Raw genomic sequence first — 55,808 nt, forward strand, 5'->3', positions numbered from 1 at the left:
CCAGCCATCCAGCCGTGATCACCCCGAGCCGACCCAGCGACCGGGAGGGCGCGGCCAGGAACTCTCCTGGCCAGCGACGAAGGTCGCGGCGTACAGTGCGATCGTGGCCGACGACGACCCGATCACCACCAACCCCGCGCACTACCGCGTGCTGTGGGAGAACGACTTCGTCCGCGTGCTGGAGTACACCGACACACCGGGGGTGCAGACCACCCCGCACCGCCATCCGAACAGCGTCATGGTCACGCTTTCCGCCTTCGACCGACGCCTGGCCGCTGGCGACCGCGAGCTGGATGTCTCCCTCCCGGCAGGTCAGGCGGTGTGGCTGCCCGCGCAACGCCATTCCGGGCACAACACCGGCACGACGCCCACGCACACGATCTTCGTCGAGCTCAAGGGCGACGCGGCGGGCCAGCCGAGCGAGACCGTGGTGGGGCCTGAATCCGCATCGAGCTAGCCGTCGCTGCGCAGGTCATGCCCACTGCTCCAGCTCGGCGTCGACACGCGGGTCCGCTCGTACCCACACCTCGCCGGCGCTCGCGCTCTCGGGCGTGTCCACGATCTCGAGGCCCAGGGCCTGAATCACCGTGATCAGCTCTGCCCGTGCCGCACCGGCATCCTCGGTCGTCATGCTGTCGAACAGCACGTAGTACTGCTCCTCGTCGCTGGCGTACTCGACGTACCCGTGGTCGGCCCACGCCTTGTAGAAGGTGGTCAGGAGCGCGCGGTCGAGCTGCGGCATCTCGCGGACCTCACGTTGCCGTGCCTCGTGCGCCTCCTGCTCCTGCAGGTGGCCGAGCGCGGTGTTCACGACCGGTGCCTCGGACAGCACGCTCGCGCGGTCGGACTCCCACGGCTCGGACCGATCGAGTGCCGAGTAGCCGCTGTGGGCGAAGCGAAGGGCGTACTCGGTCATGTCGCTGTGACGCTCGTAGCGACGGTACGTCGTCTCTGGCTCCTCGCCACCCCGGCTCCGACCGATCACTCCCACCGCGGTCTCGATGACCAGGAACTCGTCGGTGAGCACCCGCTCGATACGAAAGGTGGTGTTCGCCTCGCTCAGGTGTGCTCGCACGAAGGTGTCGAACGCCGTCGAGAACGTCAGGTGGTCGCGATCGCCCATCGCGAACGTCGTCGTGCGGCCCTCGCTGTCGTGGAAGACGAGGTCTCTGACTGTCGACAAGGCTCGGCCCTTCTGCTCACTCGACGTCCCACGGATGGCCCGCGCCGACGTGCGCCGAACGCTACCAACGCCGCTGCTGCTGACGCCGTCCGAGACCTCGCCGACCGCGCCGGCGGGCACGTCACTGCGTGCGCGTCCTGTCCCACAGCGGATGAGCAGAGCGTCCTGCCGCCGCCATGCCGAGAAGCGCCTTCGCGGCGGACGACGGCCGCGCAGGAGCATGGCGAGCGCGTCGGCCCGCCCGAGGTGCGGGCACCGGCCTCACCCTGCACCGATGCGCGGCGACCCCGGAGCCACCCGTGCGCTGCCTTGTGGGCGAGCTCGTGCAAGCCCCAACCTTCGACCATGACGATCGACGCGAGCGGACTGCCCTGGTGGGCGACCATCCTGATCCTGCTGGTCGGCGGCGCCGTCGCGATCGCGCTGTCGGGGACGTTGTGGGCGTTGCTCCTGCTGCTGATGTTCGGGCGCTGGTGGCGGACACTGATCTCGCTGGCGCTCCTGGGGGCCGCGATCTGGATGGGCGGTCACCGCTGGCTGTGGCAGGCGATCGTCGAAGGCTGGGGATCGAACGTCTGGGTCATGGCAGCGGTGGTGGCGAGCGTGATCGGGATCCCGGTAGCGATCTTCATGCTCGCGACCGGCGCCGTCGATCGGGTCGGCGGCGACCGGCTACGCCGTGCGCGCCCCGGTCCCGACACCGCTCACGGCACCGGCAGACACTTCGCCGACTACGGCTCGGAGAGCCAGCAGTGGCAACGGGAGCTGAACCGCCGCGAGCCCTGACGGCGAGCAACCCTCGTTCAGTGCGCTCCTGCTGGGGCCTGCGCTGACGTCGTCGTCTCCGGTCGCCGGAGGACGAGAGCAAGGAGAATCGCGGCAGCGAGGGTGAGAGCGGCATTGGCGCCGATGGCGACGCGGAGCCCGGGCAGCAGCGTGGCCGCGGCGAACGCGGTCACGACAGCGGACATGACCGGCGTACCGAGCGCGATACCGACCTGCTGGCTCATCGTGACCAGGCCGGTCGCCAGGCCCTGCTGCTCCGAGGGGACACCCGTGGTGGAGGTGACGACGTACCCGACGATCGCGACGAGGTTGGCGACACCCCCGAGGAAGGTGAGCACGAGCAGCGGGATCAGCCACCCGCGGCTGTCGGAGACGAACGCCAGCGGCAGCGTCGCGGCGGCCTGCATGGTCAGTCCGGCGACGATCGCACTTCTGGAACCGAAGCGCCCGATGACCCGAGGCGCGACCAGACCGCCGAGGACGGTGCCGACGCCGAGCACGGCGAGGATCAGGCCTGCCGTGAGGGCGTCGTAGCCGAGGCTGTCCTGGAGGTACAGCGTCAGCAGGAACACCAGCGAGGTCTCGGTGGCGAAGGCGAGCAGGCCGGCGAGGTTGCCCCAGGCGATGCTGCCCCGCTTCAGCAGGGACGGCGCGATGAGTGGCTCAGCGGTGCCGGACTCGATCCTCAGGAAGACCGCGACAAGGACCAGCGCGGCGAGCATCGCACCCCACGTACCGGGATGCGCCCAGCCTGCGCGCCCGGCGGTGTCGATGCCGAGCACCAGCGCGACCAGAGCGAGAGTGATGGTGACGGCGCCCGGGACGTCGAGCCTCGAGCGGGCGCGAGAGGCAGGCTCGCGCAGGACGAACGGGCCGACGAGGACGACACCGAGGCTGACGACGACGTTGATGAAGAACGCCCACCGCCAGGAGACCGTGCCGGTCAGCAGACCGCCCAGGACCGCACCGGCGGTGAAGCCGGCGGCCATCAGCGCACCGTTGAGCCCGAGAGCGCGCGAGCGCGCCGGCCCCTCAGGGAACATGGTGGTCATCAGCAACAGCGCGGCGGGGGTGACCATCGCGGTCGCGATGCCCTGACCGACGCGGGCGATCAGCAGCAGCTCCGGTCCGGTGGCCAGGCCGCCCGCCAGCGACGAGATCCCGAGCAGGACGATGCCGCTCATGAACAGCCGCCTGCGGCCGAACAGATCGGCCACCCGGCCGAAGAAGAGGGTGAACCCCGCCGCGCACAGGGCGAAGGAGGTGACGGTCCACTGCAGCGCCGAGGTGGCGAAACCCAGCTCGCTGCCGATGTGCGGCAGCGCGACGTTGAGGATCGAGAAGTCGACGGCGAGCGTGAAGTTGGCCGTCAGGAGAACCGCCATCGCGATCGTCTGGGCGGGTGCGAACCGCTCGGTACGGGCGGCGGGCGTCGTCGATGTCGATCGCGGTGAGGTGTCGGTCGGGCTCATGCGTCCACGCTCGCCGGGGCCCTCGGAGGCAGCCAGATCCCTGCGCGACCGAGGCTGCGGGTGCCTACCACTGACAGGGACAGGTTCGGCGTCGACGGACGAGGGACACTGGTGAGCATGGAGCGACGCCCCATCGACACGTCCGCCGAGACCGATCGTCCGGTCACGGAGCTGGGTGACTTCCTGCGCTCGCGCCGCGACCGGATCACGCCGGGCGAGGCCGGTGTCAGCAGCTACGGTCGTCGGCGGGTGCCGGGACTGCGCCGCGAGGAGCTGGCCCAGCTCGCAGGCGTGTCGGTGACCTACCTGACCCGGCTGGAGCAGGGGCAGTCGCAGAACGCCTCGGACGCGATCACCGATGCGCTCGCCCGCGCGTTGCAGCTCGACGCCGACGAACGCGCACACCTGCACGCGCTGGCCCACCCGGTGCCGAGGAAGCGCCCCCGCGTCTCGTCGGAGCCCGAGGTCGCCAGGCCCGGTGCGGAGCAGCTGCTGCACTCGATGGGCGATGTGCCTGCGGTGATTCTGGGCCGCTTCAACGACATCCTCGCGTGGAACCGGGCCGGACACCTGCTGCTCGCGGGCCATCTCGAGCGGGACGCGCCCACCCGCGTGGACGACCGCCCGAACCAGCTCAGGTTGCTGTTCCTGGACGAGCACACCCGTGACCTCTACGCCGACTGGACCGAGGAGGCCGCCCACGCCGTCGCTTCGCTGCGGTACGTGGCCGGGCAGTTCGCCGATGACCGGCGCCTGGCCGAGCTGGTCGGTGAGCTCAGCATGAACAGCATCGCTTTCGCCCGGCTCTGGGCCGAGCACGATGTCCGGCTGTGCACCAGCGGGACGAAGCGGTTCCGGCACCCGGAGGTCGGAAGCCTCGACCTCCGGTACGAGGTGCTGCACCTGCCCGAGGGCAACGGGCAACGCCTTCTCACCCACACGGCCGCACCTGGCAGCGCCTCCGCCGCCGCGTTGCGCCTGCTCCTGTCGACCTCGTGAGTGCGCCGGCTGCCGGCCCCCACTAGGCCCCGGGCGAGGCCAGGAGGTGCGCGTTCTCCTGGTAGGCGGCGGTGAGCTTGACCTTGCTGAACCGCCAACCGCGTGCCGTGCGGACGGCCTCGTTGTCGTAGAAGCCGACGACCAGCCAGCGGTTGGGGCCACCGGCCGCGACGTCGTCGGGCACCCAGTGCTCGGCCCGCACGTGGGCACGAGCGGTGGCGTGGTCGCCGTCGATGGTGATGACATGCCCGGTGATGGCGTGGTGGGTGGCGACGAACGGCTCGAACGAGCTGCTCAGAGCGTGGGCGTAGTCCGCGAGCGACGCCTGGAGAGGCGGCATCCCGCCGAGGGATTCGACGTCCATGGTGAAGGGATCGGTGTGGACGAGCGGGGGCAGCTCGGAGAAGTTCTTGGTGTCGGCGATGTCGGCGTAGCGTCCGAAGAGCTCGATGATGTCGGCACGGTCTGTCTCGAGAGTCATGGCGGGATCCCTGGGGTTGTCGGTGTCCGGGGTCGGGCGGGGCTGGTGAGCCGTCCCGATCGGCTCGGGCATCGCCGTGCGCCGTCTCCCCGATGGATGAACGCAATGTAGGCAGTGCCTACTGATGTTGTCAATGCCTACACGGCGGCTATGGTGGGCCTGTGGACGCGCAGACGGACCGGCACCGCTACCACCACGGCGGCCTGCGCACGGCTCTCCTGGATGCCGCGGAGCGCAGCCTGCGCGAGCGAGGCGTCGCTCAGCTCTCGCTGCGCGACCTCGCTCGAGAGGTGGGCGTGAGCCACGCGGCCCCGCGGCGGCACTTCCCGGAGCGCCAGGATCTGCTGGATGCCCTGGCCGAGGCAGGATTCGGTCGCCTCGGCGAGGCGATCCGCCACGCGGTCGCGGACGGCGACCCGGACCTCGCTGCGCGAGTCAGCCGCGCGTCGTCAGCTTTCGCGCGCTTCGCGACGGAGAACCCCGCACTCCTGGAGCTGATGAATGCGACGAAGCACCAGCCGGAGAAGACCGAGCTCACATCCTCGGTGGAGAAGGCCTTCGAACCCTTCGTCGACCTGATTCACGAGGGCCAGGACCGGCGCCTCATCCACAGCGGCCCTCACGAGGAGATCGGCCTCGTCCTCTACGCCACGATCAACGGCCTCGCCACCCTGGTCAACAACGGCTCGGTCGACGCGGACCGGCTCGAGGAGCTCATCGATGCGGCGGTGCGCCAGTTCCTCCGGGGAACCGCACCCTAGGTCGCCTGCACCGACCGACTCCCGCGTCTGGCCCGGGCACGGGACTAGACGTTGAAGCGGAACTCCACCACGTCGCCGTCGACCATCACGTAGTCCTTGCCCTCGATCCTGGCCTTGCCGCGAGCGCGCGCCTCGGCGACGGACCCGGCGGCGACCAGGTCCTCGAAGGAGGTGACCTCCGCCTTGATGAAGCCCTTCTGGAAGTCGGTGTGGATCACGCCGGCCGCCTGCGGGGCGGTCCAGCCCTTGTGGATCGTCCAGGCCCGGGCCTCCTTCGGCCCGGCGGTCAGGTAGGTCTGCAGCCCGAGGGTGTCGAAGCCGACCCGGGCGAGCTGGTCCAGCCCGGCCTCGTCCTGACCGTTGTCGGCCAGCATCTCGGCCGCCTCGTCGGGCTCGAGCTCGACGAGCTCGGCCTCGAACTTCGCGTCGAGGAAGATCGCGTCGGCCGGTGCGACGAGTGCGCGCAGCTCGGCCTGCCGGTCCGGGTCGGCGAGCACGCCGTCGTCGGAGTTGAAGACGTAGATGAAGGGCTTGGTGGTCATCAGCCCGAACTCGCGCAGCGCGGCGAACGCCTCGCTGTCCAGCGCGCCCGCGGACGCGCTGAGCGGTGTGCCCTTCTGGAGCAGCTCGATCGCCGTCTGCACCGCGGCCAGCACCGCCGGGTCGGTCTTCTTGCCGCGGATCTCCTTCTCGAGCCGCGGGATCGCCTTCTCCAGCGTCTGGAGGTCGGCGAGCTGGAGCTCGGTGAGGATCGTCTCGATGTCCGAGCCCGGGTCGACCTTGCCGTCGACGTGGACGACGTCGGGGTCGTCGAAGGCGCGTGTCACCACGCAGATCGCGTCGGCCTCGCGGATGTTGGCGAGGAACTGGTTGCCCAGCCCCTCCCCCTCGCTCGCGCCGCGCACGATGCCGGCGATGTCGACGAAGCTCACGGTCGCGGGCACGATCCGCTCGCTCCCGAACACCTCGGCGAGGACGGCGAGCCGCGGGTCCGGCAGCGGCACCACCCCGACGTTCGGCTCGATCGTGGCGAACGGGTAGTTCGCCGCGAGCACGGTCGCGCGAGTGAGCGCGTTGAACAACGTGGACTTGCCGACGTTCGGCAGTCCAGCGATCCCGATCGTCAGAGCCACGGGGGTCAAGCCTACTGGCCTGGACCCGGCCGTCGGTTCGGGCAGGCGGCTCAGGGCCCGACGGCGGTACTCGGCCCGACCGCCGCCGTCACCGCCCCGAGCACCACCACGGCCGCCACGAGCGCGTCCGCCCTGCTGAACGGCTCCTGCAGCCGCGCCGTGCGGGCGGGTGCCCCGATACCCCGCACGTCCAGCGCGTCGGCGATCCGGTTGCCGCGCCGGATGCCGCCGACCAGCAACCCCATCGCCGCACGGGCGTACCCGCAGACCCCGAGCCGGGGTGCGCCGCGGCGGTCCAGCGGAGCCCGGCTGCGTCCGGCCGCGAGCAGCAGCTGCCACCGCTGCGGCATGTCGGCGAGCATCCGGTGCGCCGTCAGCACCGCGAACCCGCCCCGCGGCCGCAACGGCAGGTGCTGCATCGCGGCCACCACCAGCCGGGTCGGGTCGGTGCGGCGCCCCACCACCACCGCCGGGACCGCTACCACCAGCACGCGCAGCGCCAGCGCGAGACCAACCCGGACCCCGACGTCGGTGACGTCCAACGGTCCCAGCTCCGCGAGCACCGCACCGGATCGGCTCACCGCGTTCGTCATCAGCACCCCCAGCGCGAACGGCACGAACACCAGGTGCGTCCGCGCCAGCTCGGCCACGCCGACGCGCAGCCCGCACGCCAGCACCACCACCAACCAGCCGTGCAGACCGACCAGAGCGACGCCGTCGAGCACGAACGAGACCGCCGCACCCAGGACGAGCAGCAGCCCGAGTGGCGTCAACGGGTTCAACCGGCTCACGCCGCGGCCCCTCGGAGCCGGGCACGCGCCGCTGCCGGCAGCGGCAGCCCGGCAAGCACGAGGAGCTCACCGGCGAGCACCTCGGCCGTGGCGCCGCCACCGAGCAGGCGGCCGTCGCGGACTACGTAGACCCTGTCGGCGACCTCGAGCACGAAGCGCAGGTCGTGGCTGGTCAGCAGCACCCCGCGACCGGCGTCGGCCACGGCGCGCAGCGCCCGCACGGTCCACCGCACGCCGGCACGGTCCAGCGAGTGCGTGGGCTCGTCCGCGAGCACCACGGCACGCTCCCCCTGCAGCACGGTCGCCAGCGACAGCCGCCGCTGCTCGCCGCCGGAGAGCCGGTGCACCGACGCCTCCGGATCCAGCCCCAGCGCCGCCACCGTGGCCTCGACCACCTCGGCACCGGCGCCGTCGAACGCCACCTCGGCGGCGACCGTCGCCGCGAGGAACTGCTGCTCGGCGTCACCGAGCACCAGCGCCGGGCGGCCACCCGCGCGGTCGATGCTGCCCGCGAGCGCGCGCAGCTCACCCGCCAGCGTGTGCAGCAGCGTCGACTTCCCGGACCCGTTCGACCCGACCACCGCCACCACCTCCCCCGCACGCACGCTCACCTCCACGTCCGTGAGCACCGCGCTCTCGCGGCCGACGGCCAGACCCGTCGTCGCGAGGAGGCTCGCCCCGGGCGAGACCCGCCCGGGCGAGCCCGACGGCGGGAGTGGCGCTGCGCCGTCGAGCTCGGGACCCGGGAGGGTCGCCTCGAGCGACCAGGGCAGGTGGCAGCCCGCGCGCGCGAGCGCGGGCCCGACCTGGGACCAGACCCGGGTGGCGGGGCCGTCGGCGATCACGCGGCCGCCCTCGAGCGCGACGACCCGGCGCGGAAGCTCACCCGCGTCGGCCCACTCGTCGAGGCGGTGCTCGACCAGCATCACGGCAGGACTCTGCAGCGCGCTCACCACCGCCTGCACGCCGCGCAGCGCGCCGGGGTCGAGGAGCGCTGTCGGCTCGTCGAGCAGCAGCAGGGCGGGTCGCGGTGCGAGCGCGGCGGCGAGCCCGGCGCGTTGCGCCTGCCCGGCCGAGAGCGTGCCGCTGTCCCGGTCCCGCCACTCCCAGGCGTCCACGGCTCTCAGCGCCGCCGCCACGGCCGCCTCGATGCGCGGCACCGGCCAGGCGCGGTTCTCGCACCCGAATGCCACGTCGTCGAGCACGACCGGCAGGCACACCCCGGCGGCCGGGTCCTGCGGCAGCCACCCGACATCGAGCGGAGGATGGTCGAGCTCCGGGTCGCGACCGATGACCTCCTGCCCTGCCACCACCACGGACCCGGTCACGGTCCCGCCGGGCGCGGGGTCCAGGCCCGCGACCACTCGCAGCAACGTGGACTTCCCCGAGCCGGAGGGGCCGACCAGGAGCACCTGCTCCCCGGGGTCGACGTCGAGGTCGACCCCGGCGAGCAGCGTGCGACCCTGCGCGGTGCGGACCGTGAGGTCACGGATGCGCAGAGCGCTCATCTCAGGTCCTCGCGGGCGCGGGCTCGCGCGCGATCGCGAACGACTCGAGCACGCCGGTGCGGCGCAGCGCGGACACGAGCACGCGCGCGAGCAGGCCTCCCAGCAGCACGCCGGAGGCGATCTGCAGACCGAGCCGCAGCGCGAGCAGGTCGGAACCGAACCAGCCCGCCCGTGCGGCCGAGAACCCGAACACGAGCAGGGCGCCCAGCGCTCCGGAGACCGCATAGATCCCCCAGCCGAAGCGCCGGTACCGGGTGAGCGCGAACGGCAGCTCGCTCCCCACACCCTGCAGCAGCGCGGCGATCAGCAGCATCGGACCCACCGGTGAGCCGAGGAACACGACCTCGACGATGCTGGCCATGACCTCGGCCACCACGCCCGAGCCCGGTCGGCGCGTGATCGCCACCGCGACCGGCGCCACCAGCAGCCAGCCGCCGAGCAGCACGTGCTGGGTCAGGTCGCCGAACGGACCCGCGAGGACCGACAACGCGGTCCAGGCCTGCACGAGCGCCCAGTACAGGAACCCGAACGTCACACCGAGCACGACCGTCAGCATCACGTCGCGGGTCTTCCACCGCGCCCTCATCGCAGGTCCTGGGACGCTACCGGGCTGTTGGCGACGATCGTGGCGTGCGTGACGACGTGCTGGGTCGCCTGCGCCGCGGCGAGCCAGGTGTCGAGCATCGTCACGAGGACGTCGGCCAGGTCGCCCTGCAGGGTCGTGGCGAAGTGCTCCGAGCGCAGGTAGGTGCCCGCCTGCTTGGCCCGCTCGATCGCCGCCCACACCGGGGCGAGATGATCGCCCGGGCGAGCTCCGCCGTCGGGGTCGAACAAGGGGTAGAGCGACCACTGCGCCTGAACCGGCACGCCGGCGGGCGCCAGGTGCGGCGTGGGCGCCTGCGGCGGACCGACGACGCCGCACACCTCGCCGGGGCAGCCCCGCGAGATCATCACGGTCGCCACCACGTGGTGCCCGTGCGCGGACGCGGCGCCGATGAGGTCGCGCAGGTACTCGGCGATCCGGTGCTCGGGACCGCGGACGAAGGTCGACACCTTGTCGGTGTCGACCTCGAGATCGTGGGTCTCGACGGCGGAGATCGCCTGGGTGATGACGCGGACGTAGTCGTCGGCCATCACCGACAGGGTCACGCGTGCGCCGACCCCGAGAGCCGCAGCGGCGGCGATCGGGTCGGTCGGGTCGATCGGGTCGATCGGGGCGGTGGCGGTGCTGGTCATCGTGGCCTCACTCTCGTGCGGTCACGGGACGCGAGGTCGTCCGATGACGCCCTGCGTGAGCCTCCCTGCGCCGGCATGATCCGGATCAGGTTCGACGGTCGAAGGTTGGGAACCTTCCTCTCAGCCCGGCCGCTACCGGACTCCCGTGGTGAGGACCACGCTAGTCAGCGCTGCACGGCTTGACCACCGGTGTCCGAGGGATGGGCCGCTCCGCGGAGCCGGCACGGAACGGCTCGACCTGGCCCGTTCGCGGCGGAACGGCGCGGCTGAGCCGCGATGTCGGTGACGCGTGACAGTCTCGTGGACATGGAACTCCTGCCCCTGCTGCTCTGCGTCCTCGGGCTGCTCGCCGGCGCCGTGATCGGTTGGTTCGTGGGCCGCCGCACCGCCGGCGGCGGTGATCTCGAGGCGGTCCGTCACGCCGCCGAGCAGCGGCTCGCCGATGCTCACGCCACCGCCCAGCACCGGCTGGCCGATGTGCAGGCGAGCGCGGACCAGCGGGTCGCCGACAAGGATGCCGCGTGGCAGCAGCGGCTCGCCGACCTCGAGCGCGGTGCGGCGGAGCGGCTCGCGGAGGCGGAGCGGGTCGCGACCGAGCGGGTGGCGGAGGTCGAGCAGCGGGCTGCCGAGCAGCTGCGCGGCGAGCGCGAGTCGGCACAGCTGCGGCTCGCCGAGCTGAAGGCGGACCAGCAACGTCTGAAGGACGAGTTCACGGCGCTGTCCGCGCAGGCGCTCGCCGCCAACAACGAGGCGTTCCTGCGGCAGGCCGAGCAGCGGCTGAAGCGGGCCGAAGAGGTCAGCCAGGCCGAGCTCGCCAAGCGCGAGCAGGCGGTGCGCTCGCTCGTGGAGCCGCTCGCCAAGACCCTCGGCGACGTCCGCAGCCAGATGAGCGCTGCCGAGCAGGCGCGGGCCGAGGCGCACGGTGCGCTGGCCGAGCAGGTCCGCGCGATGCAGACGTCCTCGGACCAGCTGCGCACCGAGACCTCGCAGCTGGTCACCGCGCTGCGTGCCCCGCAGGTCCGGGGTCGATGGGGCGAGCTGCAGCTGCGGCGGGTCGTCGAGGCGTCAGGGATGCTCGCCCACGTCGACTTCACCGAGCAGCAGACCGTGCAGACCGATGACGGCGTGCTGCGTCCGGACCTCGTGGTGCACCTGCCGGGCGACAAGAACGTCATCGTCGACTCGAAGGTGGCGTTCAGCGGCTACCTCGAGGCGATGGAGGCCACCGACGAGGCCGTGCGCAACAAGCGCCTGCTCGCGCACGCCCGCCACGTCCGCGACCACATCGACTCCCTCGGCACCAAGGCGTACTGGGACGCGCTCAGCTCCACACCCGAGTTCGTGGTGATGTTCATCCCCGCCGAGACCTTCCTCAACGCCGCGCTCGAGCAGGACCCGACCCTGTGGGAGCGGGCCTTCGAGAAGAACGTCGTGATGGCCACACCGGCCACGCTGGTCGCGCTGCTGCGCACCGTGGGCTACACCTGGCGCCAGGAGAAGCTCGCCAGCGAGGCGCAGCAGGTCTTCGAGGTCGGCAAGGAGCTGCACAAGCGCCTCGGCACCGTGGGCAAGCACCTGACCGAGCTCAGCCGCAAGCTCAACGGCACCGTCGAGCAGTTCAACAAGCTCAACAAGTCGCTCGACGCCACCCTCATCACGCAGGTGCGGCGCTTCAGCGAGCTGCAGGGCCTCGAACCCGCGATGCAGACCCCGCCGCCGCTCGAGCTGCTCGCTGTCCCCGCCGCCAAGCCCGACCTGTACGCCGAGGACGAGCCGCCCGCCCGCCCCGCGCTCACCGCAGCCCCTCACGACGCTGACGCGGCCGATGCCGAGCGCCGCGCGGTGCTCGGCCCCGAGGAGGACGACGAGGTCCTCGCCCTCCTCCAGCTCAGCGACCTCGACCGCACCGACACCGACCGGCGCCGCAAGCGGGCGTAGGCCTGGGTCTGGGCCGCCCGCAGGACCGGGCAGAAGTCGCCACCCATCAGGGTCGATGGCACAAAACAACCGGTTGCAAGGCTGACCAGCGACGAATTCTGCCCACCGTGGCGCCGGTTCGGCTGTCCACAGGTGCGCCCTGATGCACCGCTGTCCACAGCACCCCGCCATCGGCTGAGCGGACGCCGCTCTCGTGGCGGCATCGTCGGCGGATGTCGATCGCAATCCCGCACCTCGTCCGGATGGGCGAGAACCAGATGAGCACCAGCGCGGTGTCGCGCCACGCGGCTGCAGGGCGCCTGGTCCAGTTCCTCCCGGGGACCTACCTCCGACGCGACGTCGTCAGCGACCCGCACTGGCGAGCCACCGCCGTCGCGGCCTGGCGGCCGGACGCCGTCATCGTGGGAGCGGCTGCCGCTGCCGCGACGTTCTGGCCGGAGATCGACGTCGGCGAGCTGGAGGTGGCCTGCCGGGCGACGGTTCACCGTGAGGGTCTGCGCTTCCTGCGGCGCGACATCCCGCCCGAGCTCGTCACGGTCTCCGGCGGTCTCCGGCTTACCCACCCGGCCCTCACGGCACTCGACCTGACGCCGGTGCACGGCGGCGATGCCATCGACCGCGTGCTGCGCTCTCGCCAAGCCAGGATCGAGGACCTGCGCGGCGCGCTCGCCGCGACCACCCGCCGACGTGGCAACCCCGAGCGGCGGCGACTGCTGCTGGAGTCACGGGCCGAGCCGTGGTCGGCGGCCGAACGGCTGGCGCATCGGATGTTGCATGCAGCAGGGATCACCGGCTGGCGCGCCAACGTGCCGATCTCGCTCGAGGGGCACCGCTACTTCCTGGACGTCGCCTTCACCGACCGGAAGCTCGCGGTCGAGATCGACGGCCGTGAGGTCCACAGCCTTCCGGACGTCTTCGAGTCGGACCGGATACGTCACAACGCCCTGGAGCTGGCGGACTGGATGGTTCTCCATGTCACCTACCGCATGCTCGTCGAGAACCCCGAGTACGTGCTGACGACCATCCGGAGGGCCATCACCCTGCGCGACCGCGCGCGCGGGAAGAACTCGTCGCGCATCGGCCGACATGGCTCATGACAACCGGTTGCCGCCACGAAGAGCGACCGATTCTGCCCACTACCGGGGCTGACACGGTTCGCGACGCGGTCGTGCAGGCATCCGACCACGGCGTGGGGCGGAGGCGCGCGGACCCGGGGCGCGGACGCGGGGGCGCGGCGTGGTCGCGACCTGCGGGAAGAACTCGTCGCGCATCGGCCGAAACGGCTCATGACAACCGGTTGCCGCCACCAAGAGCGACGAATTCTGCCCGCTACGGACCGCCTCCCGGCGCAGCCTCCCCGGCAGCCCGGCGGCGCCCCCGGCACCGGGCGTGAGAGCGGCCGGGTCCCTGCCCGGACCCGGCCGCTGCCAACCCCATTCTGCCTAGAGCGCCGAGAGGTCGCTCCGTTCGGTCACGCTGAGAGCGTTGACGATCGGGTACTCGTAGCTGCGGCGGTTGAGGAACTCCACCTCCAGGTCCCCGCCGTCGTGCTCGACCACGAGGACGTACCGGTCGGCATACAGCCCGCCCACGTCCTCCGCCACGTCGAGCGCCACGAGCTGGTACTCGCCGTCGACGAGCACGTCGAAGAGCCGTTCACGCTCGCCGTAGAGCTCGTCGAACTCCGCGAAACCGAGGGTGATCTCGTAGGTGCCGGCGGGGGCGTCGTCGAACACGTAGGAGAAGCTCCCTGTGCGACGCGATTGGTACAGGGCGTCCTCGGACGTCCCTCCGATCGCGTCAGTCGTCGTCTCGACCTCCGAACGCTGACCGACCCAGCCCCATGCGTTGCCCGCGAGCGCCTGGTCCGCGGACCAGGTGAGCTCGTCGGCATCGGTGTGCTCGGCCCCGCCGGCGTTGACGGCGACCTGGTAGGCCGAGACCACGAGGGTCACGGGCACCGTGATCGTCGGGACGCGGCCCGCGGTCGTCTGCACCTGGATGTTCGCCCCGTACACGCCGGGCTCGAGGCCGGAGGTGTCGACGGCGACCTCGAGGGTCGCGGACTCGCCCGGGGGCACCGTGCCCTCGGCCGGGTCGACCGTCAGCCACGGGACGTCCGAGACCGACGGGTCGCCGACGTCGATGAGGTAGACGCCGCCCGTCAGCTGGTCGGTCGCCCACAGCGCGCCGCTCGCATCCATCTCCAGCCCCGCACCCGGGTACTCACCGGTGTTCGGGAACCCGACCGTGGAGAGGGTCGAGCAGTCCTCCGGAGAGATCTGGTAGATCGCCGTGGACGCGACGCTCGGCACGAACCAGATCGTGTCCGACGTCGGGTTGTAGGCGATTCCGGCGATGCCGGGCTCGTCGGGCTCGCAGGAGGAGAGCGTCTCCCCCGGGTTGCCGTGCGAGAAGCCCGCCACCGTGTAGATGACGCCCTCGTTCCAGCCGCCGATGTAGAAGACGTCGTCGCCGGCGTCGTACGCCACGCCCCGCTGCGAGACGGCGCTCCACGGCGAACCGGTCAGCCGCCCCGTCTCCTCGCCCGTGGCCGGGTCGAAGCAGACGATCGCGTTGTCGCCACCGACGTTGACCTGGCAGAGGTCACCGGTGCTGGTGTTCTGCGTCAGGTCGCCGGGCCAGCTGCCGCCCCAGCTCGCGGGGTAGGACGCCTGCTCGGTCCCGTCCGTCGAGAACTGGTGGTTGGTCAGCGCCTCCGCGTCGGAGATCCACACGTCACCGGTGTACCCGACACCCCACGCGACACCGCCCAGACCCGGGTCCCACTCGGCGAGCACGTCGCCGGGTGCGTCGGGGGTGATGGTCCGGGTCCGCAGCGCGTCCTCCTGGTCCGCGGTGTACAGCCCGGCCGCCGTGGTGGCCTCGGTGTCGGCCGCTGCCGCCGCTTCGGCGACCTCGGTGACGGCGGTCTGCGCCTCGTCGAGCGTCGTGGCGCCCTCGGTCGGGACCATCGTCGTGGACTGGGCGCCCATCGACAGCGCCGGAGCCTTCCCCTCGGTCTGGACGTTCCGCGGCAGCTCGCCGATGGAGTAGACCAGCGGGGACGAGCCCGAGTTCGTGACCGTGAGGTCCGCCGTCCGGCTCTCGCCCTCGGTGAGGACCCAGGAGTACGACGACGGAGCGACCTCGGCGATGCCCGTCTCGAGCTCCGGGGAGAACGTGTTGCGTTCGCCGTCGACCTCGATGATCACGTCCGTGGAGCGGGCCTCGTACCCCGGTGCCGAGATCTCGACCGTGTACGAGCCGAAGAACAGCAGCGCCTCGTACGCGCCCGCCTCGTCGGTGGTCACGACGACCGGGTCACCGCCGTCGGCCGGCGTGGCCGTCACGGTGGCACCCGCGACCGCGAGCCCGTCGTTGGCGTCCGTCACCACACCCTGCACGTAGCCGTGCGGCGGCAGCGCGTAGGTGATGGACAGCCCGGTGGAGATCGACTCGGAGTCGAAGGAGTACTGGTGGGCGACCGTGCCGTCGGCGTTCTCGATGCCGATGGTGGCTGACGCGCCCGCCGCCCGCGGGTCGTCCGCGGGGGTCAGGTCGCCGTACCCGAAGATCACGCGACCGTCCTCGACCAACGTGGCCGAGAAGCTCAGCCGCTGCGTGGCCGCGGCACCGTACGGCTTGACGTTGCGGTACTCGACCACGAACGCGGCATCACCCTCGACCTCGGTCGACGCGGTGAGGACACTCGCCTCGGCGTCCAGCTGGAGGTCGTCCCAGAACGGGTACACCGCCGCGTTCGGGGCTCCCGCCGCCGGGAGCGCCACGTTGCTGAACGCGGTGACCGGGGCCAGGAAGTTCAGGTGCCCGTTGCTCGACACGTGGACCTGCTCGTAGCTCTCCCCGTACAGGCTGAACGCGAACGGCAGGTCGATCGTCGCGGTCGACTCGTCGCCCGTGAGGTCGACGACGTCCGCGCCCTGCCGGTAGTCGGCCGCACCCACGGTGCAGTAGTAGCCGAACGCGTCGGTCACCGCCTCGAGCGTGACGTCGAGCGTCACGTTCCCGTCGACGGTGAGCTCGTGGGTGGCCGGCGCCGCACAGGCGCCCGCCGTGACCGAGAGCGTGTACGTGCCGGTGGGGACCTCGGCGAACGCGTACGTGCCGTCCGCCCCTGTCGTCACCGGCTCGATCGGGGCGTCGAGACTGACGCTCGCGCCCTCGACCGGTTCCCCGGTCCCGGCGTCGGTCACCGTGCCGGACACCGCGAAGGCGGCGGCCGCCACGAGGCTGAGCGGGACCGTGGTGGTCTCACCCGCGACCACGGCCACCTCGCTGGAACCCGGCTCGAAACCGAACGCCGAGGCGGTCACGGTGTAGTCACCGGCCACGACCCCGAGGGAGAACGCGCCCTCGTCGCTGGTGGTCACGGTGCGCTCGGTCGGTCCCTCGACCTGCACCGAGGCGCCGGCGAGCGCGGCTCCGGTCTCGTCGGTCACGGTGCCCGCCAGGGTGCCCGCGTCACCGATCGGCGCGGCCAGCAGCAGCGCCAGGGCGTCGAGCCTGCCCTCGCCCCACACGTTGTTGTCCGTCTCCGTGCCGCCGCAGGAGGTGTCGTCCACGTCGAGCGCGGTCTCGTCGAGCAGCGCCTGGGTGCCGGCGATGTCACCGACGAGCGAGGGCGCGGCGCTCCACAGCAGCGCGATGGCTCCCGCGAGGTGCGGCGCGGCCATCGAGGTGCCGGACATCGAGCCGTAGGTGCCGTCCGCGAACGCCGAGCGGATGCTCACACCCGGTGCGGCGATGTTCGGCTTGACCGTGCCGTCCTGACCCGGACCGCGCGCCGAGAACGAGGCGATCGCCCCGTTGGAGTCGAACGCACCCACCGAGTAGGTGATCGTCCGGCTGCCCGGTGAGCCGCTGGTCTCGCACGAAGGTCCGCTGTTGCCGTTGGACCAGGTGCCGAAGACGCCGGCCGCCTCCCAGGCAGCGATGACGTCCTCCATGAACGGGTCGTTCGTGGGGATCGTCGAGCCCCACGAGTTGTTGACGACGTGCGGCCGCATGCTCGGGTCGGGGTTGCCGCCCTCGGAGTCCGTCGGTGCGACGATCCACTCGCCCGAGGCGATCAGGTCGGCGTCGGCACACGTGGAGCAGCCGTTGGCGGCGATCCACTCGGCGCCGGGTGCGACACCGATCTGGTTGTCGCCACCGTCACCGCCGGCGATCGTGCCCATCGTGTGCGAGCCGTGGTCGTCGGTGTCGCAGGGCACGTCACCGCAGGCGCCCGCCACGTCGAACCAGTTGTAGTCGTTGGTGAAGGTGCCGTCCCCGTTGTAGCCCCGGTAGTGCTCCATCAGCGCCGGGTGGTCGCCGTCGACCCCCGAGTCGATGTTCGCCACCACGATGCCCTCACCCGTGACGCCGAGCTGGCTCCACACGTCGTCGGCGTTGATGGCCTGCACGCCCCACTCGACCGCGTCGAGGCCCTGCGTGCCGGCGACCTCCTCGACCGGGACCTCGCCGGGATACGTCGTCGTCTCCCGGATCTCGAGAACCTCGGCGCTGGTGGCCAGGGACTGGGCCAGCTCGAGCGTGCCGTCCTGCACGAGGATCGCGTTGGTGATCCAGCGCGGGGTGAAGCTCGCCCCGGCGGCCTCCAACGCCGCGATCGTGTCCGCCTGCGCGGCTGCCGCCGTCGAGGTCAGCGCCTCGTGCACAGCGACGCCGCGCTCGTCCCAGTCGGGGATGGCCGCGGCGCTGGTCAGGTCCGCCCGATCGGCGAACCTCACCCAGAAGTCGGCGCTGTCCTCCTCGGACAAGGTCGCCATGGCTTCGTCGGTGAACTTCTCGTCCGCCGTGGCGGGGACCACGGGGCCGGGATCCGCGAACGCTGGGACTGCACCCACGACCAAGGTCGCGAGCATCCCGGCGGTCGCGCATCCCGCAACGGCCAGACGTCTGGCTGAGCGTGTGCGCACAGTGCCTCCTGTCGATGGGTCCGGCCGGTCGCCGGGCACCAGTCCGCGCCCCAGGTGAGGGACACGCCCCACGCTGTCGCTCCGCGCCACCCACCAGCAAGGACGGTTCCCGGCCAGGTCGCGATCGGTTGGCGGTCGGTTCAGGGTCGGTTCAGGGGCAGGTCAAGGTCGGGTCAGCGACCGTGCGGGTGCGGCTCAGGGCCACCCCAGGGTGCGTCCAGGGACATCGGTGGTGCCGGGGTCCTTGACGGGGTGGCAGGGAGCAGAAAGGATCGACCGCATGACTCCCCGGGGGGGTGGAGGTCTGAATGTCCATCGATGTTGCGGAAACCGAGCAGGGCTACGTGCTCTGCGTCGGGCTCTCGCTCGAGGCCTGCGGTGAGGTCGCTCGTCTGGTCAAGGACCAGGCGGTCGTCGTCGCCGCAGCCGATACCGACGGGGCGCGAGCGCTGCTCGCCTCCGACCGGCCGCGCCACGGCGCGCCCGAACCGCGGGGCGAGGTGGCGCGTCCGCCGACGCTCACCCTGATCCAGCGGGGTCCGTTGCGGGTCGACCTCGCGGTGCGGGAGGTGTCGATCGCCGGTCGGCTGCTGCACCTGTCGCAGCGTGAGTTCGACCTGCTGGCCGCGCTCGCCTCGGAGATCGAGCGTGTCTGGTCGTTCGCCGAGCTGACCAGCCGCGTCTGGAACACGGGGTACCTCGGCGCCCCTGATGTCGTCACCTCGGCCGTCAAACGGCTGCGCAAGCGGCTGGAGCCCGGCACCGGGCTCGAGATCGCCTCGGTGCGAGGGATCGGCTACCGACTGATGGTGCCTGCCTGAGCTGGCCACGCTCCGCCGTCGGGTTGGAGGGCCCGACGGCGGAGAGTCGCCTTGGCGATCCCGCTCGCCTCAGACCGGGCGGAGGTCGAGCTGCCGGGGGCGCTTGGTCGACTGACCCGCCGCCTTGAGGTCGGCGCGGAGCTCGCGCGGGAGCGAGAACATCAGGTCCTCGGTCGCGGTGCGGATCTCTTCGACGTCGCCGAAGCCCCACTCGTCCAGCTGGGTGATGACGTCGCGCACGAGGATCTCGGGCACCGATGCGCCGGACGTCAGACCCACCGTGGTCGCGCCGTCGAACCATGCCGGGTCCAGCTCGCCGGCGTGGTCGACCCGGTAGGAGGCGCGGGCGCCGGACTCGAGGGCGACCTCGACGAGACGCACCGAGTTCGAGGAGTTCGCCGAGCCGACGACGATGACCACATCGGCCTGCGGCGCGATCTTCTTGACGGCGACCTGCCGGTTCTGGGTGGCGTAGCAGATGTCGTCGCTGGGCGGGTCGGCGAGCTGGGGGAACTTCTCGCGCAGCCGGCGCACGGTCTCCATGGTCTCGTCGACCGAGAGCGTGGTCTGCGAGAGCCAGATGACCTTGTCGGGGTCGCGGACCTCGATCTGGTCGACGGCGTCGGGGCCGTCGACGAGCGTGATGTGCTCCGGCGCCTCGCCGGCGGTGCCCTCGACCTCCTCGTGACCCTCGTGACCGATCAGCAGGATGTCGAAGTCCTCGGCCGCGAACCGGACGGCTTCCTTGTGCACCTTGGTCACGAGCGGGCAGGTCGCGTCGATCGTGTCGAGGTTGCGGGCGGCCGCCTGGGCGTGGACGGCGGGCGAGACGCCGTGCGCCGAGAAGATCACGCGGGCACCCTCGGGCACCTCGTCGGTCTCCTGCACGAAGATCGCACCGCGCTCGGTCAGCGACTCGACGACGTACTTGTTGTGGACGATCTCCTTGCGCACGTAGACCGGCGCACCGTAGTGCTCCAAGGCCTTCTCGACCGCCTCGACGGCTCGGTCCACGCCGGCGCAGTATCCCCGGGGGGCGGCCAGCAGGATCCTCTTGGCCCCGGTCGTCGTCGTGTCAGTCACACCGATGATTCTCCCATGCCGCGCCGCACGAGGGCCTGTGCGCTCCCTCACCCACACCGGACCTCCACGTCCACCCGGGGCGCCGGCACCCGGGCACCTCCGGCGATGGCTGTCGGTGTCGGTGCGATGAGGCACGCTAAGGGGGTGACCGAGCAGCCGAACGCCGAGCGGCCCGCTGCGAGCGCTGGGCCCGGTGCGGCCCGCGCGCCGCTGCCGAGCAAGGCGATGGAGACCACGGCGGAGAACCCGTGGCCCGTGCGGGTGCTCTCGAGCAAGATCGTCGACTACATCGCGCGGATGCCGAGCGTGTGGGTCGAGGGGCAGATCGTCAGCCTCAACGCCCACAACTCGAGCAACACGGCATGGGTGACGCTGCGCGACACCGATGTCGACATGTCGATGACCGTGACGATGCCCAAGCGGATGCTGGCCGGGATCCCGCAGGTCGGCGAGGGCTCGCACGTGGTCGTGCAGGGCAAGCCCGAGTACTGGGTCAAGCGCGGCACCCTGCAGCTCTCGGGCCGCAGCATCCGCGCGATCGGCGTGGGTGACCTGCTCGCGCGGGTCGAGCAGCTCAAGCGACTCCTCGCGGCCGAGGGGCTCTTCGACCGTGAGCGCAAGCGGCCGCTGCCGTTCCTGCCCACCCGCGTCGGGCTGATCTGCGCGCCCGCCGCGAAGGCCCGCGACGACGTGCTCGCCAACGCCCGCGACCGCTGGCCGCAGGTGAGGTTCGAGATCCGCGAGGTCGCGGTGCAGGGGCCGAGCTGTGTCGGCCAGGTCGTGCGCGCCATCGCGGACCTGGATGCCCACCCCGATGTCGACGTCATCGTGATCACCCGCGGCGGTGGCGCTGTCGAGGACCTGCTCCCGTTCTCGAACGAGGCGATGATCCGGGCGGCGGCTGCGGCACGGACCCCGATCGTCTCCGCGATCGGGCACGAGACCGACGCCCCGTTGCTCGACCTCGTGGCGGACTACCGCGCGTCGACCCCGACCGACGCCGCCAAGCGCGTCGTGCCGGACATCCAGCGGGAGCGCGCCGGTCTCGATCTCGCCCGGCAGCGGCTGCGGGCCGTCGTGCGGCACCGGATCGACGCCGAGCAGCACCGCATCGACGCGCTCCGTTCCCGCCCCGTGCTCGTGGACCCCACGAGCATCCTCGAGGTGCACACGAGGTCGCTGTCCTCGGCGCGCGAGCGCAGCCGCCGGGCCCTGACCGAACGCGTACGGGTCGCACGGGGTGAGGTCGACACCCTCCGGACAGCGTTGCGCACGCTCTCGCCGCAGGCCACCCTCGACCGGGGTTATGCGGTGCTGCGCAGCGCGGCCGGCGAGGTCGTGCGCTCGGCGGACCAGGTCGCCGTCGGGGAGGATCTGACAGGCCTGCTCGCGCGGGGCCGCGTCCATGTGACGGTCTCGAAGACCGTCGAGGCTGACGAAGGAGCCGAGGCAGTGGTTGGATTCACGTCGTGACCGCAGCAACCGACCCCGCCACGCTGACCTACGAGCAGGCTCGTGACGAGCTCGTGGAGGTCGTCGCACGCCTGGAGTCCGGCGCCGCCAGTCTCGAGGACTCGCTCGCGCTCTGGGAGCGCGGGGAGGCGCTTGCCGACCGGTGCCAGCACGTCATCGACGACGCCCGTGAGCGGCTCGCCACCGCACGCGACGCGACCGTCACCGTCGAGGGCGCCGACAGCGAGGAGGACTCCGAGTGAGCCACGCCCTCGTCATCGGTGAGGCGCTCGTCGACATCGTCCACGACGCCTCCGGGACCACGGCCGAGCACCCCGGTGGCTCCCCCGCGAACGTCGCGCTCGGGCTCGCGCGCCTGGGGCGCGACACCCAGCTCGCCACCTGGCTGGGGCGCGACCCGCGCGGGCACACGGTCCTCGACCACCTGCGGGCCTCGAAGGTCCACGTGGTCCCGGGGTCCGACGGCGCCGCACGCACCTCCACGGCGGCGGCCACCCTCGATGCCGAGGGAGCGGCCACCTACACCTTCGACCTGCTGTGGAACGTGCCCGAGGTCCACCTCGACACCGGTCTCACGGTGCTGCACGTCGGCTCGATCGGCGCCACCTTGCGCCCCGGTGCCGACGCGGTGTCCGAGATCGCGCTCGCCGCACGCGAGTACGCCACCATCTCCTACGACGTCAACGCACGGCCCTCGATCATGGGCGAGCCGGCCGAGGCCGAGGCGCTGATCGAACGGGTCGCCGCCCGCTCCGACGTCATCAAGGTCTCCGACGAGGACTTCCGCTGGCTGTACTCCCACCTCGACCCGTTCGACGCCGCACGGGAGTGGGCGCAGCAGGGCCCGGCCATCGTGGTGGTCACGGGAGGATCGGCGGGGTCGACCGCGTTCACCAGCAGCGGCCTCGAGGTGACGGTGGCCGCACCGTCGGTCACGGTCGTCGACACCGTGGGAGCGGGCGACTCCTACATGAGCGGCCTGATCGACGCCCTGTGGACCGCCGACCTGCTCGGCGCGGCCCGGCGCGAGAAGCTGCACTCGATCTCCGAGCAGGAGCTGCGCACGGCGATGGCCTGGGCGGGGCGCGTGGCAGCGATCACGGTCGCCCGGCCGGGTGCCGACCCACCGACCAGGCGCGAGCTGGAGCCGAGGTCATGACCCAGCAGCCACCGCTGACCCCCGCCGAGGCGTGGGCGGAGCTGGAGGCCGGCAACGCACGGTTCGTCGCCGGCGAGGTCGAGCACCCCCGCCAGGGCATCGACCGCCGCGCCGAGCTGAGCGGCGAGCAGCACCCGTTCGCCGTGCTCTTCGGTTGCTCCGACTCGCGGGTGGCGGCCGAGATCATCTTCGACCGCGGTCTCGGCGACATGTTCGTGGTCCGCACCGCGGGGCACGTGGTCGACACCACGGTGATCGGCTCGATCGAGTACGGCATCGAGGTGCTGCACGCGCCGCTGGTGGTCGTGCTCGGGCACGACAGCTGCGGTGCCGTCGCCGCGGCGCGGCACGCGCTGGTCACCGGCGAGATGCCCTCCGGCATGATCCGCGCGGTCGTCGACCGGGTGATCCCCAGCATCGTCACCCGTGTCCCCACCGGGGCCGGCGGTGACGGCTCGGCGTTCGACCTCGAGGTCCCGGGGCCGGCCGAGCTCGGTCGGCAGCACCTGCGCGGCACGGTGCGGATGCTGGCCAACTACTCCCACGCGCTGGCCGACGCCGTCGCGGAGGGCCGGTGCGCCGTCGTCGGTGCCGAGTACAAGCTCGCCGAGGGCCGGATCGAGGTCGTCGAGATCGCCGGTTCCATCGACTGAGGCTCACACCTGCCCGAGCAGCCGGCACGCGCCGACGAACGCCCCGAACCCGGCCACCGCGGCGGTGACGGCCAGCGCCGCCGGTGCGCCGCCGTCGCCCAGCAGCAGGGCCATGAGCACGGCGACGGCCGCGCCCACCAGCACCAGGGCGGCCCGGCTGGGGTCGATCGAGCGGTGAGGGGTCGAGCTCGGGTGCGCCATGGTTGACCTCCTGGTCGGCTGGGGTGCTGCGTCCAGCCTCGCCGAGCACACCCGGCCGCGGCATCGCCCCCACGGCGGGACCCGGCCTCCCACCACGGGCTGAGCGAGGCTGCGACGTCATCCCTGCGGTGGATCGTCGACCAGTCCGCTGTCCAGCATGCAAGATGGGGACATGCGACGCCCTCTCCCCACCCCCACCTCCGCCGTGGTCGTGGGAGCGGGCATCGTCGGGCTCTCGACCGCGTGGCACCTGCGCCGCGCCGGGCTCGACGTCACGGTGGTCGAGACCGACAGGGTCGCGGCGGGGTCGTCCTGGGGGAACGCGGGCTGGCTGACGCCGCCGATCACCACGCCGTTGCCCGAGCCCGCGATCCTGCGCACCGGGCTCCGGGCGATGTTCTCCGTCACCTCACCGCTCTACGTGCCGCTGCGGCCGGACCTGGACCTGGTCCGGTTCATGCTGGGGTTCCTGCGGCACTCGACGGCGGCGGCCTGGCACCGCGCGATGCAGGCCTACATCCCGCTCAACCAGCAGGCGCTGGCGGCCTTCGACGAGCTCGCCGAGGGTGGCGTGACCGAACCCACGCACGTCGCCGAGCCGTTCCTCGCCTGTTTCGCCGGCGCCGACGAGCACCGACTGCTGATGGAGGAGTTCGACCAGATCCGCTCCGCGGGACAACCGGTCACCGCCGACCTGATCAGCGGTGACGAGGTCCGGGCCATCGCGCCCGCGGTCTCGGAGCAGGTCGTCAACGCGATCAGGCTCGACGGCACCCGGTTCCTGCACCCGCCGCACTACCTGGAGTCGCTGGCCGCCGCGGTGCGCGGCCTCGGTGTGCGGATCCACGAACGCACGGTCGCGACCGAGATCTCGGGCGGGACGCCGTCGAGCCCCGGCGCGGTACGGATCCAGACCGACTCCGGTGAGGACCGCCTGTCCGCCGACGTCGTGGTGATCGCGACCGGCGCCTGGTTGGGCAGGCTGGCGCGGCCGTTCGGGGTCCGCATGGTCGTCCAGGCCGGGCGCGGCTACTCCTTCACGGTCCCGGTCGAGCCGATGCCCCGGGTGCCGCTGTACTTCCCGATCCAGCGGGTGGCGTGCACACCGCTCGGTGACCGCTACCGGGTCGCCGGGATGATGGAGTTCCGCCGACCGGGCGAGCCGCTCGACCCGCGCCGGATCGACGCGATCGTGCGCGCGGCCCGGCCGCTGCTGGCCGGTGCCGACTTCGACGACCGGCAGGACGAGTGGGTCGGCTCCCGCCCCTGCACGCCCGACGGGCTCCCGCTGATCGGCCCGACCCGCTCCCCACGCGTGATCGCGGCGGGTGGCCACGGCATGTGGGGCGTCACGCTCGGGCCTCTGACCGGCCGACTGGTCGCCGAGCTCGTCACGACCGGGCGGACCCCGGACGTGCTGCGCCCGCTCGACCCCCTCCGCTGACCGCTTTCAACACGATTCCGTACACCCACCGGTTTCAACACGATTCCGGACAGCCACGCGAACGTCCAGAATCGTGTTGAAACCTGGGTCCGTACGGAATCGTGTTGAAACCTGGCTAGGCGGTGAAGGTGTGGGTGCCGCCGGTGACCTCGTGAGTGGTGCCGTCGGGAAGGACGACGTCGGCGGGCACACCCTCCGGAGTCGTGATCTCGAGCGTGAAGGCATCGCCGTCGGTGCGCCAGGAGGTCTCGATGCGGCCCACGCGCGAGTCGTACCCGGCGCGGACCCAGTCGATCCCCTCCCCCGGGACCGGCTGGATCCGGATCCGTCGGTAGCCCGGCTCGGCCGGCCGGATGCCCGCCACGACCTGGTAGATCCAGTCCGCGACGGCGCCCAGGGCGTAGTGGTTGAACGAGGTCATCTCACCGGGGTTGATGCTGCCGTCGGGCAGCATCGAGTCCCACCGCTCCCAGATCGTGGTCGCGCCCATGGTGATCGGGTACAGCCACGAGGGGCAGCCGCGCTCCAGCAGCAGCTTGTACGCCACGTCCGCGTGCCCGTGCTCCGACAGCGCCCACGTGACGAACGGGGTGCCGGCGAACCCGGTGGTGACGCGGTAGTCCCGCTCGGCGACGAGCTCGGCGAGCCGGTCCGCCGCCCACGCGTTCTCCTCCTCCTCCAGCAGCCCGAAGCAGATGGCGAGCGCGTACACCGTGGCGCAGTCCGAGGTGACGCGCTGATCGGCGACGTAGTGCTCGCGGAACGCCGCGCGCAGCCGCTGCGCCAGCGCCTCCCACCGGGCGGCGTCCTCGTCGAGGCCCAGCTCGCGCGCCGTCCGGGCCGTGAACATGACGCTGCGGTAGAACGACGCGGTCGCCACCACCCCGGTGTCGGCCTTGGCGGCCGCCGGGTCGTCCGGCGGCGCGTCCGGGTCGAGCCAGTCCGCGAGCTGGAAGCCCTGGTCCCAGAGCCCGGTCTCCGACAGCAGCGGGATCACCGACTCGACGTGCCCGACCATGCCGGGGTAGTGCGCGGCGAGCCGCTCCCGGTCGCCGTAGGCGTTCCACAGCGCCTCGGGGACCCAGGCGGCGGCGTCAGCCCAGACGGCCTGCGAGGCCATGTCGAGGAACGGCAGCGGCTTCTGGATGAGGTTCGGCTTGAGGTTGTTCGGCACGATGACGGGAATGTAGCCGTGCTCGTCGTGCTTGCCCTCCTCGGCGAGGTCGAGCAGCCAGTTGTGCAGGAAGTCGGCCACGTCGAACTGGAACGCCGAGGTCGCGGCGTAGGCGGCGATGTCACCGGTCCAGCCGAGCCGCTCGTCGCGCTGCGGGCAGTCGGTGGGCACCGCGAGGAAGTTGCCCTTCTGCCCCCAGACCGAGTTGTGCACCAGCTGGTTCACCATCGGCTCGGAGCACTCGAAGTCGAACGTCGGCCGGATCGCCGAGTGGACGACGACGGCCTCGAGGTCCTCCGCGCTCAGCTCACCCGGCCAGCCGCTCACCTCGGCGTAGCGGAAGCCGTGGAACGTGAAGGTCGGCTCGAAGGTGTCGACGCCCGTGCCCGACAGCACGAACGTGTCGGTGGCACGCGCCGCCCGCAGCGGCCGCACGCCGAGCTCGTCGTTCTCGAGCACCTCGGCGTGGCGGAGCACGATCTCGGTCCCCGCAGGTCCGCCGGCGCGCACCCGGATCCAACCCACGAGGTTCTGGCCGAAGTCGATCAGCGTCTTGCCGGAGGGCGAGGTCCAGATCTTCTGCGGGGCGATCACCTCGTGGCGGCGCACCCCCTCGGCGACCTGCGGCGTGAGCCTGTCGGTGTCGAGCTCGGAGCCGGCCCGCACCTGCAGCGCGGTGCCGCCCCCGGAGCGCAGCCGGGCGTCGATGCGCTGCCCGTGGTAGATCGAGTGCTCGACGACGTCGCCGGTGCTCGCCTCCCAGTCCGTCGAGGTCGCGATCACCTGCGTGGCGCCATCGGCGTAGGTGATCTGGATGGCTGCGAGCAGCCCGATCTCCTCGCCGTAGTTGGAGTTGGAGTCGCCGAACCCGAAGTCGCCGCGGTACCAGCCGTTGCCCACCAGCGCCGAGACGGCCAGCTCCTCGCCGGCACCGGCGCGGACCTGCTCGGTCACGTCGTAGCGCTGGTACTGCAGCCGCCACTCGTAGGAGGTCCAGCCGGGTGCGAACAGGTCCTCGCTCGCCGGCGCCCCGTCGAGGCTCAGCTCGTAGATGCCCAGTCCCGTCGAGAGCACGACGGCGGAGCTCACCTCGGAGCGAGGCTGGTCCAGCCTCGTCGTGGTCCGCAGGACCAGGGCGGCGCCGCGGTCGGCATCGGCGGTGATGAACGTCGCGTCGCGGAGCAACGCGAGATCGTCGGCGACGGTGGTCGTGCCCAACAGGCTCTCCTTCGAACCAAGCGCAGCAGCGCTATTGAATAGTTTCAACTCCCAGTCTAGGCGGTGGCCGCAGGAGCGCGCGACCGTGTCGTCCGACGGATCGGCCCACCCGCCGCTTGACAGGATGGCCACCTCTCTGGTTCACTAGTCGAGTAATGAACCGAGGAACCGGGGTGAGCATGGTCGAGGAAGGGCGCGCGATCTTCCTGCAGATCGCGCAAGCGGTCGAGGACGCGATCCTCGACGGCTCGCTGGCGGAGGAGTCGCAGGCTCCCTCGACCAACGAGCTGGCTGCGTTCCACCGGATCAACCCGGCGACAGCGGGCAAGGGCGTCAACCTGCTCGTGGAGAAGGGTGTGCTGCACAAGCGGCGAGGCATCGGCATGTTCGTCACGGCGGGGGCCCGCGAGGCCCTGCTCGCCGAGCGGCGCACCGGGTTCGCCGAGCGATTCCTCGACCCCCTGCTGGCCGAGGCGAACGCGATCGGGCTCTCCCCCGCCGACGTCGCCGACCTCATCCGCGGGCGCACCGCGCCCCCCGACCAAGGAACCACACCATGACGGCAGCCATCGAGGTCGACCACCTCACCAAGCGCTATCGGGAGACGCTCGCCCTCGACGACGTCACCGTCGGCTTCGCCGAGAACACGATCACGGGGCTGCTGGGCCGCAACGGCGCCGGCAAGACCACGCTGATGTCGATCATCACGGCGCAGAACTTCGCGACGCACGGCACGGTGCGGGTCTTCGGCCGCGAGCCGTACGAGAACGCCGACGTGCTCTCGCGCATGTGCTTCGTCCGCGAGAGCCAGCAGTACCAGGACGAGTCCAAGCCGCACCACGCGTTCGCGGCCGCCAGGATGTTCTTCGCGAACTGGGACCAGCAGCTCGCCGAGTCGTTGGTCGAGGAGTTCCGGCTCCCGATGAACCGCACCATCAAGAAGCTCTCCCGTGGCCAGCTCTCGGCGGTCGGCGTCATCATCGGCATCGCCTCGCGCGCCGAGGTCACCTTCTTCGACGAGCCCTACCTCGGGCTCGACGCGGTGGCCCGCCAGGTGTTCTACGACCGCCTGCTGGCGGACTACGCCGAGCACCCGCGCACCATCGTGCTCTCGAGCCACCTCATCGACGAGATCGCCCACCTCGTGGAGAACGTCGTCGTGATCGACGACGGCCGGATCATCGTCGACACCGACGCCGAGAGCCTGCGGGGTGAGGCGACCACGATCGTCGGCCAGCGATCCGCCGTCGAGACCTTCACGGCGGGCCGCCGGGTGATCCACACCGACGCCCTCGGCAACACCCTGGCCGCCACCGTGCTCGGCGCGCTCACCGAGGCCGACAGGCAGGCGCTCGCACGGGCCGGCCTGGACACCGAAGCGGTGTCGCTGCAGCAGCTCGTGGTGCGGATGACGCAGCACGCGCACCAGGCCCAGACCACGACCACGAAAGGAGCCCCGCGATGAGCCGCGTCCTGGATGTCGTCCGCATGCACCTGCTCGTCAGGCTGACCTTCGTGACGCTGCCGCTGATCATCCTCGGCGGCGCCTTCCTGGTGACGCTGGGGGTGTTCGCGCTGATCCCCAGCGACGGCGTCAAGATCGCCGGGTCCGGGCAGGCCGCCCTGTGGTACTTCCTGTCGGTCGGCGCCATGGCGCAGACCCGGACGTTCCCGTTCTCGCAGGCGATGAGCGTGACCCGGCGGGACTTCCTGCTCGGCACCATGCTGACCGGCCTGCTCTCCAGCGGCGTCCTCGCCGCCCTCTACGTCGTCCTCGGACTGATCGAGAACGCCACCGGCGGCTGGGGCGTGAACGGCCGCATCTACTTCATCGACGACTTCGGGGGCGGCAACGTCGCGGTGGCGTTCCTGGCCTACCTCGTCATCGCCATGCTCGCCTTCACGATCGGGTTGACCTTCGCGACGATCTACAAGCGCTTCAAGCTGCTCGGGCTGTGGGCGGCCATCGCCGGGGTGCTGGTGGTGCTGCTGGTGACGGTCATCGCCATCACGAGGGCGGACGCCTGGCCCACCGTCGCGGAGCTCGTCTCCGACGCCGGTCCGCTGGGCCTGAGCGCGATCGGCGCGGTCGTGATCGCCGTGCTCGGGTTCGTCGACCTGCGCGTGCTCCGGCGGACCCAGCCCTGACCGACCGCGGTCTCCGACCGAGCAGGGACGTGAGCCGGCTCTCCGGCCCACGTCCCTGCTTCGCGCGCCGGCGCCGCTACAGGTCGGCACCCTCCAACAGCTCGGTGACGAGCGCGGCCACGGGTGAGCGCTCGGAGCGGTTCAGCGTGACGTGCGCGAACAGCGGGTGGCCCTTGAGCGCCTCGATCACCGCGGCGACGCCGTCGTGGCGCCCGACCCGCAGGTTGTCGCGCTGAGCGACGTCGTGCGTCAGCACCACACGGGAGTCCTGCCCGATCCGGGACAGCACCGTGAGCAGCACGTTCCGCTCGAGGGACTGCGCCTCGTCGACGATCACGAACGCGTCGTGCAGCGAGCGGCCGCGGATGTGGGTGAGCGGCAGCACCTCGAGCATGCCGCGGTCCATCACCTCGTCGACGACCTCGCGCGAGACCACGGCACCGAGGGTGTCGAAGACCGCCTGCGCCCAGGGGTTCATCTTCTCCGCCTCGGAGCCCGGCAGGTAGCCGAGCTCCTGGCCACCCACCGCGTACAGGGGGCGGAACACCATGATCTTGCGGTGCTCGTTGCGCTCCAGCACGGCCTCGAGGCCGGCGCAGAGGGCGAGAGCGGACTTCCCCGTCCCCGCTCGCCCTCCCAGCGACACGATCCCGATCTCGTTGTCCAGCAGCAGGTCGATCGCGATCCGCTGCTCGGCGCTGCGCCCGTGCATCCCGAAGATGTCCCGGTCGCCCCGGACCAGCTGCACCTGCTTGTCGGCCGTGATGCGACCGAGCGCCGAGCCGCGCGGCGAGTGCAGCACCAGGCCGGTGTGGCAGGGCAGGTCACGCATGTCGCCCGCACCGGACAGATCGACGACGGCGAGCCGCTCCTCGGTCCACAGCCGCCCCATCTCGTCCTCGGTCAGCTCGGCCTCCGCCATCCCCCGCCAGCCCGAGTCGACCGCCATCTGTGCGCGGTACTCCTCGGCGGCGAGGCCGACGGCGGAGGCCTTGACCCGCATCGGCAGGTCCTTGCTCACCACCGTGACGACGTGGCCCTCGGCGCGCAGGTTCGCCGCCACCGACAGGATCCGGGTGTCGTTGTCGCCCAGCCGCAGCCCCGAGGGCAGCACGGTCGGGTCGGAGTGGTTCAGCTCCACCCGCACCGTGCCGCCGCTGGCCCCCATCGGGACGGGCCGGTCGAGGTAGCCGTGCTGCTGGCGCAGGTCGTCCAACGCGCGCAGGGCGCTCCGTGCGAAGTAGCCGAGCTCCGGGTGGTGACGTTTGCCCTCGAGCTCGGTGACCACGACCACCGGGAGCACGACGTCGTGCTCGGCGAATCGCGTCAGTGCCTTCGGGTCCGACAGCAGGACCGAGGTGTCCAGCACGAACGTCCGTCGTCGGTCAGGTGCGTCCTCCGCACCGGGGATGTCCGACGTGGCGATCGGGAGCTGTGTCGACTTCTCGGACACAGCAGCGAGGTGCGGAGTGCTCAAGGACGGCTCCTATCCGGGTCGGCGGTCGCCGACACCGGCGATCACCGCGGGTGAGGCGGGAGGCGTAGGCGCAGGGCTGGCGCCGACATCGACGCCCTGGTGGGCGTCCGAGCGATGCTCCACGCTGCCTCCCGACGGGTGACGACTGCCTCCCGATGCCGCTCACGCTACGACTGCACGGGTCGCGACCCAAGCAGCGGCGCGCCCAAGATCCAGGAGTTCACCTGCCCGCAACGTGCGAGCCTTCAGCGGCCCAGCCTGCGCTCGCGCGCCGCGTAGTCGCGCAGGGCACGGATGAAGTCGACCTTGCGGAACGCCGGCCAGTAGGCCTCGCAGAAGTAGAACTCGCTGTGCACGCTCTGCCAGAGCAGGAACCCGCCGATCCGCTGCTCGCCCGAGGTGCGGATGACGAGGTCGGGGTCGGGCTGCCCGCGCGTGTACAGGTGCTCGGCGATGTGCTCGACCGTGATCACCTCGGCGAGGTGCTCCAGCGACACCCCGGCCTTCGCCTGCTCCTTGAGCAGCGACCGCACAGCGCCCGCGATCTCGTCGCGGCCGCCGTAGCCGATCGCGCAGGTGACGTGCACGCCCTCGACGTCCGCGGTGGCGTCCTGGGCGGCGTGCAGCCGCGCGACGATCTCGGCAGGCAGCAGGTCGAGCTCACCGACCACCCGGATCCGCCAACGGCGGGTGGCGGCCAGCGTCTCGACCGCCTCGGCGATGATCTCGAGGAGCTGGCTCACCTGCTCGGGCTCGCGCCGCAGGTTGTCGGTGGAGAGCAACCAGAGCGTGACGAGGTCGATGCCCACCTCCTCGCACCAGGAGAGCAGGTCCGCGATCTTGTCCGCGCCGGCGCGGTGACCCGCCGAGGTCTCCAGGCCGACCGAGCGCGCCCAGCGGCGGTTGCCGTCGAGCATCAGCCCCACGTGAGCGGGCAGGTTGCCGTTCAGGCCAGCGATGATCTGGCGCTCGTACAGGCCGTAGATGAAGCTGACCGGACTCTTCACGGCGCCCCTCTCACGTCCTACGGCAACCGCGGCCAAAACTATCGCGCGCCGCAGCCACTCGTCACCTACGCGGTCGTAAGTTACGCTGGCGTAGGTTCAGTTGAGCCCCATCCCTGCCTCACCGGAGCGTTCCCATGGCTCGCAGCCGCCACGAGCACCGTCCCGACGGCGCCCGGCCGCTCGCCTCCGAGGCGATCAGCGCCGCGCGCGAGGTCGGCGGCGACGTCAAGGACGCCGTCGAGGAGGTCGCCGAGGCGGTCAAGCCGCGCCTGCGCGGCTGGATCCACGCCGGCCTGGCCCCGGTCGCACTCGTCTTCGGGATCGCACTGATCGCGCTGACCCCTTCGGGCGCGCCGCGGGTGAGCGTCGTCGTGTTCGCGGTGGCCACCGTGCTGCTGTTCGGGACCAGCGCCGTCTACCACCGCGGCACGTGGAGCGTGCGCACGGCCGCCGTGCTGCGCCGCCTGGACCACTCCAACATCTTCCTCGTCATCGCGGGCACGTACACGCCGCTGGCGACGATGCTGCTGCCGGCCGGCACCGCGCGCACCCTGCTGATCACCGTGTGGACCGGGGCGATCGCCGGCATCCTGATGCGGGTGCTGTGGCTCGGGGCGCCACGCTGGCTCTACGTGCCGATCTACGTCGCGCTCGGCTGGGTGGCCGTCTGGTTCCTGCCGGCGTTCGGCCGCTCGGGCGGCGCCGGCGTGATGTGGCTGGTGATCGGCGGCGGCCTGGCCTACACGATCGGCGCGCTCGTCTACGGGCTGAAGCGTCCCAACCCGAGCCCCCGCTGGTTCGGTTTCCACGAGATCTTCCACGTCGGCACGATGCTCGGCTACCTCTGCCACGGCATCGCCATCGCGATCGCCGCGTTCTCCCTCCGCTGATCCCTGCGCCGCCCTAGGGTGGCGACCCATGGGCAAGAAGAGAACGAAGGCGGCGGCCGGCGCCTGGACCGCCGACCCGGTCGAGCTGTTGCGCGTCGGCCAGGACTTCGACCTCGCGTCGTTCGACCGCGCCGGCACCCCGGGGTGGGAGGGCGACAAGCACAGCGCCGCCGCATTCATGGCCGAGCGCGGCGAGCAGCTCTCCGACCTGCAGGAACGCCTCTTCGCCGACGGCAAGTCGGGCGGCACCCGCTCGGTGCTGCTCCTCTTGCAGGGCATCGACACCTCCGGCAAGGGCGGCATCGTCCGGCACGTCATCGGCATGGTCGACCCGCAGGGGGTGGCGCTGGCCTCGTTCGGCGTACCGACCGCCGAGGAGCGCGAGCACGATCACCTCTGGCGCATCCGCAGGCAGCTGCCCCCGGCCGGCAAGATCGGCGTGTTCGACCGCTCGCACTACGAGCAGGTGCTCGTGGTCAAGGTCGACCAGCTGGAGCCGCCGGAGCTCAACGAGACCCGCTACGAGGAGCTGGTGGCGTTCGACCGGGAGATCATCGGCAACGGCACCACCCTGATCAAGGTCGCGATGATGGTCTCGCACGCCGAGCAGGGTGCGCGCCTGCAGGAGCGCCTCGAGCGTCCCGACAAGTGGTGGAAGTACAACCCGGGCGACGTCGACGTGCGTCAGCGCTGGGACGCCTACCAGGACGCCTATGCGGAGATGTTCGCCCGCACCTCGGTGGACGAGGCGCCGTGGCACGTGATCCCGGCGGACCGCAAGTGGTACGCCCGGCTCGCGGTCACCGAGCTTCTCCACCGCGCCCTGACGGAGCTGGAGCTCGGCTGGCCTCCGGCCGACTTCGACCCGAAGGTCGAGCTCGAGCGGCTCGCGGCGACCTCACGCGCCTAGCTCAGTCCGACGGCACCACGCGATAGCGGCGGTGCTGCAGCGACGGCACCCGCTCGCGGACGGTGTTCAGCTGCTGCCGGGACAGGTCGACCACGAGCAGCTCGGGCGTCTCCCCCGCCTCCGACAGCCGCTCCCCGAGCGGCCCGACGGCGGCGCTGCGGCCGGTCCGACCCTCGCCGCTCTGGCTCGCGAGCAGCAGGTAGCTGGTGTTCTCCAAGGCCCGGGCGCGTGCCAGCACCTTGAGCTGGTCGGCCTTGCCCGGACCTGCCGCCCAGGCCGCCCCCACGGCGAGGACCTGGGCCCCGGCGTCGACCAGGAGCCGGAACGTCTCGGGGAACCGCAGGTCGTAGCAGGTCGCGAGGCCGACCTGCCAGCCGTCGACGTCGATGACGACCGGCTGGCCGGGTGCTCCGGCGTCGAGGACGTCGGACTCCCGGACCCCGAAGGCGTCGAAGAGGTGCACCTTGGTGTACGCGGCGCGGCGCCGGCCGTCCGGACCGAGCGCGATCGCCACGTTGAGCAACCGCCCGCCCGCCGGCTCGAGCGTCCCCGCGACGACCCACACCCCGTGAGCGCGTGCCGCCCCCGCGAGCGCATCGGCGAACGCGGCGTGCCCGTCGCCGAGGCCCGCGTGAAGCCGGGGCGCCCAGGCGAGCGCGTACTCGGGCAGCAGCACCAGCCGCGCGCCTGCCTCCGCCGCCTGCGCCACCAGTCCCACCGCGATTGCGGCGTTGGCCTCGTGGTCCTCGGTCGCGGCGTACTGCCCGACGGCGATGCGCAGGTCGGTCACCTCGGGCGAGGTCCCTGCTCGCCCGGCTCGGGCGAGGGGTCCGTGGCCGTCGCGGCCGAGGGCGCACCCTCGCCGTCGAGACGCCCGGTGTCGCCGTCCGCGTCCCCGCTCTCGGCCGCCAGGCGATCGGCCTCGTCGGCCTCCTCCTGCGCGGCACGCAGATCGACGCGGCGCAGGTGCTTGCTCATGCTCAGCACGAGCAGCACCACGACGATCGCGAGCACGAAGAAGGTGAGGAAGCCCTCGATGCCGGGCGTGACGGTCGCGTCGTCAGGGATCTGCTGATTGGCGGCGGCATGCGCGAGCACGGACTGCAGGCTCACAGCGCCTCCCGCACACCGGCGAACAGGTCGTCTTCCGGAATCTCGGTCGGCACGCGGCTCTGCGCGAGCTCGAACTCCTCGACGGACCAGACCGAGCGCTCCAGGTCGCGCGGCACGGCGAAGAAGAACCCGTCGGGGTCGATCTGGGTGGCGTGGGCCAGCAGCGCACGGTCGCGCTGACCGAAGTAGTCGGCGCACTCGATGCGGGTGGTGACCTCGCGCTCCGGCTCGTCCTCGCTCCAGCGCTCGAGCCAGGGCGCGAAGGGGGACTCCTGCTGCTGAGCCAGCAGCGCCTCGTGGACCGTGCGCACGCGCGAGCGCGAGAAGCCGTGGTCGTAGTACAGCTTCAGCGGTTCCCACGGCTCGCCGGCGGTGGGGTACCGGGCCGCGTCGCCCGCCGCCTCGAACGCCGCGACCGAGACCTTGTGGCACATGATGTGGTCGGGGTGGGGGTAGCCGCCATCCTCGTTGTACGTCGTCATGACGTGGGGCCGGAACTCCCGAACCACGCGCACGAGCGCCTCGGCGGCATGCTCGAGCGGCTCGAGCGCGAAGCACCCGGGCGGCAGCGGCGGGAGCGGGTCGCCCTCGGGGAGCCCGGAGTCGACGAACCCGAGCCAGCGCTGCTGCACGCCGAGCGCGGCGGCCGCGGCCGCCATCTCCCGGCGGCGCAGCCCGGGGAGGTCACGCTCGACCTCCGGGTCGTTCTGGAGCTTGGGGTTGAGAACGTCACCGCGCTCGCCGCCGGTGCAGGTGACTACCAGCACCTCGACACCTTCGGCCGCGTAACGCGCCATGGTCGCGGCACCCTTGCTGGACTCGTCGTCCGGGTGGGCGTGCACCGCCATCAAGCGCAGCGTGGGCTCGGCCACGAATCCTCCGTCATCCTGCTCAGGTGCGAGACTGGTCCACAGCCGGAGCTGGACCGGTCCTTCGTCTTCTCCAAGGATGACACGTGATGCCCCCCTCGCCCGCCGCCACCTCGCGGACCGAGCGCGCGCGACCCGCGGAACGCTACGGCGACAGGCCCTCCCGGCCACGCCGACGGGTGCCGCTGGTCGCGGTGGTCGCGGGCCTGCTGGTCGCCGCAGGGCTCGGATGGGTCTCGTGGGGCATGCTGCAGCCCAGCGCGGAGGGCGAGGTCGGGGTGTTCACCGCCGTCGACGACGGCCATGTCGAGCTGGTCCTCGAGGTCACCCGCCCCGTGGGCAGCACCGCGGTCTGCACGCTGGAGGCGGTCGGCTCGGGCTTCGGTCAGGTCGGCATCCTCGACGTCACCGTCCCGCCGGCCGACACGCAGGTGAGCCGCGTGCACCTGACGATGGCGACGACCGAGACCGCCAGCATCGCCATGGTCAAGCGCTGCGACCTCCTCTGAGCTCGGCTCAGGTGCCGTAGCTGTCCTCGACCCAGCTCCACCAGGCGTTCGGGTCCATCACCGGTCCGCCCATGGCGGTGACCGCGTCCGGCAACGAGTCGCCCTCGAGGAGCGCGAGGTCCGCGGCCTCGTAGACGTTGACCCCGAGCGAGTCGGCGTAGGCGTACATCGCGCCGCTCAGGATGTACGCGCAGTGCACGGTCTCGACCGGGGTGAAGTCGTCCTGCGTGGGGAACTGCCCGTCGAACGGGTTCTCCTCCAGGCACATCCGCACCATCCGGCCGACATAGGTGCCGCTCCTCGCGAACTCCCCGTCCCCGGTGAACAGTCCCTCGTTGTACGTGGCCCACCCCTCCATGACGGGCGATCCCGGCCAGGACTGCTGCGGCACGTTGGTCGTGTGCATGGCGTGCACGAACTCGTGCACGATCGTGTCCTGGGTGTCCTCCGGCCCGTAGAGGATGCCGTTGGGGCCGATCGTGAGGACGCCGCCGGCGTTCGTGCTCGGGCCGCCGACGGCGATCGAGGGCTGCACGTGCTCCCCGGCGTAGGGCCGTCGCTGCGGGAACATCGTCCCGGCGCGGTCGGCGATCCAGCCCTCGGTCTCGCCGATGAACCAGGAGTTGAAGCGCGCGTCGTCCTCGGTCACGAACGTCGTGAACCGCTGGGCGTTCGCGACGCCGGTCTCCCGCTCGAAGGTCTCGATGACCCAGGAGGCACCGATGTCGCCGAGGGGCGCCAACCGGTCGACGAGCTCCCGCTCGTCGGCGTAGCCCGCCATCACCGAGCTCTCGGTCACGACCGCGTAGAGCGGCTCGAGGTCCCACGGTGCCGCCGTGCCGACGATCTCCCAGCCGCTGATGACGCCGCTCGCGCCGTCGTCGGTGACCCGGATCGTCGCGGTGTAGATGTTGCTCGGGGCGTACCCCAGACCCGCGGCGGGGTGGTCGCTGCTCTCCGGGATGGTCGGTGAGCCGGCCGTGACCGCACCGAGCGTGACGCGCAGCGTGATCGTGTCGTCCTCATAGGAGTCGAGCTGCCCGGGAGCGACGGAGATCGCGCCCACCGACCACTGCAGCACGTCCATGTTGTCCCACCACAGCGACAGCTGGGTCAGCGCCTCGCCCTCGAAGAACCGCAGGAACGCGCCGCGATCACGCTCGGCGAGCGCCTCGTTCATCGCCGCGAGCATGTGCTCGCCGGTGAACGTGCCCGACGGCGAGGTGTTGGGCTGGCCGAACCCGTCGTCGGGCTGCTGCGACTGCCCGTCGGTGGGGCTCGGGTCACCGCCGGGGTCCCGGTCGATCAACGACGGCAGCGCGAACACCGCGACGACGGCGACCACCAGCACCGCTGCCACCGCCCACATCCACCCCGGGATGCCACTCTTCGGCGGCCGCGGCGGCGGCGGGAACTGGGGCGTGGGGTACTGCGGCATCGGGCCGTACTGGTAGCCGTAGTCACCGCCTGCCCGCTGGTGCGTGTACTGCGGGTCCGCACCGCCGGCCCAGGCCTGCGGCTGACCCTGGCCGGGCCACTGCTGCTGGAGCTGCTGCGTCTGCTGGGGCCATCCCTGCTGCGGCTGTTGCGGCTGCTGCCATGCCTGCTGCGCAGCCGGCTGCGCCTGGGGCGCGTGCTGCGGCGGCGAGCCCTGCGCCTGCTCGGGCCACTGCCGCTGCGGCTGCTGCCCGTGCTGGGCCGCGGCGTGCGGCTGCTGCGGTGACTGCCAGCCGGCTGCCTCGCCGGGCTGCTCGGATCCGTGCGGTCCTGGCGGGGTTGCCGTCATCGCCTCACGCCGCCCTCTTCCCGGGGTCCAGTGGACCGGTGCCTTCTGCCTGCGACCACTCGAGGCGGGCCGCCGCAGGCGCAGACTATCGCGATCGGCGCGCCGGTCGTCCAGGAGACCAGGGCGTTGTTAAACTGGTTCCTTCCACCCGCTTGGCGAGAGCCTGAGCGCAGCGCCCCGGCAGCACGAATCACCGGGCGAGGCGCAGAGCTGATCGCCGGCGGGTGTCGCCATAGGTCCGCACGCCTGCGGACCGGGCCGCCCACGAAGCGAACAGGAGTACCCGCGTGTCCGAGACGACGACCTGGCTCACCCAGGAGAGCTACGACCGCCTGAAGGCCGAGTACGACCACCTGACCGCCGTGGGTCGCGCCGAGATCGCGGACAAGATCGAGGCCGCCCGCGAGGAAGGTGACCTCAAGGAGAACGGCGGCTACCACGCCGCCCGCGAGGAGCAGGCGAAGCAGGAAGCCCGCATCCGCCAGCTCGACGACCTGCTGCGCAGCGCGCAGGTCGGTGAGGCGCCTGCCGACGACGGCATCGTCGAGCCGGGCATGGTGGTCGACGCGACCGTCGCCGGCGAGAAGATGACGTTCCTGCTCGGCTCGCGCGAGGTCGCCGGCGACACCGACCTCGACGTGTACTCGGCGAGCTCGCCCCTCGGCGCGGCGATCCTCGGCCACAAGGCCGGTGACTCCGTCGAGTACTCCACGCCTTCCGGTAGCAAGGTGAAGGTCAAGATCACCAAGGCGACGCCCTTCCACGGCTGACCCACCTCATCGCTGCACCCGGTGCCCCTCAGGGGCGCCGGGTGCTGCTGTCTGGGGCTGTCGAGGCGGCTGCGGGCTCAGCCCGGGAGGACCTGGTACCCCTCGGCGAGCAGCCGTTCGACCAGTGCCGTGCAGTGCTCGGCGCCGCGGGTCTCGATCTCGACGGCGATGTCCACCTCGTCCACGGCCAGGGTGGCGTCGGTCCGCACGTGCCCCACGCTGAGCACGTTCGCGCCCTGCGCCGCGAGCTCGGCCAGCAGCCGGGCGAGGTGGCCGGGCGTGTCCTTGGTGCGGACCTTGACCTGCAGGTACCGGCCCGCGGCGACCAGGCCGTGCTGCAGCACCCGCATCAGCACCAGCGGGTCGACGTTGCCGCCGGAGAGCACCACGACGACGGGGCCCTCCCACTCGCCGGGGTGGTTGAGCAGCGCCGCCACGCCGGCCGCACCGGACGGCTCGACCACGAGCTTGGCCCGCTCGGTGAGCAGCAGCAGCGCGCGTGAGAGCTCCTCCTCGGTGACGGTCTCGACGTGGTGGACCTCGCGCGCCACGATCCCGAGCGGGACCTCACCCGGGCAGCCGATCGCGATGCCGTCGGCCATCGTCTGCATCTGGCTGAGCGCGACCGGCCGGCCCTGCAGCAGCGACTCCGGGTAGGCGGCCGCGCCCTCGGCCTGCACACCGACCACGGTGACGTGATCGCCCAGCACCCCGTGCACGGCGGTCGAGACCCCGGCGAGCAGTCCCCCGCCGCCGGTGGGAACGATGACCGTCCGCACGTCCGGCACCTGCTCGGCGATCTCGAGCCCGAGGGTGGCTTGCCCGGTCACGATGTCGAGGTGGTCGAAGGGGTGGATCACGGTACGGCCGGTGCGCTCGGCCTCGGCCCGCGCCTCGACGAGCGCCTCGTCCACCGTGGTGCCGTGCGTCCTCACGGTCGCGCCGTACCCCTTGGTCGCGGCGACCTTGGGCAGCGCCGCACCGAGCGGCATGTAGACGATCGCGTCGATGCCCAGCGCCGCGGCGGCGAGCGCCACTCCTTGGGCGTGGTTCCCGGCGCTGGCGGCGACGACACCACGCGACTGCTCGTCGGGGCTGAGCCGCGACATCCGCAGGTAGGCGCCACGGATCTTGAAGGACCCACCGCGCTGGAGGTTCTCGCACTTGAGGACCACCCGTGTGCCCGCCAGCCGGGACAGGGCCCCGCTCTCCTCGATCGGCGTGCGGGACACCACGCCGGCGAGCGCTCGCGCGGCTTCCCGGACGTCACCGATCGTCAGGCCTGCTGCCACCGCTTCGTCAGCTCCTCGAACTCGCCCTTGAGTCGGTCAGGGATGGGGTCCTTGCCGTTGAGGTACTTGATCGCCGTGTTCGTGACGGCGATGAACGGCACCGCGAACAGCGCCCCCACGATCCCGCCGACCAGCGTGCCGGTCGCGACGGCAAGCAGCACCGCCACCGGGTGCAGCCTGAGCGCGTGGCTCATCAGCAACGGCTGCAGCAGGTTGCCCTCCACCTGCTGCACGAACAGCACGGCCACGAGCATGAGGACGGCGGTGAGCAGACCGCCGTCGACCAGGGCGACGGCGACCGCGACGCTCCCGGTGATGAGGGCACCGATGATCGGGATGAACGCCCCGACGAAGACCAGGATGCCGAGCGGGATCGGCAGCGGCACCCCCAGCAGCCAGGCGAACAGCCCGATGCCGATGCCGTCGACGAACGCCACCAGGATCTGGGTGCGGGCGTAGGACCCGAGGCTGATCCACGAACGCAGCCCTGCGCCGTCGACCCGCGCCCGGGCGACGCGCGGGAACAGGCCAACGACCCAGCTCCAGATCGCGCGGCCCTCGAGGAGGAAGAAGAACAGGCAGAAGAGCGCAATGAGCGCGCCGGCGGCGATGTGTCCCGCGGAGGACGTGAGCGAGAGCGCACCCGAGATGATCGCGTCGGAGTTCGTGCTGAGCTGCTGCTGCAGCTCGTCGACCCAGCCGCTCAAGGTCGCCTCGTCGAGCCGCAGCGGCCCGGTGCTGAGCCAGGCCAGCGCGTCGTCGAACCCGGCGATGGCCTGATCCCGGAGCGCGGGGAAGCCGTCCACGATCGAGCTGCCCGCGAGGGTGACGAGCCCGCTGACCACGGCGATCACCCCGACCAGGGTCGTCAGCACGGCGAGGACGCGCGGGAAGCGCAGCCGCACGTGCAGCCACCCGGTCAGCGGCGCGAGCAACGAAGCCAGCAGCGTCGCGACCAGCACCGGCACGACGACCGTCTTCAACCACACCAGGACGGCGACGACCACGGCCACGCCGATGACGATCAGCACCGTGCGCCACGACCACTCCGAGGCCGCACGGACGGCGGCCGGGACGGCGGAGCGGGACGTCTCATCCCGCACGGCGGTGCTCGCGGCGGAGGTGGTCAGCTGCGGGGGTCTGCGCACCTCGCGGACCTCGCGGGAGCCTCCCCTGCCGAACCAAGCCATGGGACGCAGCCTAGGTGTTCCTGCTCTGGAGGTGGTGCCGGCCGCACGTGGGTCCGTCACTCGTCCAGCCGCGCACGTCGGGCCGGCCTCCGTGAGATCACAGGTCGAGACCCGGCTCGACCGAGGTGATGACCTTGCGCCTCGCACGTGCGTACGCGATCTCGCGGCGTGTCGCTGATCCCACGTGGCCGCCCTCGCTCACGACACGGACCTCGTCGGCCAGGTCGATCCGCCTCAGGTGCAGCTCGCCCAGAAGCTCGCGCCTGGACGGCGTCAGCTCGTCATTGATCGGCTCGGGGCCGAGCACGATCACGCCCAGGGATGTCAGTCGTCGCCGCTCCGAGTCGAACAGGTGCTGGAAGCGCAGCGAGCCGCAGAGGCACACCACCGTGGGTCGTTCGACCGCGTCCATCCAGATCCCCTCACCTGACCAGTCGGAGGACGATGCTCGCATGCGCATGCGCGTGCCGGACCGGCCGCACACCCGAGGACGTCCCCGCCGAACGGACACAGGTCGATCTGACCAGGCCGAGCATGGTGCTCGAGCGATCACGGTCACGCCCGCGGGGCGCCCAGGTGGGAACAGGCACCCCGGGGGCGGCGTTGTCCTGGATGGCGCCGCGCCCGGCGGCGACCAGAGGTGGAGACTTTCATGATGTTCGGACGCTCGACGACGATGGTGACCCGCGAGCAGGCGCTCCCCGGCCACTCCGAGCGCCCTTTCGCCGTACCGACCACGCACGAGGTGCTCGGGACGCCGCTGCAGGGTCCTTGGCCCGAGGGCAGCAGGGTGCTGTACATCGCCATGGGCTGTTTCTGGGGCGCAGAGCGCATCTTCTGGCGCCTCCCCGGCGTGGTGAGCACCGCCGTCGGCTACATGGGCGGCTACTCGCCCAACCCGACGTACGAGGAGACGTGCACCGGCCGGACCGGCCACACCGAGGCGGTCCAGGTCGTCTACGACCCGACCGTGACCGACGTCGAGCACCTGCTCAAGGCGTTCTGGGAGAACCACGACCCGACCCAGGTCAACCGACAGGGCAACGACATCGGCAGCCAGTACCGCGGCGCGATCTACTGGACCGACCCGGCCGACGAGGCCGTGGTGCGCGCCAGCCGCGATGCCTTCAACGACGTCGTCCACGCGCACGGCTACGGCGACATCACGACCGAGCTCCGCTCGGCCGAGGACGCCGGGCCGTTCTACTACGCGGAGACCTACCACCAGCAGTACCTGCACAAGAACCCCGGCGGCTACTGCAACCACGGCCCGAACGGCATGACCTGCCAGATCGGCATCGTCCGCCAGGACCAGGTGCCGGCGCAGGTCGACGTGGCACCGCCGCGGGGCTGACGCTCCCCCGGTGAGTCGGCTGGGCCGGCGGCGACGCCGGCCCGGCCGAGCTAGACGGCGACGCGCGCCTTCTCGCGCGCGAACTTCGCCGGCAGGTTCGGGCCGTCCCACACCTGGATCGCCCGCCAGATCGAGGCCGCGACCGGCACCGCGAGCACGGCGCCCGTGAGGCCGGCGAGCACGGTCCCGGCGGTCAGCGCGACCAGGATCACCAGCGGGTGCAGGCTCAGCGTCCGGGCCATGACGACCGGCTGCAGGAAGTTGCCCTCGAGCTGGTTGACCGCCACGACGATCGCGACCACGACCAGCGCCTCCACCGGTCCCAGCGCCACCAGCGCGACCAGGGCGGCGAGCACGCCGGCCAGGGTCGCGCCGACCAGCGGGATGAAGGCGAGCAGGAACACCAGCACCGCGAGAGGCACCGCGAGCGGGACGCCGACGATCGCGAGCCCGATGCCGATGAACACGGCGTCGACGGCCGCCACGATCGCCGTGCCCCGGATGTAGCCGCCCAGCGTGGTGACGGTCGAGCCGCCGATCCGCTTGCCCCGCTCGTACCGGGCGCCCTCGAACGGCCGCAGCAGGAACTCCCAGATCTGCGGTCCGTCCTTGAGGAAGAAGAACAGCACGACGACGAAGATGAAGAACCCGGCGATGAAGTCGACCGTCTGCGTCGCTCCCGCGAGCGCACCCGATCCCACGGCGTCGGAGGCCAGCAGCCCCTCGAGCGAGTCGCGCACCGAGGTGATCTGCTCCTCCGTGATCTCGAACGGGAGGTTCTGGACGTAGGTCTGCAGCTCGTTGAACCCCTCGATCGCCTGGTCGCGCAGCGTCGGCCATTGCCGCACCACCGCGGCCGCCACGAGCCAGACGACGCCGGCCAGCACAGCGGCCAGCGCAGCGAGGGCGATCACCGTGGCGAGCAGCGACGGCAGGCCCCGGCGGCGCAGCACGCCGACCAGCGGGGACAGCGCGGCCGCGACCACGAGGGCGAGGAGCACCGGGATGACCACGAGTGTGAGCCGCGTGAGCGCGAACACGGCCGCGGTGAGCAGGGCCACCACGGCGAGCACCTGCAGCGAGCGTGTGCCCACGCGTCCGATCCCCTCCGACCACAGCGCGGATGCCTCCACCGGGGCCGCGGGCTGGGGCGGGCGCGCAGCGTCGGGATCCTCGCGGGGTCGCGACAGCTTTCGTGAACGTCGGCCGAACAAGCTCATGAGCCCCCTCCTCGTCACCAGGTGCAGGACCGCCGTCGGCGCTCGTGCACGCCCCAGGGTACGGGCCTGCGGACGTCGATCCCGGCCGAGCCCTTGACCGGTCCACCGCCAGGCCCTACGGTCTTCTGTCAGGTCGATTGACAGAAGGGGCGGCGATGTCGGGTGCGGAGCGGGATGCGACGGCGGCGCGTGTGCTGACCGCGGTCGCCGCGGCCGGTGCCGCGACGCTCGCGCAGCTGCGCGAGCCGACGGGACTCTCCCGGCAGACCCTCACCGGCGTGCTCGCGCGGCTGCGGGAGCGCGGTTGGCTCACCGACGCCGGCCCGGCCGACGGCGGGGCGGGCCGGCCCGCGCGCCGCTGGCGCATCGCTCCCCGCGCGTTGCTCGTGGCCGCCGTCGACGTGGGACCGCGCGCCGTCCGCGTCGTGATCGCCGGCCCGTGCGGCGAGGCGCTGACCGTCCGCCGGACACCGGTCCTGGACGACGACGACCACAGCCACGGCGACGGCGACATCTGGACCGCGGCGGTCGTGTCCGCGGTCCGCGCGGCCTGCGCCGACGTCGGCATCGAGGGCGAGCAGCTCGCGGCCACCTGCGTCGCCGTGCCCGGCATCGTCGTCGACGGCGACCGGGTGCGGCGCTCCGACATCATCCCGGCGATCACCGGCCTGGCCCTCGCGAGTCAGATCGCGGCCGGACTGGGCAGCCCCGTCGTGGCCGCGAACGACGTCAACCTCGCCGCGCTCGGCGAGCACCGGGCCGGGGTCTCACGCACCGCGGCCGACGTGGTGCACGTGCACGTCGGGCGCCGCAGCAGCACGGCGCTGATGATCGACGGACACGTCCACGACGGCCGCCACGGTGCCGCGGGCGAGATCGGGTCGAACCCCAGCCTGTACTTCGACCCCGTCGTCGAGCTGCTCGGTGCCGGGGCCGCTCCGCACGATCCCCGCTTCGTGAGCACCCTGCGCGCCGCGGCGGAGGGCGACCCGACCGCCGTCGGCCAGGTGCGGCACCTGGCGCGGGCGGTGGCACGGCTCGTCCGGGTGCTCGGCTCCTTCGTCGACCCCGACCTCGTGGTGGTGAGCGGCCCGGCCGCGCTGGCGGGCGAGGTCCTGCTCGACGCCATCCGCGCCGAGGTCGACTTCCCCGCGGACATCGCCCCCGACATCGTGCTCGGCGAGCTCGCCGCCCGCGCCACCCTGGTCGGTGCGATCGCGCACGCCCTGCGTCAGGCCGCCGTGGGCGACGCGTGGCTCGCGGCGGTGCTGGAGGCGCGGTCGCCGCAGGACCCGCTCGCCCCCGAGGTCGCTGATGCCGCCCGTTCGGCCGACGCGGCCGTGGTCAGGTCCGCGCACCTACCCGACCCCGACCGCGAACCCACCATCTCGGAGGTGCTGGCATGAGACGACGAGACGTGCTGCGAGGCCTGGCCCTCGCACCGTTGGCTGCTGCGGCGGCGTGCAGCAGCGGGAGCGAGCAGAGCACGCCGAGCGGCCGGGCCCGGATCTCCTACGGGGTCTGGGACCAGCTGCAGGTGCCCGCGATGCAGGAGATCATCGAGCTGTTCCAGCAGGAGCATCCCGACATCGAGGTCGAGCTCCAGGTCACGCCGTTCTCCACCTACTGGACGAGGATCCAGACCTCGATCACCGGCGGTGGTGCACCGGACGTGTTCTGGATGAACGGGCCCAACATCCAGCGGTTCGCCCACCACGGGATGCTGCTGCCGCTCTCGGGCCGGCTGACCGACGACGGCGTCGACCTCGCCGCCGACCACCCCGCCAACCTCGTGGACCTCTACGCCTACCAGGACGAGCAGTTCGGGATCCCGAAGGACTACGACTGCATCAGCCTCTACTACAACAGGGAGCTGTTCGACGCCGCCGGGGTCCCCTATCCCGACGAGACCTGGACCTGGGACACGGTGCGCGACGCCGTCCCGGAGTTCCGGGACACGACCCGGCGCCGGTACGGGATCTCCTCCGCCCTCGACCGGCAGCGCAACCTCTACCCGACGATCTTCCAGAACGACGGTGGGGTGATCGTGGACGGCCGGTCCGGCTTCGCCGACGAGGCCACGATCGGCGGCCTGCGGTTCTGGACCGACATGATCAACGCCGGGGATGCCCCGCACGCGATGGCCACGGCGGACACCGTCGGCCGCTCGTTGTTCCTGTCGGGACAGGTGGCCATGTACTACGGGCTGCCGAACGACGCCGTCGAGGCCTACGACGACCCGGCCATCCGCGAACGCACCCAGCTCACGGTGCTGCCCGCAGGGCAGCGGCGCGGCAACGTCATCCACGGGCTCGCGAACGTGGTCAACGCCCACAGCGCCTACCCCGACGCCGCGTACGAGCTGGTGAAGTTCATGGCCGGCCGTGAGGCGGGCGAGATCCAGGGTGCGAGCGGGACGATCCTGCCCAGCTTCGCCGGCACCGAGGCGGCGTACCTGGAGTCGAAGCCGGAGTTCGCGCTGAGCTCGTTCGTCGACCAGATCGAGGACTGCACCGCCTACCCGGTGTCCATGCAGACCAACACCTGGGAGAACCTGCAGAACACCTATCTCGCCGAGGCGTGGATCGGCGACCCGAGCCGAGACATCGCTGACGCCAGCCGCGCGCTGGCGACAGCGATGGACGACGTGCTGGACCAGGAGGGCTGATGGTCACCGCTACCCCCACGAGCGCCCGGAGCGAGACCGCGAGGACCCGCCGTCCGCGGTCCTCGCGTGCCACCCAGCGCATCGGATACGCCTTCATCGCACCGGTCGCCATCGGCCTGGCCGCGTTCTACCTCGTTCCGGCGCTCGCGACGTTCGGGCTGTCCTTCGCCGAGTGGGGTCAGTTCGGCGGCTGGACCTTCAACGGGTTCGAGAACTTCGCCACGGTCTTCCGCTCCGACCTGTTCTGGCGCGCGCTGCTCAACACGATCGCCTACCTGCTGATCGGCCTGCTCGTGCTGCCGATCGCGCTGCTGCTCGCGGCCCTGCTCAACCGGCCGGGTCTGCGCGGGGTCTCGGTCTACCGCACGCTCTACTTCATCCCGTTCGTGACGCTCCCGGTGGCGAGCGGCATGGTGTGGAAGTGGCTCTACAACGGCGAGTACGGCCTGCTCAACGAGTTCCTGGGGTTGTTCGGCATCCAGGGCACCTACTGGGTGGCCAACCCCGCGACCGCGCTCATCGCCATCGGCGCCGTGCAGGTGTGGACCCAGATCGGCTACTACCTGATCATCTTCGTGGCCGGCATCAAGGCGATCCGGACCGATGTCCAGGAAGCGGCGGAGATCGACGGCGCGGGTAGCGTCCGCCGGTTCCGCAGCATCACGGTGCCGCTGCTGACGCCGACGATCTTCTTCTGCTCCGTCATCAACGTCATCGCGACGCTGCAGATCTTCGACCTCATCTACGTGATGGTGCAGAGCCAGGCGGCGAACCCCGCGTTCAACGCCTCGCAGTCGATCGTGACGCTGTTCTACGACACCGCGTTCGTCGACAACGACAAGGGCACCGCGACGGCGCTGGCGTTCCTGCTGGCGATCCTCATCGCGGCGCTGACAGCCGTGCAGTTCCAGCTCCAGAAGCGGTGGGTGACCTATGACTGACGCAACCACGAACCCCGCCCCCACCCGCCGCCGCGGCACCGCCCGCGGCACGCGGCTCGGCGGCGTCGCCACGCACCTCGTGCTGGTGCTCGGCGCGGTGCTGATGGCGTTCCCGTTCGTGTGGCAGCTGCTGACGGCGCTGAAGTCGCAGGCCGAGGCGATGACCGTCCCGGTGCGGCTGCTGCCGCAGGAGTGGCTCTGGGAGAACGTCGCCCGGGTCTTCGAGGTGCTGCCGTTCGCCGAGCAGCTCGGCGTCTCCACCGTGGTGGCGATCGCGCGCACGGTCGGCCAGCTCGCGCTGTGCTCGCTCGCGGCGTACGCCTTCGCCCGGCTGGAGTTCCGGGGCCGGGAGCTGATCTTCGCCCTGTTCCTGTCGGTGCTCATGGTCCCGAGCCAGCTGCTGATCCTGCCGCAGTACCAGATCATCGTCTCGCTCGGTCTGCTCAACACCGTGGGGGCGCTGATCCTGCCGGGGCTGTTCTCGGCGTTCGGCACGTTCCTGCTGCGACAGTTCTTCCTCGGGCTGCCCCGCGAGATGGAGGAGGCCGCGCTGCTCGACGGCGCCAGCCGTTGGCGGATCTACTGGAACATCATGCTGCCGTTGGTCAAGCCCGCGCTGGCGGCCCTCGCCGTCATCACCCTGATGAACTCCTGGAACGACCTGCTGTGGCCGCTCGTGGTCAACACCGATCCCACGGTGATGCCGATCAGCGCCGGGCTGACCACGCTGCAGGGTCAGTTCAGCACCGACTACCCGGTCCTCATGGCCGGGTCCCTGCTGGCGAGCCTGCCGATGCTCGTCGTCTTCATCCTGCTGCAGCGGCAGTTCGTCCAGGGCATCGCCCTGAGCGGCAGCAAGTGAGAACCCGACCGAAGGAGCATGTCCCTGTGACCACCCCACCTGTCGTCGCGCTGATCGGCGCCGGCGGCATCGCCCGGCCCCACCTGGACGGCTGGCGCGCGCTCGGCGCCCACGTGCGGATCCACTCGCACGCCGGTGCCGAGCGGCTCGCCGGCGACGACCCCATGGCCGAGGCGGTGCCGACCTTGGCAGCGGCGCTCGAGGGCGCGGACGTCGTCGACGTCTGCACGCCGACCGACACCCATCCCGCCGTCGTCCGCGCCGCCCTGGCGGCCGGTGCCGACGTGCTGTGCGAGAAGCCGCTCGCCCGCACCGCGGCCGAGGCGCAGGAGCTGGTGACCGAGGCGGCGCACGCCGGCCGCAAGCTGATGCCCGGTCACGTGGTCCGGTGGTTCCCGGCGTACGAGACGCTCCACGCGCGGGTGGCGGCCGGCGACCTCGGCGACCTCGCGGTGCTGCGGTTCACCCGCACGGGCGCCCGCCCGCTGCAGCCGTGGTTCCAGGACGCCGAGCGCTCGGGCGGGATCGTGCTCGACCAGATGATCCACGACATCGACCAGGCGCGCTGGCTCGCCGGCGAGGTGGTCGAGGTGTCGGCGCAGCACAGCCGGCCGGGCGAGGTCGCGACCGCCCACCTGCTGCTGACGCACGCCTCCGGCGCCGTCAGCCACGTCGCGGGCACCTGGGGGCCGCCCGGCACCACGTTCCGCACCACGGTCGAGGTGGCCGGCACCGGCGGGCTGCTCCAGCACGACTCGACCGAGCACCCCGAGGTGCGGCTCGACGCCCGCGACGCAGCGGCGTCCACGGGCCTGCTGCCACCGATCGTCGGCGTCAGCCCCTACCACCGCGAGATCGAGGACTTCCTCACCTGGGTGCGCGGCGGCGACCAGCCGCGACTGGGCGCAGCCGACGGCGTCGAGGCGATCCGGATCGGCGAGGCCGCCCTGCAGGCGCTGGCCACGGGCGACCCGGTCGCGCTCTCCACACCCGACCCGACGACCGCGAACGAGGTGCCTGCATGAGCACGGACCAGACGCTACGCATCGGCATCATCTCCCTGGCTCACGGGCACGCGTTCTCCTACCTGAACGCGCTCGCGGCGATGCCAGGGGTCGAGGTGATCGCGTGCGACCCCGACGTCCCCGCCGACCAGCCCGGGCGCGGCGAGGCGGCCGTCGTCGAGACCGGGGCCCGCTGGGCGGCGAGCACCGAGGCGCTCCTCGAGCAGCGTCCCGACGGCGTCATCGTGTGCTCGGAGAACACCCGGCACCGCCGCGATGCCGAGGCCGCACTCGCCGCCGGCGCGCACGTGCTCTGCGAGAAGCCGTTGGCGACGTCGGTGGCCGACGCGGCGGCCCTCGTCGAGGCGGCCGATTCCGCCGGGCGGCGGCTGATGGTCGCGCACCCGGTGAGGTACTCGAGCGCCTTCGAGGCGCTGTCGCAGGCGGTCGCGCGCGGCGACGTGGGCGACCTGCTGGCCGTGACCGGGACCAACAACGGTCGGCTGCCCGGGCACGGCTCCTGGTTCACGGACCCCGAGCTGTCGGGCGGCGGCGCGGTCACCGACCACACCGTGCACGTCGCCGACCTGCTCGACGCGCTGCTCGACGGCGACCCGCCGGTCTCGGTGCTCGCGCGGGCGAACAGCGTGCTGCACGCCGAGGAAGGCGTCGAGACGGCGGGGCTGGTGCAGGTGACGTACGCCTCGGGCGTGATGGCGACGATCGACTGCAGCTGGTCACGCCCGGACGACTACCCGACGTGGGGCGGCCTCACCCTCGAGGTCGTCGGCACCAGCGGGTTGGCGGCGATGGACGCCTTCACGCAGCGCGTGGACGGCCACCTCAGCGGGCGGGGCCGGGCCTGGATCCCCTACGGCACGAACGCCGACGCCGCGATGGTCGCGGAGTTCCTCGACGTCGTCCGCACCGGCCGCGCGCCGCGGCCGGACGGCCGGGCGGGGCTTCGCGGCGTCGCGATCGTGCAGGCGGCCTACGCCTCGATCCGGACCGGGGAACGGGTAGAGGTGACGATCCCGACCTGAGGTGAGCTGCGCCGTCGCGACCGGGTTCTCCGGTCCCGACGGCGGCGGGTCAGCGGGCGTCGAGGACGTCGACGACGAACACCAGGGTGTCGTCGCCACGGATCCCGGCGCGGGGGTTGCCCATCGGGCCGTAACCCTCGTGCGGCGGGATGCTGATCAGCACGCGGGAGCCGATCTGCGCACCGACCAGGCTGGAGTCCCAGCCGGAGATGACACGGCCGACGCCGATCGGGAACCCGATCGAGCTGCCGCGGTCGTAGGAGTTGTCGAAGACGCTGCCGCCCCAGACCTGCCCGAGGTAGTTGACCTCGATCGTCTGGCCGGACTCGACGGTGGCGCCGGTGCCCTGCTCGAGGACCTGCACCTGCAGGTCGGCGGGCGGCTGGTTCGCGGGGAAGGTCAGCTCCGGCTTGTCACCGAAGGATCCGCTGGCGGTGGGAAGGGTGGTGGTCATGCGTTCCAGCCTACGTGGGTCCTCGGCGGGCGCCGACCTGGAAGGATCGGCGCGTGAGCGAACTCCCCCAGCTGCCGCCCGGACTCACCGCCCACCACCTCCGTGCGACCGACGTCGAGGCGTTGGCCGACCTGCTCGGCCGGATCCGGGAGCGCACGCGGGGGCACGGCGGGGCCGACGTCGACTCGGTCCGCTCGACCGCCGTCGGGATCGGGTCCTGGACCCGGCACCAGCTCCTCGTCCGGAGGGCAGACCTCGACGACGGCGTCGCGCTCGCCTGGGCGAGCGCGCACGACCGCGCGGCCGGGCGCACCGACCTGGTGCTGCACGTCGACCGGTCCCAGCGGGACGCCGAGGCGGTCGCGATCGCGCTCCTCGACTGGCTCGACGCGACCGCCGCCGCGATCGCCCAGAGCCGCGACCTGTCCGAGACACTGCTCGAGATCCTCGTCGACGCCGGTGACGAGGAGATGCAGGGCTGGCTCGCGCGCCACGGCCATCATCGTGCTCGGCGCTGGCTCAACATGAGTCGTCCCGTCGCGCCGGGTGAGCAGCTGCGCGGGCGCGAGGGCGTGGCCGTGCGTCGCGTGCGCACCCACGACCTCGGTGACGGCACCACGATGCCGGTCGCCGAGGACCTGCAGGCCGTGCATCGCGTGCTGGAGCGCTCCTTCGCGGACCACTTCAACTCCTACCGCGAGAGCTTCGGTGAGTTCGTGCAACGGTTGCGGGAGGACAGCGGGCACCGCTGGGACCACTGGTGGCTGGCGACCGTGCAGCACGAGGGACACGACCTCGTGGCCGGTGCGCTGGTCTCGACCGTCTCCCCGGCGGACGCCTCAGGGGTCGAGGGCTCCTACGTGAGCTACATCGGCGTCGACCGGCTGGCGCGAGGTCGCGGCGTCGCCAAGGCCCTGCTCGCGACCGTCATCAACGACGCGTCCGAGCGCGGACGCAACCGGGTGGGGCTGGAGGTCGACGCCGACTCCCCCACCGGCGCCGACGGTCTCTACCGCTCGCTCGGGTGGGAGACCAGCTACGTCACCGAGAGCTGGCAGAAGCGCCTGACCCTCAGCTGAGCGGCACGTGCTCGGCGAGCCAGCTCAGCTGGCGGCCGGTCTGGAACCCCGCACCGCCCTCGTGACCGTTGTAGGGGTAGATCTCCATCTCCTTGGGGCCGCCGTAGCGGTTGTAGGAGGCGTAGACGGTCGAGGGCGGGCAGGTCATGTCCATCAGCGCGACCGACCACAGCGACGGCGCCCTGCCCCGCTTGGCCATGTTGACGCCGTCGACGTAGGACAGCGTGCGCCAGGTCTGCTCGACGGCGAGCCGGTTGGTCGCCAGGTAGGCGTTGATCTCGCTGTAGGGCGAGGTGCCCACGAGCTCGACGGCGCGGCGGAAGTGCTGCAGGAACGGCACGTCGGTCATCAGACCCGCGACGTCGGGCACGAGCGCGGCGGTGGCGATCGCGATGCCGCCACCCTGGGAGCCACCGGAGACGACGACCCGGTCCCGCGCGACGCCCGAGAGCTCGCGGACCGCGTCGACGGCGCGCGCGGCGTCGGTGAAGAGCCGCCGGTAGTAGTAGGTGTCCGGGCTCTCCAGGCCGCGCGTCATCACGCCCGGCACCGCGGGCGGGTGCCCGACCGGGTCCGGGGTGTCGCCCGGGAAGCCCTGCGACCAGCCCTGCCCGCGGGAGTCGACCCGCAGGTAGGCGTAGCCGGCGCTGGGGAACAGCGTGGTCTCCCACGGGAGCCCGCGCCCGCCGGAGTAGCCGAGGTAGTTGACGACGACCGGGAGCTCCTGCTCGACGCCGGCGGGCCGCGCGTACCAGGCCTTGATCGGGTGCCCTCCGAAGCCGGCGAACGTGACGTCGAAGACCTCGACGTTGCGCAGGTGCGACGTGGCGGGCTCGACCCGCAGCGCCAGGTCGTGGCCACGCGCCTCGCCCAGCGTGCGCTGCCAGAAGGCGTCGAAGTCATCGGGCTCGGCGACGTCCGGGGCGTAGGACTCGAGGTCGGCGAGCGGCAGGTCGAACAGCGGCATGCGCTTACCGTAGCGACCGGCCGGCCCCACCGCCGTACACACTCGCCACCCTGTCCGCGGTAGCGGTGACTGAGCGCCCACCCTGCTCGCGCCAGCGGTGACTTAGCGCCCACTCCCGGGCTGCGGCGGTGACTGAGCGCCCACCGCGCGCCCCTCGGTGGGCCCTATCTCACCGCCCGTGCGCTGACGTGGGCGCTAACTCACCGGCGCTGCCGGAGATGCCCGCCATGCCGCTCCGCGTGTCCGTGCTGAGCCAGGCTCCCGCGCTCTGAGAGCCCACTCCCGCGCGGCAGCGGTGACTGAGAGCCCACCGCGCGCCCCTCCGTGGGCCCTATCTCACCGCCGCTGCACCAACGTGGGCGCTAGGTCACCGCCGCTCTCGAGCTAGGCCGCGCGCGCCCCACGCACGACGGCGGCCCCGCACCCGAAGGTGCGAGGCCGCCGTCGTGAACGAGGTGCTGTGCGGGTCAGTCGCCACGCAGGATCGCGAGGATCCGCAGGAACTCCAGGTAGAGCCACACGAGCGAGAGGGCGATGCCGAAGGCCGCCGACCAGGCGTACTTGCGGGCCACACCGTTGGCGACGCCGCGCTGGATCTGGTCGAAGTCCATGACGAGCGTCATCGCGGCGAGCACCACGGCGACCGCGCCGATCAGCAGGCCGAGGCCGCCGGTCCGCAGGCCCCAGCCCTCACCCACGCCCATGAAGCCCAGGACCAGGTTGATCACGGCGAAGATGCCGTAGCTGATCAGACCGATCGTGAGGATCTTGCGGAACTTGGGGGTGACGCGGATCTTGCCGCTCCTGAAGAGCGCGAGCGTGACGCCGAAGGTGATGAACGTCGCGAGCACCGCCTGGACCACGATGCCCGGGTACGCGAACTCGAACACCTTGGAGATCAGTCCCAGGAAGACACCTTCGAGAGCCGCGTAGCCCATGATCAGCGCGGGCGACGGCTCCTTCTTGAAGGCGTTGACCAGGCCGAGCACGAAGCCGCCCAGCAGGCCGACGATCATCACCGGCATCATGATCGAGGCCGGCACCAGGAACCACGCCAGGGCCGCCGCGAGCACGATCGTGCCGAGCACGGTCGCGGTCTTCATGATCACGTCGTCGTACGTGAGCCGGCCGGTCTGGGCAGCGGTGGCCGACGGCGCGTTGTACGCGTCCTGGACCTGCCGGAACTGCGCGTCGGTGGTCTGGTCGTACGTGCCGGGCGTCCCGTAGGGGCTGGGGGTGCCGTACGGGCTCTGCTGGGCATAGCCCTGGGCGTTCGGCTGGTAGCCGACACCCACGGAACCGGGCTGAGGCGTGCTCTTCCCGAAGTTCGCGCTGTTGCTGAAGTAGGGATTGGCCATCTGGACCTGTGTCCTCCTGGTCGTGGCGCCGGTGTGGCGTCCTGGGTTCATGCTACGGGTAGGAGCGCACGGCGCCCATATCCGACTGACCGTTTCAACGGAGATCAGGCGCCGCGTGTTCCCGGGAACGCACCGGTGGCGCGTCCGCGTCGTGCACCCCCAGCATGGGGACCTCACCCGTTCGGTGGAGCCGCACGCAGGCGAAGATCCACCGCTCGGGCGGTGTGCGTCCTGCGGCTGCGGCCTACCGTTGACAACGACAGGCGCGACGAGCGCAGAGGCAGGAGAGGACGCCGATGATCGAGGCCGAGAACCTCACCAAGCGTTATGGAGACAAGGTGGCCGTCGACTCGGTCACCTTCAGCGTCGAGCCCGGCAGGGTCACCGGCTTCCTGGGCCCGAACGGGGCCGGCAAGTCGACCACGATGCGCATGATCATGGGGCTGGACCGACCCACGTCGGGCCGGGTCACCGTGAACGGCAAGCCCTACGCGCAGCACCGCGCGCCGCTGCTCGAGGTGGGCGCGCTGCTGGAGGCGAAGGCCGTGCACACCGGCTCGAGCGCACGGAACCACCTGCGAGCGCTCGCCGCGACGCACGGGATCGGCATCAAGCGGGTCGAGGAGGTCATCGAGCTCACCGGGCTGACCGACGTGGCCCGCAAGCGCGTCGGCGGCTTCTCGCTCGGCATGGGCCAGCGGCTCGGCATCGCCGCGGCGATGATGGGCGACCCCAAGACCCTCGTGCTCGACGAGCCGGTCAACGGCCTCGACCCCGAGGGCGTCAAGTGGGTCCGCACCATGGTGCGTTACCTCGCCAGCGAGGGCCGGACCGTGTTCCTGTCCTCCCACCTCATGAGCGAGATGGCGATCACGGCCGACGACATCATCGTCATCGGCCGCGGCCGGATCATCACCACCGGTTCGGTCGACGACATCATCGCCGCCAGCACCACCGGCTCGGTCAAGGTGCGCAGCCCGCGGGCCACCGAGCTCGCCGAGGCGCTGCAGCGTGATGGCGTCACCATCACCTCGACCGACTCCGAGGTGATCACCGTCGCGGGCCTGCAGGCCTCCGCCATCGGCGACCTCGCCGCCGGGCGCGGGATCGCCCTGCACGAGCTGACCCCGATCAGCGCCTCGCTCGAGGAAGCGTTCATGACCCTCACCGCCGGTGAGGTCGAGTACCACTCCGAGGCGCCGGTCGCCAGCGCTGCCGCAGCCTCGTCGACTCAGGAGGCCTCCCGATGACCGCCGTCGCCGAACGGCGCGCCACGTCCGTCCCCCCGACGGCGCGCGTCACCTTCCTGGGTGAGCTCCGGTCCGAGTGGATCAAGTTCACCGCCGTCCGCTCCACCCCCTGGATCCTGGGCGCGACGGTCGTCGTCATGGTCGGCCTCGCGGCGATCAGCGCGTGGAGCTTCTCGTTCCTGCTGTCC

At 71.7% G+C, this 55,808-nt stretch carries 54 protein-coding genes and 1 riboswitch (1 of these 55 cut by a window edge); of the genes, 29 read left to right on the top strand and 25 right to left on the bottom strand.

Annotated features, from left to right (window positions below; translation table 11 throughout):
* Positions 1-103 precede the first annotated feature (103 nt).
* Positions 104-457: a cupin domain-containing protein gene (locus GPA04_RS16735; protein ID WP_156225351.1), complete on the top strand. Its 354-nt coding sequence runs from the start codon at positions 104-106 to the stop codon at positions 455-457.
* Positions 458-472: 15 nt separating this feature from the next.
* Here GPA04_RS16735 and GPA04_RS16740 read toward each other — a convergent pair whose 3' ends face one another.
* Positions 473-1,183, bottom strand: coding sequence for a hypothetical protein (locus GPA04_RS16740; RefSeq protein WP_156225352.1), 711 nt, complete (start codon positions 1,181-1,183; stop codon positions 473-475).
* A 345-nt stretch (positions 1,184-1,528) separates the two neighbouring features.
* Between GPA04_RS16740 and GPA04_RS16745 the strand changes: the two genes are divergently transcribed.
* Positions 1,529-1,969 (top strand): hypothetical protein, encoded by a 441-nt coding sequence (locus tag GPA04_RS16745; RefSeq protein WP_156225353.1) that lies wholly within the window; start codon positions 1,529-1,531, stop codon positions 1,967-1,969.
* Positions 1,970-1,986: 17 nt separating this feature from the next.
* On the opposite strand, the gene GPA04_RS16750 is transcribed toward GPA04_RS16745, so the two are convergent.
* A complete protein-coding gene (locus GPA04_RS16750; protein ID WP_156225354.1) occupies positions 1,987-3,441 on the bottom strand; it encodes an MFS transporter in 1,455 nt (484 codons plus the stop codon).
* Positions 3,442-3,558: 117 nt separating this feature from the next.
* On the opposite strand from GPA04_RS16750, the gene GPA04_RS16755 reads away from it, so the two are divergent.
* Positions 3,559-4,440 carry a helix-turn-helix transcriptional regulator gene (locus tag GPA04_RS16755; protein ID WP_156225355.1) on the top strand — a complete coding sequence of 294 codons (882 nt, stop codon included), beginning with the start codon at positions 3,559-3,561 and terminating at the stop codon, positions 4,438-4,440.
* Positions 4,441-4,462: 22 nt separating this feature from the next.
* Here the strand turns inward: GPA04_RS16755 and GPA04_RS16760 are convergent, their stop codons facing one another.
* The gene (locus GPA04_RS16760) at positions 4,463-4,921 is read right to left on the bottom strand and encodes a nuclear transport factor 2 family protein (protein WP_156225356.1); all 459 of its coding nucleotides are present in this window, start codon (positions 4,919-4,921) and stop codon (positions 4,463-4,465) included.
* Between the two features lie 161 nt (positions 4,922-5,082).
* Here GPA04_RS16760 and GPA04_RS16765 point away from each other — a divergent pair, with 161 nt between their 5' ends.
* Complete coding sequence (locus tag GPA04_RS16765; protein ID WP_156225357.1) at positions 5,083-5,682, top strand: TetR/AcrR family transcriptional regulator; 600 nt, start codon at positions 5,083-5,085, stop codon at positions 5,680-5,682.
* A gap of 44 nt (positions 5,683-5,726) precedes the next feature.
* On the opposite strand, the gene ychF is transcribed toward GPA04_RS16765, so the two are convergent.
* Genes ychF through GPA04_RS16790 form a run of 5 tightly spaced genes read right to left on the bottom strand, consistent with a single transcriptional unit; the run spans position 5,727 to position 10,350 of the window.
* On the bottom strand, positions 5,727-6,815 hold the full coding sequence (gene ychF, locus GPA04_RS16770; protein ID WP_156225358.1) for a redox-regulated ATPase YchF: 1,089 nt from the start codon (positions 6,813-6,815) through the stop codon (positions 5,727-5,729).
* A gap of 50 nt (positions 6,816-6,865) precedes the next feature.
* On the bottom strand, positions 6,866-7,606 hold the full coding sequence (locus GPA04_RS16775) for an energy-coupling factor transporter transmembrane component T family protein (RefSeq protein WP_156225359.1): 741 nt from the start codon (positions 7,604-7,606) through the stop codon (positions 6,866-6,868).
* Positions 7,603-9,114 carry an ATP-binding cassette domain-containing protein gene (locus tag GPA04_RS16780; RefSeq protein ID WP_156225360.1) on the bottom strand — a complete coding sequence of 504 codons (1,512 nt, stop codon included), beginning with the start codon at positions 9,112-9,114 and terminating at the stop codon, positions 7,603-7,605. The genes GPA04_RS16775 and GPA04_RS16780 overlap by 4 nt, the downstream gene beginning before the upstream one ends.
* Before the next feature lies 1 nt (position 9,115).
* Complete coding sequence (locus tag GPA04_RS16785; protein ID WP_156225361.1) at positions 9,116-9,700, bottom strand: ECF transporter S component; 585 nt, start codon at positions 9,698-9,700, stop codon at positions 9,116-9,118.
* The gene (locus tag GPA04_RS16790; RefSeq protein ID WP_156225362.1) at positions 9,697-10,350 is read right to left on the bottom strand and encodes a YkoF family thiamine/hydroxymethylpyrimidine-binding protein; all 654 of its coding nucleotides are present in this window, start codon (positions 10,348-10,350) and stop codon (positions 9,697-9,699) included. Before GPA04_RS16790 ends, GPA04_RS16785 begins: the two co-directional genes overlap by 4 nt.
* A 60-nt stretch (positions 10,351-10,410) precedes the next feature.
* Positions 10,411-10,499: riboswitch (TPP riboswitch) on the bottom strand.
* Positions 10,500-10,656: 157 nt separating this feature from the next.
* On the opposite strand from GPA04_RS16790, the gene GPA04_RS16795 reads away from it, so the two are divergent.
* Both GPA04_RS16795 and GPA04_RS16800 read left to right on the top strand, forming a co-directional pair.
* Entirely contained in the window at positions 10,657-12,288 is a 1,632-nt protein-coding gene (locus GPA04_RS16795) for a DNA recombination protein RmuC (RefSeq protein WP_156225363.1), read from the top strand.
* Positions 12,289-12,500: 212 nt separating this feature from the next.
* Positions 12,501-13,385 (top strand): endonuclease domain-containing protein, encoded by an 885-nt coding sequence (locus GPA04_RS16800; protein ID WP_156225364.1) that lies wholly within the window; start codon positions 12,501-12,503, stop codon positions 13,383-13,385.
* Between the two features lie 345 nt (positions 13,386-13,730).
* On the opposite strand, the gene GPA04_RS16805 is transcribed toward GPA04_RS16800, so the two are convergent.
* Positions 13,731-18,161, bottom strand: coding sequence for a carboxypeptidase regulatory-like domain-containing protein (locus GPA04_RS16805; protein WP_162458650.1), 4,431 nt, complete (start codon positions 18,159-18,161; stop codon positions 13,731-13,733).
* Positions 18,162-18,541: 380 nt separating this feature from the next.
* Here GPA04_RS16805 and GPA04_RS16810 point away from each other — a divergent pair, with 380 nt between their 5' ends.
* Positions 18,542-19,054, top strand: a complete 513-nt coding sequence (locus GPA04_RS16810) for a winged helix-turn-helix domain-containing protein (RefSeq protein ID WP_156225366.1) — start codon at positions 18,542-18,544, stop codon at positions 19,052-19,054.
* 69 nt (positions 19,055-19,123) lie between these two features.
* Here the strand turns inward: GPA04_RS16810 and GPA04_RS16815 are convergent, their stop codons facing one another.
* Positions 19,124-20,137: a 4-hydroxy-3-methylbut-2-enyl diphosphate reductase gene (locus GPA04_RS16815; protein WP_156225367.1), complete on the bottom strand. Its 1,014-nt coding sequence runs from the start codon at positions 20,135-20,137 to the stop codon at positions 19,124-19,126.
* 144 nt (positions 20,138-20,281) lie between these two features.
* Between GPA04_RS16815 and xseA the strand changes: the two genes are divergently transcribed.
* Genes xseA through GPA04_RS16835 form a run of 4 tightly spaced genes read left to right on the top strand, consistent with a single transcriptional unit; the run spans position 20,282 to position 23,422 of the window.
* Positions 20,282-21,610, top strand: a complete 1,329-nt coding sequence (gene xseA / locus GPA04_RS16820; protein WP_241680869.1) for an exodeoxyribonuclease VII large subunit — start codon at positions 20,282-20,284, stop codon at positions 21,608-21,610.
* Positions 21,607-21,852 carry an exodeoxyribonuclease VII small subunit gene (locus GPA04_RS16825; protein WP_241680870.1) on the top strand — a complete coding sequence of 82 codons (246 nt, stop codon included), beginning with the start codon at positions 21,607-21,609 and terminating at the stop codon, positions 21,850-21,852. Before xseA ends, GPA04_RS16825 begins: the two co-directional genes overlap by 4 nt.
* Entirely contained in the window at positions 21,849-22,769 is a 921-nt protein-coding gene (locus GPA04_RS16830; protein ID WP_156225370.1) for a carbohydrate kinase family protein, read from the top strand. Before GPA04_RS16825 ends, GPA04_RS16830 begins: the two co-directional genes overlap by 4 nt.
* Positions 22,766-23,422, top strand: coding sequence for a carbonic anhydrase (locus GPA04_RS16835; RefSeq protein WP_156225371.1), 657 nt, complete (start codon positions 22,766-22,768; stop codon positions 23,420-23,422). Before GPA04_RS16830 ends, GPA04_RS16835 begins: the two co-directional genes overlap by 4 nt.
* A gap of 3 nt (positions 23,423-23,425) precedes the next feature.
* Here the strand turns inward: GPA04_RS16835 and GPA04_RS16840 are convergent, their stop codons facing one another.
* Positions 23,426-23,623, bottom strand: a complete 198-nt coding sequence (locus tag GPA04_RS16840) for a hypothetical protein (protein ID WP_156225372.1) — start codon at positions 23,621-23,623, stop codon at positions 23,426-23,428.
* A 172-nt stretch (positions 23,624-23,795) separates the two neighbouring features.
* Here GPA04_RS16840 and GPA04_RS16845 point away from each other — a divergent pair, with 172 nt between their 5' ends.
* Positions 23,796-25,067 (top strand): NAD(P)/FAD-dependent oxidoreductase, encoded by a 1,272-nt coding sequence (locus GPA04_RS16845; RefSeq protein ID WP_156225373.1) that lies wholly within the window; start codon positions 23,796-23,798, stop codon positions 25,065-25,067.
* A 115-nt stretch (positions 25,068-25,182) separates the two neighbouring features.
* Here the strand turns inward: GPA04_RS16845 and GPA04_RS16850 are convergent, their stop codons facing one another.
* The gene (locus GPA04_RS16850; RefSeq protein WP_156225374.1) at positions 25,183-27,459 is read right to left on the bottom strand and encodes a family 78 glycoside hydrolase catalytic domain; all 2,277 of its coding nucleotides are present in this window, start codon (positions 27,457-27,459) and stop codon (positions 25,183-25,185) included.
* Between the two features lie 179 nt (positions 27,460-27,638).
* On the opposite strand from GPA04_RS16850, the gene GPA04_RS16855 reads away from it, so the two are divergent.
* From GPA04_RS16855 to GPA04_RS16865, 3 genes are read left to right on the top strand one after another with little or no spacing between them, the layout of a single operon-like run.
* Positions 27,639-28,019, top strand: a complete 381-nt coding sequence (locus GPA04_RS16855; RefSeq protein WP_156225474.1) for a GntR family transcriptional regulator — start codon at positions 27,639-27,641, stop codon at positions 28,017-28,019.
* Complete coding sequence (locus GPA04_RS16860) at positions 28,016-28,924, top strand: ATP-binding cassette domain-containing protein (RefSeq protein WP_156225375.1); 909 nt, start codon at positions 28,016-28,018, stop codon at positions 28,922-28,924. The genes GPA04_RS16855 and GPA04_RS16860 overlap by 4 nt, the downstream gene beginning before the upstream one ends.
* Positions 28,921-29,607, top strand: coding sequence for a hypothetical protein (locus tag GPA04_RS16865; protein WP_156225376.1), 687 nt, complete (start codon positions 28,921-28,923; stop codon positions 29,605-29,607). Before GPA04_RS16860 ends, GPA04_RS16865 begins: the two co-directional genes overlap by 4 nt.
* Positions 29,608-29,683: 76 nt before the next feature.
* Here the strand turns inward: GPA04_RS16865 and phoH2 are convergent, their stop codons facing one another.
* Entirely contained in the window at positions 29,684-31,033 is a 1,350-nt protein-coding gene (gene phoH2 / locus GPA04_RS16870; RefSeq protein WP_156225475.1) for an RNA 5'-3' helicase PhoH2, read from the bottom strand.
* Between the two features lie 296 nt (positions 31,034-31,329).
* Complete coding sequence (locus GPA04_RS16875) at positions 31,330-32,091, bottom strand: isoprenyl transferase (RefSeq protein WP_156225377.1); 762 nt, start codon at positions 32,089-32,091, stop codon at positions 31,330-31,332.
* A gap of 134 nt (positions 32,092-32,225) precedes the next feature.
* On the opposite strand from GPA04_RS16875, the gene trhA reads away from it, so the two are divergent.
* Entirely contained in the window at positions 32,226-32,981 is a 756-nt protein-coding gene (gene trhA / locus GPA04_RS16880; protein WP_156225378.1) for a PAQR family membrane homeostasis protein TrhA, read from the top strand.
* 28 nt (positions 32,982-33,009) lie between these two features.
* On the top strand, positions 33,010-33,891 hold the full coding sequence (locus GPA04_RS16885) for a PPK2 family polyphosphate kinase (protein ID WP_156225379.1): 882 nt from the start codon (positions 33,010-33,012) through the stop codon (positions 33,889-33,891).
* 1 nt (position 33,892) lies between these two features.
* Here GPA04_RS16885 and GPA04_RS16890 read toward each other — a convergent pair whose 3' ends face one another.
* Genes GPA04_RS16890 through mca form a run of 3 tightly spaced genes read right to left on the bottom strand, consistent with a single transcriptional unit; the run spans position 33,893 to position 35,876 of the window.
* Positions 33,893-34,681, bottom strand: a complete 789-nt coding sequence (locus GPA04_RS16890) for a carbon-nitrogen hydrolase family protein (protein ID WP_156225380.1) — start codon at positions 34,679-34,681, stop codon at positions 33,893-33,895.
* Complete coding sequence (locus GPA04_RS16895) at positions 34,678-35,004, bottom strand: hypothetical protein (RefSeq protein ID WP_156225381.1); 327 nt, start codon at positions 35,002-35,004, stop codon at positions 34,678-34,680. The genes GPA04_RS16890 and GPA04_RS16895 overlap by 4 nt, the downstream gene beginning before the upstream one ends.
* A complete protein-coding gene (mca, locus tag GPA04_RS16900) occupies positions 35,001-35,876 on the bottom strand; it encodes a mycothiol conjugate amidase Mca (RefSeq protein ID WP_436277923.1) in 876 nt (291 codons plus the stop codon). Before mca ends, GPA04_RS16895 begins: the two co-directional genes overlap by 4 nt.
* An 86-nt stretch (positions 35,877-35,962) precedes the next feature.
* Here mca and GPA04_RS16905 point away from each other — a divergent pair, with 86 nt between their 5' ends.
* Positions 35,963-36,382, top strand: coding sequence for a DUF4307 domain-containing protein (locus tag GPA04_RS16905; RefSeq protein ID WP_156225382.1), 420 nt, complete (start codon positions 35,963-35,965; stop codon positions 36,380-36,382).
* Between the two features lie 7 nt (positions 36,383-36,389).
* On the opposite strand, the gene GPA04_RS16910 is transcribed toward GPA04_RS16905, so the two are convergent.
* Positions 36,390-38,168, bottom strand: coding sequence for a hypothetical protein (locus GPA04_RS16910; RefSeq protein WP_156225383.1), 1,779 nt, complete (start codon positions 38,166-38,168; stop codon positions 36,390-36,392).
* A 287-nt stretch (positions 38,169-38,455) separates the two neighbouring features.
* Between GPA04_RS16910 and greA the strand changes: the two genes are divergently transcribed.
* The gene (gene greA / locus GPA04_RS16915) at positions 38,456-38,938 is read left to right on the top strand and encodes a transcription elongation factor GreA (protein WP_156225384.1); all 483 of its coding nucleotides are present in this window, start codon (positions 38,456-38,458) and stop codon (positions 38,936-38,938) included.
* Between the two features lie 77 nt (positions 38,939-39,015).
* On the opposite strand, the gene ilvA is transcribed toward greA, so the two are convergent.
* The 3 genes from ilvA to GPA04_RS16930 form a co-directional block, all read right to left on the bottom strand.
* Positions 39,016-40,230 carry a threonine ammonia-lyase gene (ilvA, locus tag GPA04_RS16920; RefSeq protein ID WP_241680871.1) on the bottom strand — a complete coding sequence of 405 codons (1,215 nt, stop codon included), beginning with the start codon at positions 40,228-40,230 and terminating at the stop codon, positions 39,016-39,018.
* On the bottom strand, positions 40,215-41,420 hold the full coding sequence (locus tag GPA04_RS16925; protein WP_156225385.1) for an AI-2E family transporter: 1,206 nt from the start codon (positions 41,418-41,420) through the stop codon (positions 40,215-40,217). The genes ilvA and GPA04_RS16925 overlap by 16 nt, the downstream gene beginning before the upstream one ends.
* A gap of 97 nt (positions 41,421-41,517) precedes the next feature.
* Complete coding sequence (locus GPA04_RS16930; RefSeq protein ID WP_366464885.1) at positions 41,518-41,874, bottom strand: hypothetical protein; 357 nt, start codon at positions 41,872-41,874, stop codon at positions 41,518-41,520.
* 198 nt (positions 41,875-42,072) lie between these two features.
* Between GPA04_RS16930 and msrA the strand changes: the two genes are divergently transcribed.
* Complete coding sequence (gene msrA / locus GPA04_RS16935; protein WP_170299371.1) at positions 42,073-42,774, top strand: peptide-methionine (S)-S-oxide reductase MsrA; 702 nt, start codon at positions 42,073-42,075, stop codon at positions 42,772-42,774.
* A gap of 50 nt (positions 42,775-42,824) precedes the next feature.
* Here the strand turns inward: msrA and GPA04_RS16940 are convergent, their stop codons facing one another.
* Positions 42,825-43,994: an AI-2E family transporter gene (locus GPA04_RS16940; protein WP_156225387.1), complete on the bottom strand. Its 1,170-nt coding sequence runs from the start codon at positions 43,992-43,994 to the stop codon at positions 42,825-42,827.
* Between the two features lie 155 nt (positions 43,995-44,149).
* Between GPA04_RS16940 and GPA04_RS16945 the strand changes: the two genes are divergently transcribed.
* The 6 genes from GPA04_RS16945 to GPA04_RS16970 are packed head-to-tail and all read left to right on the top strand — an operon-like array spanning position 44,150 to position 50,512.
* Positions 44,150-45,400 carry an ROK family protein gene (locus GPA04_RS16945; protein WP_156225388.1) on the top strand — a complete coding sequence of 417 codons (1,251 nt, stop codon included), beginning with the start codon at positions 44,150-44,152 and terminating at the stop codon, positions 45,398-45,400.
* Entirely contained in the window at positions 45,397-46,662 is a 1,266-nt protein-coding gene (locus tag GPA04_RS16950) for an ABC transporter substrate-binding protein (protein WP_156225389.1), read from the top strand. Before GPA04_RS16945 ends, GPA04_RS16950 begins: the two co-directional genes overlap by 4 nt.
* Entirely contained in the window at positions 46,662-47,603 is a 942-nt protein-coding gene (locus GPA04_RS16955) for a carbohydrate ABC transporter permease (protein WP_156225390.1), read from the top strand. Before GPA04_RS16950 ends, GPA04_RS16955 begins: the two co-directional genes overlap by 1 nt.
* Positions 47,596-48,465: a carbohydrate ABC transporter permease gene (locus tag GPA04_RS16960; RefSeq protein ID WP_156225391.1), complete on the top strand. Its 870-nt coding sequence runs from the start codon at positions 47,596-47,598 to the stop codon at positions 48,463-48,465. Before GPA04_RS16955 ends, GPA04_RS16960 begins: the two co-directional genes overlap by 8 nt.
* 26 nt (positions 48,466-48,491) lie before the next feature.
* Positions 48,492-49,490, top strand: a complete 999-nt coding sequence (locus tag GPA04_RS16965) for a Gfo/Idh/MocA family protein (protein WP_156225392.1) — start codon at positions 48,492-48,494, stop codon at positions 49,488-49,490.
* Positions 49,487-50,512 carry a Gfo/Idh/MocA family protein gene (locus GPA04_RS16970; protein WP_156225393.1) on the top strand — a complete coding sequence of 342 codons (1,026 nt, stop codon included), beginning with the start codon at positions 49,487-49,489 and terminating at the stop codon, positions 50,510-50,512. The genes GPA04_RS16965 and GPA04_RS16970 overlap by 4 nt, the downstream gene beginning before the upstream one ends.
* Positions 50,513-50,561: 49 nt before the next feature.
* Here GPA04_RS16970 and GPA04_RS16975 read toward each other — a convergent pair whose 3' ends face one another.
* Entirely contained in the window at positions 50,562-50,966 is a 405-nt protein-coding gene (locus GPA04_RS16975; RefSeq protein ID WP_156225394.1) for an FKBP-type peptidyl-prolyl cis-trans isomerase, read from the bottom strand.
* 53 nt (positions 50,967-51,019) lie between these two features.
* Here GPA04_RS16975 and GPA04_RS16980 point away from each other — a divergent pair, with 53 nt between their 5' ends.
* On the top strand, positions 51,020-52,045 hold the full coding sequence (locus tag GPA04_RS16980; RefSeq protein ID WP_241680873.1) for a GNAT family N-acetyltransferase: 1,026 nt from the start codon (positions 51,020-51,022) through the stop codon (positions 52,043-52,045).
* Here the strand turns inward: GPA04_RS16980 and GPA04_RS16985 are convergent.
* Positions 52,038-53,012, bottom strand: a complete 975-nt coding sequence (locus tag GPA04_RS16985) for an acetylxylan esterase (RefSeq protein WP_156225395.1) — start codon at positions 53,010-53,012, stop codon at positions 52,038-52,040. The two genes, GPA04_RS16980 and GPA04_RS16985, sit on opposite strands and share 8 nt — an antisense overlap.
* A 467-nt stretch (positions 53,013-53,479) precedes the next feature.
* Positions 53,480-54,370: a Bax inhibitor-1/YccA family protein gene (locus GPA04_RS16990; protein ID WP_156225396.1), complete on the bottom strand. Its 891-nt coding sequence runs from the start codon at positions 54,368-54,370 to the stop codon at positions 53,480-53,482.
* A gap of 296 nt (positions 54,371-54,666) precedes the next feature.
* Between GPA04_RS16990 and GPA04_RS16995 the strand changes: the two genes are divergently transcribed.
* Positions 54,667-55,620 (top strand): ABC transporter ATP-binding protein, encoded by a 954-nt coding sequence (locus tag GPA04_RS16995; protein ID WP_156225397.1) that lies wholly within the window; start codon positions 54,667-54,669, stop codon positions 55,618-55,620.
* A protein-coding gene (locus tag GPA04_RS17000; RefSeq protein WP_156225398.1) for an ABC-2 transporter permease crosses the window boundary here: on the top strand, positions 55,617-55,808 show its 5' portion. Its footprint extends 651 nt past the window's final position; only the first 192 of its 843 coding nucleotides appear in the window; the start codon lies at positions 55,617-55,619; its stop codon lies beyond the right edge, outside the window. Before GPA04_RS16995 ends, GPA04_RS17000 begins: the two co-directional genes overlap by 4 nt.

It is taken from the genome of Pseudactinotalea suaedae, from assembly GCF_009733815.1.
Classification (GTDB): Bacteria; Actinomycetota; Actinomycetes; order Actinomycetales; family Beutenbergiaceae; genus Pseudactinotalea; species Pseudactinotalea suaedae.

What these genes read in the sequence shown, in the direction of transcription:
- GPA04_RS16945 (WP_156225388.1), top strand. Translation starts at nt 44,150, where the DNA reads ATGTCGGGTGCGGAGCGGGATGCGACGGCGGCGCGTGTGCTGACCGCG.
- GPA04_RS16960 (WP_156225391.1), top strand. Translation starts at nt 47,596, where the DNA reads ATGACTGACGCAACCACGAACCCCGCCCCCACCCGCCGCCGCGGCACC.
- GPA04_RS16940 (WP_156225387.1), bottom strand. Translation starts at nt 43,994, where the DNA reads ATGAGCTTGTTCGGCCGACGTTCACGAAAGCTGTCGCGACCCCGCGAG.
- GPA04_RS16835 (WP_156225371.1), top strand. Translation starts at nt 22,766, where the DNA reads ATGACCCAGCAGCCACCGCTGACCCCCGCCGAGGCGTGGGCGGAGCTG.
- GPA04_RS16750 (WP_156225354.1), bottom strand. Translation starts at nt 3,441, where the DNA reads ATGAGCCCGACCGACACCTCACCGCGATCGACATCGACGACGCCCGCC.
- GPA04_RS16925 (WP_156225385.1), bottom strand. Translation starts at nt 41,420, where the DNA reads ATGGCTTGGTTCGGCAGGGGAGGCTCCCGCGAGGTCCGCGAGGTGCGC.
- GPA04_RS16755 (WP_156225355.1), top strand. Translation starts at nt 3,559, where the DNA reads ATGGAGCGACGCCCCATCGACACGTCCGCCGAGACCGATCGTCCGGTC.
- GPA04_RS16760 (WP_156225356.1), bottom strand. Translation starts at nt 4,921, where the DNA reads ATGACTCTCGAGACAGACCGTGCCGACATCATCGAGCTCTTCGGACGC.
- GPA04_RS16780 (WP_156225360.1), bottom strand. Translation starts at nt 9,114, where the DNA reads ATGAGCGCTCTGCGCATCCGTGACCTCACGGTCCGCACCGCGCAGGGT.
- GPA04_RS16790 (WP_156225362.1), bottom strand. Translation starts at nt 10,350, where the DNA reads ATGACCAGCACCGCCACCGCCCCGATCGACCCGATCGACCCGACCGAC.
- GPA04_RS16810 (WP_156225366.1), top strand. Translation starts at nt 18,542, where the DNA reads ATGTCCATCGATGTTGCGGAAACCGAGCAGGGCTACGTGCTCTGCGTC.
- GPA04_RS16800 (WP_156225364.1), top strand. Translation starts at nt 12,501, where the DNA reads ATGTCGATCGCAATCCCGCACCTCGTCCGGATGGGCGAGAACCAGATG.
- GPA04_RS16905 (WP_156225382.1), top strand. Translation starts at nt 35,963, where the DNA reads ATGCCCCCCTCGCCCGCCGCCACCTCGCGGACCGAGCGCGCGCGACCC.
- GPA04_RS16865 (WP_156225376.1), top strand. Translation starts at nt 28,921, where the DNA reads ATGAGCCGCGTCCTGGATGTCGTCCGCATGCACCTGCTCGTCAGGCTG.
- msrA (WP_170299371.1), top strand. Translation starts at nt 42,073, where the DNA reads ATGATGTTCGGACGCTCGACGACGATGGTGACCCGCGAGCAGGCGCTC.
- GPA04_RS16995 (WP_156225397.1), top strand. Translation starts at nt 54,667, where the DNA reads ATGATCGAGGCCGAGAACCTCACCAAGCGTTATGGAGACAAGGTGGCC.
- GPA04_RS16845 (WP_156225373.1), top strand. Translation starts at nt 23,796, where the DNA reads ATGCGACGCCCTCTCCCCACCCCCACCTCCGCCGTGGTCGTGGGAGCG.
- GPA04_RS16745 (WP_156225353.1), top strand. Translation starts at nt 1,529, where the DNA reads ATGACGATCGACGCGAGCGGACTGCCCTGGTGGGCGACCATCCTGATC.
- GPA04_RS16930 (WP_366464885.1), bottom strand. Translation starts at nt 41,874, where the DNA reads ATGCGAGCATCGTCCTCCGACTGGTCAGGTGAGGGGATCTGGATGGAC.
- GPA04_RS16860 (WP_156225375.1), top strand. Translation starts at nt 28,016, where the DNA reads ATGACGGCAGCCATCGAGGTCGACCACCTCACCAAGCGCTATCGGGAG.
- trhA (WP_156225378.1), top strand. Translation starts at nt 32,226, where the DNA reads ATGGCTCGCAGCCGCCACGAGCACCGTCCCGACGGCGCCCGGCCGCTC.
- GPA04_RS16985 (WP_156225395.1), bottom strand. Translation starts at nt 53,012, where the DNA reads ATGCCGCTGTTCGACCTGCCGCTCGCCGACCTCGAGTCCTACGCCCCG.
- GPA04_RS16885 (WP_156225379.1), top strand. Translation starts at nt 33,010, where the DNA reads ATGGGCAAGAAGAGAACGAAGGCGGCGGCCGGCGCCTGGACCGCCGAC.
- GPA04_RS16855 (WP_156225474.1), top strand. Translation starts at nt 27,639, where the DNA reads ATGGTCGAGGAAGGGCGCGCGATCTTCCTGCAGATCGCGCAAGCGGTC.
- GPA04_RS16970 (WP_156225393.1), top strand. Translation starts at nt 49,487, where the DNA reads ATGAGCACGGACCAGACGCTACGCATCGGCATCATCTCCCTGGCTCAC.
- GPA04_RS16975 (WP_156225394.1), bottom strand. Translation starts at nt 50,966, where the DNA reads ATGACCACCACCCTTCCCACCGCCAGCGGATCCTTCGGTGACAAGCCG.
- GPA04_RS16910 (WP_156225383.1), bottom strand. Translation starts at nt 38,168, where the DNA reads ATGACGGCAACCCCGCCAGGACCGCACGGATCCGAGCAGCCCGGCGAG.
- GPA04_RS16840 (WP_156225372.1), bottom strand. Translation starts at nt 23,623, where the DNA reads ATGGCGCACCCGAGCTCGACCCCTCACCGCTCGATCGACCCCAGCCGG.
- GPA04_RS16795 (WP_156225363.1), top strand. Translation starts at nt 10,657, where the DNA reads ATGGAACTCCTGCCCCTGCTGCTCTGCGTCCTCGGGCTGCTCGCCGGC.
- GPA04_RS16990 (WP_156225396.1), bottom strand. Translation starts at nt 54,370, where the DNA reads ATGGCCAATCCCTACTTCAGCAACAGCGCGAACTTCGGGAAGAGCACG.
- GPA04_RS16785 (WP_156225361.1), bottom strand. Translation starts at nt 9,700, where the DNA reads ATGAGGGCGCGGTGGAAGACCCGCGACGTGATGCTGACGGTCGTGCTC.
- GPA04_RS16950 (WP_156225389.1), top strand. Translation starts at nt 45,397, where the DNA reads ATGAGACGACGAGACGTGCTGCGAGGCCTGGCCCTCGCACCGTTGGCT.
- GPA04_RS16955 (WP_156225390.1), top strand. Translation starts at nt 46,662, where the DNA reads ATGGTCACCGCTACCCCCACGAGCGCCCGGAGCGAGACCGCGAGGACC.